Source organism: Paenibacillus sp. ISL-20 (assembly GCF_018613005.1).
Lineage (GTDB): Bacteria > Bacillota > Bacilli > Paenibacillales > Paenibacillaceae > Paenibacillus_AQ.
This window is the reverse complement of sequence record NZ_JAGGRD010000037.1, coordinates 56,852-109,689: the sequence shown is the minus strand read 5'-3', so window position 1 is coordinate 109,689 and position 52,838 is coordinate 56,852. Positions and strand designations below refer to the sequence as shown.

The window sequence follows — 52,838 nt, the reverse complement described above, 5'->3', positions numbered from 1 at the left end:
TGAGGAACCGCACCTAAGTACCGAGCACTTTCTCTGCCTGGATCAGCCACAGCTACGGCAATATGTTCTTTAGATACGTCTAATCCAACATATTTTATGGTATCCTTCATAGTACAGACTCTCCTTTGCAATTTAGCTCTGATTTTGGTTTTGGTTTAGCTTCTACTACACCATTATCCCCAAAATTAACCTAAGATGTTGCAATTACGGGGAGTCTGTCTCGTTCATAATAAGCGATGGGAGGAACGATTCGTACACGGAGCGTCTCCTATCAGAAAGAGGGGAACTCCAGATCTAAGATCATTTGTGACATCTTCTTCTGTATGCCGAAAAAATCCGTAAACAAAATGTGACCAATCCACGTCCATAACTGTGTTAAGGGTAAAAGGAGGTCTAAAGGCGATGCAGATCGATTCGCTCCGGCCGGGCGGAGATATTACGGAAACCTATGAATTATATGGCGATATGCTTTTTAAAATAGCAATGGTGTACCTTGGGAACAAACAGGATGTCGAAGAAGCCATTCAGGAGACGTTCATTAAACTGATATATAAAGCACCTGACTTCAGGGACCAGGAGCATAAGAAAGCCTGGCTCATTCGGGTGATTACGAACCACTGCAAGAACATGCAAGGGAGCCTGTGGCGCAAGCGGGTAACCAAGATGGAGCATATGAATGATTATTTTGTCGAACCGTCGGAACGGACGCTAATGGACCACGTCATGAGTTTGCCGTTCAAGTATAAGTCGGTCATCCATCTGTTTTATTACGAGGATTATTCCGTTAAGGAAATCGCCGGGATCTTGCAGATTAACGAGTCTGCGGTCAAGATGCGTCTTCAGCGCGGCAGGAAGCTGCTGCGCATGGACTTGGAAGGAGAGGACGATTGATGAATCGGAATGACTACAAATCATTGATAGATCGAATAGAACCTGACAAAGGATTGGAGGAGCGGATCATGAAAGGATTGAAACAAAATCAGCGTCAAACGACAAGAAGGAATCGATGGGGTATGGTAGGCGTTAGCGCGGCCATCATGCTGGGGCTGGTGGTGGTGGCTTCGCTGGTATTGAATCTTGAGAACGAGCCAGCGGTTAGCGATATCCCGGTCACTCAACAAGGGACGGGGGAGAATACCCCGCCGACCGCGAAGGCCGGTCATGACCCGGTAACCATTCCGAAAATCGAGCTTCCGGGCGAGAGCAACGTCAAAGCCGACATGATCGGTTTGGTCGTGTACCAGGGCAATATCTACACCCAAACCGGTACGCAAATCACGCCGGAAATTGCCAAGCAGCTGCGGGGCGACAAGCTAGGTCGGTCGAAATCGGGGATAACGGAATGGAGCTCCTCCGATGATTACACGGAGCTTGCTTCGACGATCGGCGAAATGGACATCTTCACGGTTAAGGGATATGACGCCGATTTTAGAATTATGTCCTACATGGAGCGCGACGGGGAAGTCTACGCCGAATTGTATGAGCATCTGAACGGAATTACGGTGACCAAGGGCGAGGATATCATCGGCAAGCTGAATTTAATGGGGAACATGACTTCGGTTAAATGGCAGGATTTCGACAGCTGGAACATGGGCGAGAACAAGCTGCGCGAGCTTTCCGCCGATGCGGAGGTGCAAGCCTTCGTCGAAGCGTTATATGAAGCGAAGCCGATAGCGGCGGAACCTTTGTTTGAGCAAGGGATCTACGAGACCGGGTCGGGAGAGCAGAAGTTTCTGTATATCCAGCTGCAGGACGGGACGGAAGTTCAGTTAAGATTGTTTAAAGGCGGCCAATATGTAAGATATGCCAACGCGCCTGTGTTCTTTCAATTGGAGGCCGAGGCGTTCACCACGCTGTGGGAGCTGATGGAGGAGTAGGTCGTTATACTGTTCAACGCAACGAAAAGGTAATTTAAAAGGACTAAAGGCTATCCTAATCGGATGGCCTCTTTTCGTAGATTTAGGGTCGCTAATGGCGCCCCCTTTATCGCCTGGCGGTTCCTTGATTATTCACTTGCCGTTGATGAAGGGCGATTCGCTTTCACGAATGCACTCGGCGTCATTCCGAAATACCGGGTAAAGGCGCGGGAGAACGTAAACAAATCCGAATAGCCCAGGGATAAAGCGGTCTGCGTGATGCTGATGCCCTCGGCAGATAATAGGCGGGTCGCTTTCTCCATGATCAACTGTTGCATGTAGCGGGACGGAGAGATGCCGTATCGGCGGGTAAACGCTCGGGTCAAGTGACTGCGATGCACGCCGGCCCACGCGGCAAGCTCCTCCACGGACAGGTTCTCGGTACAGTGAAGCTGCATATACCCGGGGATGGTTTCGAGCCAGTCGGATGCAGCAGAAGAAGGAGATTGGTGCCGGTTCGAATTGATGCTGTGGATCAATTGGAATCCCAATGACATCAGCTGAAGGCTGTGGTCTAGCTGGGGCTCCCGGAGCAATCTCTGAATCTCCTTGATGATCGCCAGGGGATCGTCCCCGAAGGCGTTTTGTCGATAGGGCCGCTCCGGACATAAATCGACATGTTTTAATATGGGTGGCATCAACTCGCCCATAAAAGCCGTCCAGGTGATCGTGGTAGATGGCTGGTCGCAGTCCTTGACATAGGTATAGACCGAGCCGGGGAATAGGCAGAACACGTCACCTTCCGAGAGGGTGATGCTGCTGCCGTCCCATCCGAATCGCACCTTGCCGCTGGCAACGAAATGTATACTATAAAATTCGACGGACCGGGGACCGACTTGTTCGGTGAAAAAGGGGTGCGTACCGGATTTGTATATCCACAATCCCATTTTTGTCTCAAATGAAACCGGATTGTTAAAGTATTCTTCTCTGGATAGTCTGGGGTTCACTGTCACGCCTCCTCCTGCCAGCTGTTCCTGATCATTTTTCTTATTGCTGCTACTATGCAACATATTGTATAACGATTGCAAGGATTGAGCATTCCTTGTGGGCCTGTCAAAAGGTACGATGATGAGGAACAAGTCGAACATAGTAGAGGTGAATTAAGATATGAAACAACCGAATTTTATCGTCGTATATTGCGATGATCTAGGGTATGGGGACCTTGGGTGTTACGGTTCGGAAACCGTGAAAACCCCGCACCTGGACGGATTGGCTGATGAAGGCATTCGTTTTACGAATTGGTATTCCAACTCTCCGGTCTGCTCCCCGTCACGAGCCTCTTTATTGACAGGCAAGTATCCGGTCAGAGCGGGAGTCGGTGAAATCCTGGGGGCGAAGCGCGGTTCGCATGGCCTGCCTGCCGCCGAGGTGACGCTGGCGAAGGCGCTCAAACCCGCCGGGTACAGAACGGCATTGTATGGAAAATGGCATCTGGGTCTGTCAGAGGAAACCAGTCCGAACGCGCATGGGTTTGATGAGTTTTTCGGATTTAAGGCGGGCTGCGTCGATTTTTACTCGCATATTTTTTATTGGGGCCAAGCCCATGGCGTCAATCCCATTCATGATCTATGGGAAAACGAAACGGAGGTTTGGGAGAACGGCCGGTATATGACTGAACTGATTACGGAACGATCCGTTGATTTCATTAAGCGGTCTCGGGAGCAGGAGGCTCCGTTCTTCTTGTTTACGTCGTACAATGCGCCGCATTATCCGATGCATGCACCACAGGAATACATGGACCGGTTTGCGCATTTGCCTTGGGATCGGCAGGTCATGGCCGCCATGATTGCAGCGGTGGATGACGGCGTCGGGGAGATTGTGAAGGCACTGAAGGAAGCGGGTTGTTATGAGGATACGCTCATCTTTTTCTCCAGCGATAACGGACCGTCCTCCGAGAGCCGGAACTGGCTGGACGGGGCGGAAGACGTTTATTACGGCGGGAGCGCGGGGATCTTTCGCGGGCATAAAGCAAGTCTGTTTGAAGGCGGAATCCGCGAACCTGCCATACTGAGCTGGCCGAACGGATGGGAAGGCGGGCAAGTGGGTGATGAGGTGGCGGCCATGATGGATATCGTACCGACCTTTCTCGATCTGGCGGGTGTCGATCCGGCGGCGGGACCGCTTGAAGACGTTGCGCTGGATGGAAGCAGCCTGAAGGGGATGCTACGGATGGGCGAGCCGTCGCCGCATAAGCAATTGTTCTGGGAGTATCAAGGCCAATTGGCTGCCCGGGAAGGGAATTGGAAGCTGGTGCTGAACGGGAAACTCGATTTTGACCGCTTGGTTCCGGATCAGGTTCATCTGTCCGATCTGTCCAAGGATCCCGGGGAGCGCTCCAACCTGGCGGACCGTTACCCCGAGATTGTGGAACGGCTTAGCCGGGATGTGCGAGCGTGGTACGAGGAAGTACAAAGTAACGGATCATAAGCGTGGATTAGAGCGAATCATATACGCCTTAACGATTATGCAAAAAAGCCCCGGCAACCGGGGCTTTTTAATTTGGTGACAGGTATCAGCAGTTTCAGGCAGCTGGGAGCCTTAAAAAGGATTCAGCACATGGTAGAACACGTTCGGCGAAGCCATGCGATAATAATGGCTGCACCAGCCCACGCCTTTGTGGTTGTCGCGATTGGTCGTGCTGAACACCAGCCGTTCCTGCTCAAGCTCTTCAATGCTTGCCATCCGTCCCTCAATGTATTCTAGAATGCGGAACGATGCGCTATCCAGGCGGGTGATGACGCCGCCATAGCGGATGTCGATGACCTCCCAGCCGAAGGGCTTGAACATCCGGTGCCACTGCGTGCGGTGAGCAATGCGCAGCTCTTGAACGGCTTTGGAAATGGCAGGGAGCACGACTTTGGCCATATGTCTTAAGGTATCGGTGTCCTTGGCATCATAGGCGTGCTTCAGCAGAATGCCGATCTCGCTCTTGCGTTTGAGGACAGCGCTCAGCTTCTCCGGCATCTCGAACAGGTAGTCCAGCTCGGCGCTGTTATCGCGCTTCGCACGCAGGTTTTGCTCCAGCTCGGCATAGTGGTTCGAGAGGTCCAGGCCTTCGATCTGTTTGTCGAACATCCCGAGGAGCACGTCCTGATACAGCAAAAATTTCGACGGGTTGCTCTGCTTGGCGTTGTTCGGCTCCTGGCCGGGGATTTCGTCAAGGTTCTTCAGCAGGAGGAACGTATCCATATCGATGCCTGTACAGAATTTTACGCGCTCCGCCAATTGAGTCTGGGAAGGCTTCTGTTCTGAATAGGCATGCTCGGCATAGAGCTGCAGTCCAAGCAGGGCAGCGAATGGATTCCCTTCGTTGCCGTCATCGCCCCACATTGTGGCATATACCTCGCGAATTCCTTCCTGTTTACAGACTTGCAGCGCAACATCCGAAGCGTTCAGGGACAAACCGTAGTTGACGCCGAAGGTGTTGAAAATCCAGACAGCGCCTGCAAACACGAGGTTGCAGCCGAGCGGACGGTGATTGGCGATCAGCTTCTCATAGTCCTCCGACTCCATGTGGGTATAGTCCCAGTACACCATGTCCACGTCCTTCGGGATACGGCGGGCCATATTCTCCGGAATCGACGTTTCCTTATCGTAATACGCCGCATCGCCGCCTCCGCCGGAGGCGAGCTTCAGGAACATATCGCTCCACATCATCGGCTTCAGGCCGCGTTTTCGGACGGCAGCCAGAACCTTGTCCAGATGGGCGATCATGATGTCGAAACGGCTCACATAACCGTTGTGATCCAAATATTTTCCCCGTCCAAGCTCCTCCGCTTCGTCCATCCCGATATGAATCTTGTTGCTGCGGAACGGAGCGCTGGCAGCCTCGATCATCCGTTCAATCAGGGAATCGGTCTGCTCACTGCCGACGAGAAGGGCACCCTTCGTATCACGGTAATGCTTGATGGGCTCCCACTTCAGAAACTCCTCCAGGTGCGCCAAGGTTTGGATGCTTGGAAAAGCCTCGATGCCGAATTGGTCGGCATAATCGTCTATTTCTTTCAGTTCTGCTTGTGTATAGCGACCGCGCATATAACCGAAATACGGCTCGCCTTCGATCTGGTAGGTATCCTCCATGTATAACATCACGCTGTTCATTCCCATCAGGGCCATCTTGTTCAGCATGAGCTTGGAAGCTATCCACCGTAAGCACGGCATTGCGGGACAGGTCGAACATCGGACCGATTTGGTCAAATTGCTGATGTTCTTGTAGGTGGAACGAATCGCTTTTGCGGCTGTGCTGAACGAGCAAGCCCAGTCCCCGGAAAAATTGATGCTTCCTTCCGTAACGAATATAGGCATGATTTTGGTCCCTGCCGACCTGCAGATCGCCCTCCGACAAGTCTACCTCAACGGGGACTCCGCCCTCCCCAAGCTCTACGCCAAGCTCATCCAGCAGCAGCTGAATGCCAGGCATGACATCCGTAACAGCGCCCTCAAAACGAAATTTCATATGAAATCCCCCTGCATCCATGATTTTACGAACATTAAACATTATATCATTATAATGTTTAATGTTATGGGAATCGTTGCGGGAAATCAATCATTAGTTTGCGAAAGTATCCTTCCCATTCATCTTATTAGAAACGCTATATTTCTCGCTTAAGTGAGAACATTGGATAAATTCGGAGGATACAGTTTTTTTGCCAACTTGACAATTAAAGAAATTGAGGAAGTGAGTACATGGGATGCAGTCTCCACCATTTCACTTCCATCGGATACGGTGTCCGTCTATTAATTATGTTGAGAAGCCCGTACTACGCTGATTCTTTGGGAATTTGGCGAGGTATTGGTTTTTTTTGATTTTCGGAAATATAGGAGCGCAACATGTATCCGGTTCCTCTGACAGAGATAAATAAATCGGGGCATTCTTGGGAGGGTCCTAACTGGAGAGAGAGTCCCACTTGAGCCACAAAATAGTTCTTGAAAACAGGCCAAAATGTGGTTGACGGCAAGGAACCTCGATACTACAATAAAGAATGCAAACGTTTCCATTGTAATCGCTTTCATCTATCTTTGTTTCATTCTATATTTCGAACCATTTCTCTAACCATTGTCAGTAATTGTCGTACTTTACTTGATGGAAGCTCAGTTTCGTTTATGCAAGCGTTTGCACAATAATAGGCATCAAAAATAGCATCAACTGCACCTAATCCAAGAACAGAAGGAGGCTATTTGTTCATGAGAATGACTGTTTCAAGCAAACGAACGTGGTCGATAATCATTATTTTTTCGTTGATTTTCTCTATGCTTGGCATTCCGCCATCACCAGCCAATGCCAATAACGCGCCAAGCCAGGTTACGCTGGTGGGGACTCTGCAATCCGAACTAGGCCATAGCGGAGATTGGGACCCGACCGCCGCCGCGACAACCATGAAGGATATGGGGAACGGAGAATACATGTTTACCGGCAACTTGTCTGCGGGATCGTACGAATACAAGATTGCGATTGACGGTAAGTGGGACGAGAATTACGGTTCTGCCAATTATTCCAATCCAAGCGGAGCGAGCAAGGATGGCAACATTCTAATAACGCTCGCTCAGGACTCTCAGGTTACTTTTTATTATAATCACGAGAGCCACCGGATCGCGGATTCTACATACTACGCTCCGATCGAAGCGAATAAGCTTCCCCGAGTGATTGGCAGTTTCCAATCGGGTATCGGCGAAGCGGCCGACTGGTCACCCGCGGATGCGCGCTTGATCATGCAGGATTCCGATTATGACCATGTATACACGGTGACGGCCGATGTGTACGAGGGTGATCATGAGTATCAAATTGCTTTGGGTAACGATGCGGCAAGTCCGGTTTACCCCGCTAATCGGGAAGGGCTTCAACTGCCGAAAGACGTGAAGGTTACGTTCAGCTACAATGCGAACGATCATGGTGTTGCCGCTCATTTCACGGTGCCTGCAGATCCGGGAAAGCCGGTTCCCGCTAACCATCTGCGCGTCCATTACAAACGGGCAGAAGCGAATTACGGCAGCATCGGGCTATGGGTTTTTGATGACGTTGCAGCTCCGTCAGCCAACTGGCCGACAGGGGCAACGCCATTCCCTAGCGGTCAGGAGGACGGCTACGGTGCCTACGTCGACATTCCATTGAAGGATACTGCCCAAAAAGTCGGCATCGTCGTCGTGGATCGCGTCAGCGGCAACAAAGACGGTGGCGACAAAAAATTCACCATAGCATCGCCGGACATGAACGAAGTATGGCTCAAGGAAGGCTCTGATACGGTATACAGCTTTGAGCCTGTTGACCTGCCTGCGGATACCGTGCGCATCCACTATCAACGGCAGGATCAGAACTACGATCCGTACGGTTTATGGATATGGGGTGATGATGTCGCTGCGCCTTCGAAAGACTGGCCGACAGGAGCCACCATGTTCCCTCCAGGCCAAACCGACCGTTACGGCGCTTACGTGGACGTACTGATGAAGCCGGAGGCCCAGAAGATTAATTTCCTCGTGCTGGATCCGTCCAAGGGAGATGCCGGGAAAGACGGCGGCGACAAGGGTTTTACCCTGATAGACCGATACCAGCATTTGTTTATTAAAGAAGGCGACAATACCGTCTACACATCTCCGCATGGGGAGGTGCCTACGGGGTTAGTCTCGGCAGAGGTATTGGCTCCCGGAAAGCTCCAGCTCGGATTTACGATGACCGATGGCTTGGAAGCGGATACGCTGAAGAATGAGCTGCAGATCAAGGATAAGGACGACAACACGGTTACCATTCAAGACGTGAAGATTATCGGAAACACCACCATTGAAGTGTCGGCATTATTCCAGCTGGATCAGACTCCGCTTAAGGTAACCTACGCCGGAAAAACCGTATCGGCTTCGACCGGCTGGAGAATGCTGGATGAGATGTACGCGTACGACGGCGATGATCTCGGGGCGACCTATCAGGCTGGAGGAGCTGAGCTCAAGCTGTGGGCACCGACGGCAGCCGAGGTCATCGCGAATGTGTACAGCAAGGATGATGCAACGCAGTTGATCGGCAATGTAACCCTGCAAAAAGGCGATAAAGGGGTATGGTCGGTTCAATTGAAGCCGGGGGACCTCGGGATCCAAGATTTTAGAGGATACTTTTATCAATACGAAGTGACCAACGACGGCGTGACGAAGACCGTGCTTGATCCATATGCCAAATCGATGGCGCAATTCAGAGTGAACACCAAGGGTGAAGCAGGACCGGACGGCGATACCGTCGGCAAAGCGGCTATCGTCGACTTGAGTCAAACGGATCCCGCCGGCTTCGGTTTTGCGGACATTCCTGGTTATGAGCAGCGGGAAGACGCCATCATCTGGGAGATTCACGTCCGGGATTTCACCTCGGATCCAACGATCGAGAACGATCTGCATAACGCCACTTGGGGCTCCTACGATGCGTTCAAAGAGAAGCTTGAATACATCAAGTCGCTGGGCGTTACCCATGTTCAGCTGCTGCCTGTGATGGCTTGGTATTACGGGGACGAAGCTGCCATGAAGAACAGGGAGCTGGAATATTCGGCAAAAGATAATGAGTACAACTGGGGGTATGATCCGCACAGTTATTTCTCGCCTGACGGTGCTTACTCCGAGAATCCTACAGATCCGGAGCTTCGAATCAAGGAACTCAAGGCGATGATTAACGCCATCCACGAGGCGGACATGGGCGTCGTTCTGGACGTGGTGTACACCCATATGGCCAAGGCAGAATTCCTGAATGATATCGTGCCGAACTATTATGCCTTCCAGGACGCAAACGGCAATTTCATTGGCGGCTTCGGCAACAACCTGGCAACCAACCACAAGATGGCCGAGAAGCTGATGGTAGACTCCGTGAAATACTGGTTCGACGAATACAAAATCGACGGCATGCGCTGGGACATGATGGGCGATGCCACGTATGACGCCGTGCAGAACGCCTATGATGCCGCAGCCGCCATTAACCCGAACGCTCTGTTTATCGGCGAAGGCTGGGTCACCTTCGGCGGACATCTGTCGGATCCTTCCCTGGCAGGCAAGGGGGCAGACCAGAATTGGATGGATAAAACGGACGATGTCGGCGTCTTCTCGGATGAATTCCGCAACGAGCTGAAATCCGGCTTCGGTAATGAAGGCGAGCCTCGATTCATTACGGGCGGCGCACGCGATATCCAGACCATCTTCAACAATATCAAGGCACAGCCGAGCAACACGAAGGAAGACGACCCAGGTGACATCGTTCAATACATTGAAGCTCATGACAATCTGCCGCTGTACGACATCATTGCGCAGTCCATCAAGAAGGACCCTTCGATAGCAGCGAATGATAAGGAGATTCATAAACGCATTCGTCTGGGCAACCTGATTACTTTGACTTCGCAAGGAACGGCTTTCCTCCATGCAGGACAGGAATACGGGCGGACCAAGCAATGGCTGGGTCAGGGTGTGCCCGAGCAAAAATATCACGAATTAGAGGACGAGGCGGGGAACCGTTTCGGTTATTTCATCCACGACTCCTACGACTCCTCCGATGCCATCAACATGTTTGATTGGGAGAAAGCAACGGATGAGACCAAATATCTGGAAAACAACAAGACGCGGGAATATACGACCGGACTGATCGAGTTAAGAAAATCGTCAGACGCTTTCCGCCTGGGCGATCAGTCCATGGTGAATTCGAATGTGACACTGCTGCAGATCCCCGAGGTGAAAGCGCAGGATCTGGTTATTGCTTATAAAAATAAAGCCACGGACGGAACCGGCACTTATTATGTATTCGTTAATGCCGATAACCAGTCGAGACCGTTGACGCTTAGCGAGGATCTGACCTCCGGCACGGTGGTGGTTGATAACGACGAAGCAGGCACGACAGGCGTTAAGGCGAAGTCCGGATTTACGTTAACCTCCGGCTCGATTACGCTTGAGCCTCTAACGGCCGTTGTAATTAAAATGAAAGCTAAGATCGATGACGGCGGCAATGGAAGCAACCCTGGCAGTGGAAACGGAAACGGAAACGAAAACGGAAGCGGAAACGGAGGCGAGGGAGCAGGCGGCAATCCGTCGACCGATCCGGGAACGAAGCCAAATCAGGGTCAGCGGATCGTCAACGAAGAATCGCTGCGCGGCGGGCAAGAGAAAGTGACGATTCAGCTCGGTGCCGAGGATATCGAAGTTCTCTTGCCGCTGACAGCAGGGGACATCCTGGGAGCGAAGCCGTTGGAGCTGAAGAAGGACGGCGTGGTTGTACAGCTTCCGTCCGAGCTGCTAAAAGCGCTGCAGCAGCTTGCACCAGCCGATCAGGCTAAGGATGCGGTCATCTCGTTTAAGATGGAGGACGTTGGATCGCAAACAGCTGCCTCTCTTATAGCCAAAGCAGCTGCTTCCGAGAAGGCTAAATTGAAGCAGGGCAGCAAGCTGTATGATTTCCAGCTTTCCGTCCGCACGAAAGACGGCAAGGCATATAAGCTGGAGCGTTTCATAGCACCCGTAACGCTTGGTTTTACAGTCGACAGCGCCATTCACGGCAAGCTGGCCGGCATCTACCACATCTCGGATTGGGGACAATTGAAATATGCTGGCGGCAAGCCAGTAAACGGGCAGCTGACGGCTGAAGTCAGCCATTTCAGCTACTATGCCGTGCTGGAATATGACAAATCGTTTGTCGACCTTGCCGGCCATTGGGCGGAGCACGCAGTAAAAGAGCTTGCTGCCAAACAGGTGGTGAATGGCACCAGCGATACGCAGTTTAGCCCGAGCCATCAGCTGACTCGTGCACATTTTGCCGTGATGCTCGTTCGTTCCCTGGGCTTTGAAAGCACGCAAGGTACGACATTCAAGGATGTGGACGGCGATGCATGGTATGCTTCCGCGATTGCGGCGGCTTACCAGCACGGGCTGGTGAGCGGCAGAGGCAAGGACACCTTCGCACCGAACGCGGCCATCACCCGCGAGGAGCTGGCTGTGATGCTTTATCGTGCTTACCAGACCAAAGGGGACGCTTCTTCTTTAGCGGAAACACCGGACCTGAAGGATAAGCAGCAAATTTCTCCATGGGCAGTCCAAGAGGTGAATGAAGCCTTGTCCCTTGGCTTGATGAAGGGGCATGCCAATGGCACGTTCACGCCTAAGGCGATGACCACCCGGGTAGAAAGCGCGCAAGCCATGCTGAATTTGCTGGACCGACTACAGTAATTCCGTCAATCCGGTCGATTCGCGTACGCCGCTATGGGGTCAGCGGGCAGCATCGGCCGTGAATGACATGATAGAATCGTAATATCAAGTTTCCCTCAGAAACGCAGGGAGCCTGGTCATAAACACATGACCAGGCTCCCTTTTTTGTACATATAACACAGACGGGATCCCTGCTGAACTTTGGTGAAGTTCCACTAGATGACGGTTGAAGCGGCCTCAAGCCGAATAATTCGTTTCATCAGTTTTTTCAGCATAACGGACGCTTTAACCTTAATCGGCAGGCTGTCGGAGACATGAAGCTGGTAAGCGCCTTGAATAATGGCTTCCTTGAGCTCGGCAGCGGACTCGCAAGGCGTGTGCAGCTCATTATAGACGCTTCCGAATTGGAGGCATTGATGCGTATCGCTTCCTGCCGTGACAGGCTTGCCGAGATCGGCAGCGAAATGCTGAACCTGATCCTGATTGGCTTCGCTGCCGTATTGGTACATATCTTTGGCATTGAGATCAAAGGCGTCCAGGCGGCTCAGCTGACTGCGGGTGAGATGGTGGAGCGGCGTGCTCTCCCGGAACGGATGAGCTCCGATCTTGAGCAGCGGGAAGGCCTCGGCCAAGTCCATCAGGTCATCAAAGGCAATGAAGGCGCCCTTCTCAGTAAATCCGTCCAGTTGGCGGCGGGTCTCCAGAATAAACTCTTTCCGTCCGATCAACAGAATATGGCCGCTCTCCCGAATGTCCACTTCCATACCCGGAAAGATCTTCAATCCGCCTGCATCGTAGTATTCGCCAGTGTAGGGAAACATCTGGTCAAGCTGCTGGTACACTTCATCAAAATTGCGCGTATTAAAATGCTCGGTCAAAGCGAGAGCATCCAGGCCGTTGTCCAGCGCCTCCTGGATCATCTCCTCATAATAAACCTTCGAGAAATCGGACGCTTTGGACAATTTGGCATGGGTATGAAGATCAATTTTCATATTCGAACACTCCTTGTATAAGTCAGTGGTAGGGTCAGCCGATCCAGAACAACAATGCGGTATATCCTGCCGTTCCGGACAGGAACAGCACATCCCGCGCGGACAGGGTCAGATGGGACAGCTTCAGCTTCTTGGCAGCCGGATTCTTCATGCCGTAGGAGAACCCGCGGGTCTCCAGCGCCTCCACCGTCGTACGGGAACGTTTGGCGGTAGCCAGCATCAAGGGGAAGAAGGATAGCACCAGCAGTTTTATATAATAGGTTGCGAGCCGCCAGTAGAGAAAACCGGGGCGTTCCGGCGCTTTCCCCCGCAATCGGTAAGAAAGCAGCACATTGCGGAATTCTTCGAACAATACGGGGAGAATCCGATAACCGTATGACAAGCTGAACGAGAAGGCGGCAGGCATGCCGAGTGCGAGCAGGCCGTCGCTGATTTTCTCGGGATCCATGCCGGAGAAGACCGTAATACTCGCCAGCGATACAACCGATAGCTTTAAGGTCAGCTTCAGCAGCGGCAGCGTGGAACTGATGTCCCCGCCGAAAAAGAGGGACACAATAAACAGCCAGCCAACCTGGCCGATTAAACCCAAGCATAGCACGATGATGATGAACGGCGTTACCCGCGACAGAATCGTGGTGACCACCATCATCAGAAACAATCCAGCCAGCACGGTGATGCTGGAGATGAACCAGGGTGCGATGGCGAAAAACAGGTACCAGATCAGCATGCATCGAGGGTCCAACCGGGAAAGGGAGGCATGGCCGCTTCCGTAGGCGGTATTCATCAACTCAAGTTGAATCCGTTCAATCGTAATCTTGTTAAACCAGTTGCGGACTAGTTGCATGGCGATGAATCTCCTTCCCACTCAGAATGCCGTACATATACTGCGCAAACTCGGCCGGCGAGCTGGCTCGGGGCATGACGCATAGCCTTGCCGATAAATCCATCATTTGCGTGGGTGCGAGCCCCGCCCGGCGAATGAGTTCCGAATCGGCGAAAATCTCGGAGACGGTGCCATCGCCGGCCACGACGCCTTGATTCAAGACGATGACTCTTGTCGCCCATTCATGGACCAGCTGCATATCATGGGTGGCGATGATGACGGTGCGGACATGGCCCTCCAGCTCTTGCAGCGTATCCAGCAGCTCCTCGCGAGTGGACATGTCCAGATTGGCCGTTGGCTCATCGAGCAGAATTAGCTGGGGCATCATGGCGGCTCCAATGGCCAAGGATACGCGGCGCTGCTGGCCTCCGCTGAGGAGACGAGCGTCCCGTTCCTTGAGAGGCTGAAGCCGGAAATGGGTCAGCATGCGATGAACCCTGTCTTCAGCTTCCGGGTGGCGGCGACTCTTTAAGCCATAGGCCACTTCTTTATACACATTGTCTTCAATGAACATATCCTCGGGATTCTGGAAGACGTAAGCCACGTTAGCGGATATTTGCTCCATCGATAAATTCTTGGTATCTTTGCCCATAATCGATACGGAGCCGCCGGAAGGCTTGGCGATACCGGCAATCAGCTTCAGTAGAGATGATTTGCCCGCGCCGTTGTTGCCTACAAGCGCGATGCGCTCCCCTTCATACAGGCGAAGATCAATGCCCCGGAGAACTTCATGCTCCACTTTATGTATCGTTCGGTAGCGCAGTACGGATCGATTAAAATGGACAAGCGTGCCATGCTCCGTATGCCGTTCTGTTTCATGCTCCTGTCGAGGGCTGCGCTGATCGGAATTCGGGTTCTTCAAGGCTGTGTCAGCCAGTGAAATATCGTTAGCTCTCGTGCAATTTGGTGGATGATCAAGCAGCGACGGGGCATCCGTGTGCCTGCGCAGAAGCTCTCCAAAATAGACTTCTGCTGCCTCAGCTGTAATAGGGTAAGGCTGCTTCAGCTGATATCCGGGCAATCCGATAGAATGAGAGCCGGAGTCGCTCGCTATCGATTGTCCATCCTGCTGACTTCCTGCAGTCATGCCGCTGTGAAGCAGAGTAGCGGACAGCTGTACCGCTGCCTTGGTCACCTGGGGCGGCTGGATGCCCAGCCGCTCCAGATCATCGAGGCTGTTCAGCGCTTCGACTACCGGGCGCTGCCACAGCACCTTCCCCTGCTCCATCAGGCACACTTCCTCGCAGTAGTCGGCAATAAACTCCGCATGATGCTCGATCACGACAACAGTCTTTCCATGGACCTGATTCAATTGGCGCAGCACATCATATACTTGCCTGGCATGCTGGGGATCGAGCTGGGATACCGGCTCATCCACCACGAGAATATCCGGTTCCAGCGAGAGGGCTCCCGCCAAAGCGAGCAGATGCTTCTGCCCACCGCTCAGTTCCCAGATATAGCGGTCCTTCAGATGCGTTAATCCGCACATGTCGAGTGCTCGAGCACTCATGACCCGATAATCGGCGAGACCGTAATTCAGCGGAGCGAAGTTGGCTTCATCCAGGACCGTTGGACGGACAAGCTGGTTATCAAAATCCTGATAGACATACCCCACCATCCGCGACAGCTCGGAGACCCCCCGGTTCTCGGCGGAAACCCCGCAGATTTCAACGGTTCCCGTGAAATCGCCGGAATAATAGTGGGGAATCAATCCGTTGAATAGCTTGCAGAGCGTGGATTTGCCGCAGCCGTTTCCTCCGATGATCGCCGTAAAGCTGCCGCGGCGAATATGCAGGGATGCCTCATTCAGTACGGGCTGCTCCGAACCGGGATAGACGAAGGTGACGCCTGCGATTCGGATCGCCGGGCCGTCATGTACGAATGGTTTAAGCATAAGGCAGGTTCCCCGACTTCTTCTCTTCTTGAGGGCTGCGGTTTCTTCTGGCCCGCATGAACGCCAGTATCGCAATGGCAACGATGGCTGCTGCAGCGATGCTGATCCAGATGGCGAGGGCGCCGAACCGATCCGCAAAGCCACTGTCCCATTCGCCGAAGTTCCAATCCGTTTCTGAGAGGGATTCCGCCCCGAAGGCGACCAGCGCCAATGCCACTCCCGCCAGGAACAGTTTGGGCGACATGATGCCGGCGGCTTCATATTTCGTAAGCTTCGGGCGTGGTTTGATACCAAGCAGCGGTTCAATTTTTCCATACAACCTTGGAACCAGATATAATGTAGGCAGAAGAGCAAACAGAATGCCGGAGAACAGCACATCGTTCAGGAATCCGACGCCTTCGAAGGACCACGCCTTGTGCAAGCCCGGGTACGGCTTCAAATTCCTCGACGCCGATCCAGACCTTACCGATGTCTACCAGAGAGCTGCACAGTTGATGGATGATGACGCCTGACATGGCGGCGATGCCTACCTGAGCGCGATTGAGGGGGTCTTTGACCAATCGGCCGGCAACGTACATGGCGAAGGAGAAGGTAAGGAACTTCTCAAGCTCTCCGAGACCGCCGAATTGCCCCAACATGAGTTCGCCGAAGATGACCTCGCCGAGCGCAGCTCCCACAGCCGCGTAAAAAGGGTGGAACAGCATGCAGAGGGTCAAGGGGATGAACGCGAAATATTCGACGGACAGCTCGATCGGCCCAGGCGAAATGCGGGGATGAGCTCAGTGAACATGTTGGATAGGCCGTACAGCGACATGGATAACACAAAAATCATCATTTTCTGCGAAGACGTTAGGGTATAGACCCGTGAATTGCTTGCCATTAGAAAGAAGCCTCCTTGGAATGGGATTTGTTATCAGTATAGGAGGCGATTATTAAAATGAACGGAGTACTATGTCAACGGAGTGTAATATTTTTTACATAAATATAACTATGAAATAAAATTTACATAACAATCATGTCGTATGATGAACACATACTGAATACCGATGACTTGAACCGTAGAAGGAGTGCAGCATCATTGAAAAATCTGTTTTCCGATAAATCCGGGTTTTCGCCGAGTCAGCTCAAAATTGCCGATTTTATCGAACGTTATCCTGAGGAGATGCTGTTCATGACCGAGCAGGAAATCGCCGACCGGCTTGGCACCAGCATCGCGACCGTATCCCGGTTTTGGCGTGCCGTTGGTTACGACAATGCCAAAGCGTTTAAGCTCAAGCTGCGGGAGTCCTCAGATTCGACGCCTGCGGTGAAACTGGAAAAGACGATATCCCGGCTGGACGCGTTCAGTTTGCCGGTGAAAATGCTGGAGCAGGCGAAGCACCATCTACAAGATACAATAGAGAGGATTCATCCTGATGAGCTGGAGGAAGCCGCCGGGCTGATGGCCTCGGCAAGACGCGTCTATATCTATGCACCAGGTCCATCCCTGTCGCTGGGCGAGCTGCTATCGTACCGTTTATCCCGGTTCGGCATGTCGGTGCGGATCATGGCCGGAAGCGGCCATGAACTGCTGGAATCGCTGGCGTATCTGGAAAGCGAGGATGTCGTGCTGATCTTCAGCTTCACCCGGATGCTCCCGGAAACGGAGGTCATCTTGGACTGCGTAAGCCGCGTCCAGAATGCGGCGATCATGATTACCGACAGGGAGGACTTCCGGTATGGAACGCCGGCGCGAATCTCGTTTTTTGTCAGTCGGGGGGATATGGGCGAGTTTCATTCCATGGTGACGCCGCTATTGCTGATCGAGCAGCTTATTCTGAGCATCGGCATGCTGAATAAGGAGAAGGTGCTGCGCAAGCTGGATTATTTAGGCGAATTGCGGACCCGGTATGCAGATAAGCTGCCGCGGGGCAAAGCTTAAAGGCTGCTCGGAGTGGCCTTTCTATTAAAAACAGAAGTCCTTCAGGCAATCCCTGAAGGACTTTTTTTGTGCCTTTTGTCGCGGAACCATTGGATTATTTATGTGATTTTGTTATAGTTACCCTACCTCTATGATCTTGCTTGCCTCGGCTTGGCGCCTCTATTCTTACAACAATTCTCTGCGTTCCACCATGGCTTTCCAGACACGGGACGATCATGCCCGTATCATATTAGCAAGGCGAGTTATCTGATACCAAATGGAATGAATTGTGAATCGGCAGGCCTATCGCGTGAGGAAAATGCATCTAACTTCGAAATGAGACGTAGTATGTGTTATATCCTTCATTTACCTATGTTTTTACGAATGTTTCAAAAGGCGGTTATAAGTCGAATCAGTCATCGCTCTATAGGAGTAGGGGAGGTGTTAATTCTTGAATGTCTCGAAATCCGTGAAGCTGCTCCTGCTTATGGCGGTTATCGCGATCGTGAATATCGTGCTGGTTTCACCCGGGCTGCTCGGATTCCATATTGGCGGCGATAGCGCCTTCCAGTCGGCATCGGTCATTACCGTATGGCTTGTTAGTGTTCTTGCACTCTTTTATGGCAGTTATGTTTTGTTATTCAAGCCTCCGGCTGTGAAGGCGATCCAAACGATTCAGACCCGTGAGGATTACATAGACGCGCTTCATCATTATCGCAACGTGAAAGTGCTGAAGAATGATATCGCCCTTGCCCTGGACCAATTGGAACGAATCGAGAAAAAGAGAAACGCGCTGCTGGATGTCCTGGGTCAGCGTTTTGAGCAAGCGGAGCTCAGTTACAAGAAATTCATGGGGGTCATCGATGAGGTTGAGAAGCTGTTCTATCTCAATATCCGAGGGATTCTGAACAAGTTGGGCGTCTTCGCCGCATCCGATTTCAACCGCATGGCCGATCAGCCCAAAGCATCCCAGCTATCCAGCAAGGTGGCACAGAAAAAAACAGCCCTATACCAAGAGTATCTGGCTTACGTGACCGGTTATCTGGAAGCGAATGAGGAAATCATGCTCAAGCTCGATAAACTGCTGCTGGAGATTTCCTTGCTTGGCAGCACCGATTACCGGGATGTGGAGGAGATGCCATGCATGAAGGAAATCGATACGTTAATCAAGCAAACCAAACTATATAAGCAATAAGAGAGGGAGATGATTATGCGAAGCAAGGGTAGTGCCTTTGTTGTATTAGTGGCCATTGCAGTGGTCGTGTTTGTTCTGGTGTACGCGGGGATCACGTTAACCTCCAATCTGGGCAAGAGCCAGTCTGAGGTCGATTCGGAAGGCGCGGCTAAGAAAATCAACAAAATCTACAAGGACATTGTGGTCACGACGGCCGATCCCATAAAAGGTCAAGTCGATCTGGACCCGGTTGCCGTAGCTGACTCCCTGCCCGATATATCCAAGTTCCCGATCTCGGTCGAGAATACGACGGACTTGTATGTTGAGATCTTCTCCTCGCCCGAGAAGGCTGGGCCGGGCATTGATGGATGGCTGAATGAAGTGGCAGAAGAGTTCAACAACTCCAAGCCGGTGGTGAACGGCAAGCCGGTATCCGTGAAGATCCGTAATATCGCGTCGGGGACCGCAACCGATTACATAACATCCGGGAAGTATGTGCCGGACGCTTTTACGCCTTCCAATGAGCTGTGGGGAGAGATGGTCAAGGAATATGGCGTCAAGGCCGAGCTTGTATCCAAGCGCCTCACGGGGAACGTGACCGGCGTTGTCACCCGAAAGGCCAAATACGATGAGCTGGTGGAGAAGTACGGCTCCTTGAACGTCAAGACCCTGACGGATGCGATATCGAATAACGAATTGGCGATGGGTTACACGGATCCTTTTGCGAGCTCCACGGGTCTCAACTTCCTGATCACAGCCCTTGAAACGTTTGATAGTTCCGACCTACTGAGCGAAAAGGCGGTACAGGGTTTCGAGAAATTCCAGGCGAACGTCCCTTTCACGGCTTCCACCACGATACAGATGCGCGATGCGGCGAAGTCGGGCATGCTGGATGCCTTTGTCCTGGAGTATCAGACCTATGTCAACGCGGCGGATATGAAGAGCGGTTATGTTTTTACCCCGTTTGGCGTAAGGCACGACAGTCCCATGTATGCGCTTGGGAAAGTGCCGAAGGAGAAGTTGGACATCATTAAGAAATTCGCGGCGTTTGTTGAGCAGGACAAATACCAGAAGTTAGCCGACAAAAAAGGGTTCAATGGTCTTCACGATTATCAATCCGAGCTTGAAGTTGTCGATAGCAGTCTGCTGCCTTCTGCGCAGAAGCTTTGGAAAGAGAAAAAAGATGGCAACAAGCCGGTTGCGGCTGTGTTTGTAGCGGACGTGTCGGGGAGCATGGACGGGGAGCCGTTAAACCGCCTCAAGGAATCGCTGTTGACGGGGCAGAAATATTTGGGCCGGGACAACAGCATCGGCTTCGTGTCGTATTCCACGGACGTTACGATCAACCTTCCGATCGGCAAGTACGACTTGAATCAGCAGTCGATGTTTGTTGGGGCGATCAACAGCCTTGAAGCCAGCGGGAATACCGCGACCTTTGACGGCATCGTAGTGGCAATGAAGATGCTTCAGGACGAGATGGCGGCGAATCCGGACGTGAAGCCTTTGATTTTTGTGCTGAGTGACGGGGAGACAAATGTCGGGCATTCCCTTGATGATATTCGGGAACTGATCCAAGCCTACAAAATCCCCGTGTACACGATTGGTTATAATGCCGACATTCAGGCGCTCCAGAGCATATCCAGCATCAATGAGGCAGCCAGCATCAACGCGGATACCGACGATGTCGTCTACAAAATCGGCCAGCTGTTGAATGTGCAGATGTAGCATCATTACAAGCGTTTTTCACATATAACGAAATGGTTCACACAAGAAACTTGTAGGAGGGGTTATATTGTCATTTACGATGGAAGTCATTAGTCCCGAAGAGATTAAGACGGCGATTGAAGAGCAGGTGAAGCCTGAGCCGGAAGAAGTCACGCAGCTGAAGGAGCTGGCGGCTAACAATGTGCAGGCCATCATGGAACTGGATATCGAATCGCTCGAGAAGCGAAGACAGGTGCTTCAATCCATTGAGAGCTTTGGCATCAGCTCGATGAGATCCTCCTCGGAGAAGAATGCGCTCCTGCAGGTTCAGGTGGGAAGATTATCGAAAACCGGGGACGAAGGCGGTCAAGTGGCCAAAGGGTTAACGGAGCTGCAGCTGCAGCTGAAGGATCTGGATCCGAGCGTTGTGGATTTTGCGAAGAGCGGGCTGCTGGGCATGGTATTTAACCCGCTGCGCCGATATTTTGCCAAGTTTCAAAAGGCGGATGCCGTCATTTCCGATATCATTATTTCCCTGGATAAAGGAAAAACCGTATTAAAGAACGACAACACTACGCTTGAGATTGAACAGCAAACCCTACGCGAGCTGACCAAAAAGTTGCAAAAGGAAATTCAGTTGGGCATGCTCATGGACGCAGAGATTGAGTCCCAGGTTGAGGCGGCTAAAATCCGGCAGGAATCGGAGGATAAAATCCGGTTTATTACCGAAGAGGTGCTGTTTCCGCTGCGCCAGCGCGTGATGGATCTACAGCAGATGCTGGTCGTGAACCAGCAGGGGATCATGGCCATTGAAGTGGTCATTCGGAACAACAAAGAATTAATTCGCGGCGTGGATCGGGCGAGAAACGTAACGGTAACGGCGCTGAAAATCTCGGTCACGGTGGCTAGTGCCCTGTACAACCAGAAGATTGTCCTGAAGAAAATCGAGCTGCTGAACGAAACCACGAACAACCTGATCAGCGCTACCTCCAAAATGCTGAAGGATCAAGGTGCGGCGATCCACAAGCAGTCGCTGGAAACGAGCATCTCCGTCGATACCTTGAAGCAAGCGTTCACGGATGTGCTGTCGGCGCTCGATTCCATCAGCACATACAAGCAGGAGGCGCTCCCTCGGATGCGTGAGACGATCCATCAGTTCAGTGAGCTGGCGGTCACGGGCGAGCAGCAGATCCAGCGCTTGGAGCGGGGGCAGAAGCTGGGACTGTAAGACAGGATGGGACATATTTTGAAAAAGAGTGTGCAGGTACGAGACTGCGCACTCTTTTTGCTGCTGGGCATGTTAGTTTCGAAAAGCATTGAACAGGTAGTCATATGCAAAATTAATGGTCAGTGAATGCTCGATTATCCGGATGATGAAGGGAGGCGCTGCAATGGAACAACGGGACCAACTTATGGCCGTCGCTGCAAGCAAGTTCGGACTCTTGGAGAGGGATAAGGTACAGACGCATGTTTCCGAACACAGTCTGATCCGTTCATATAGACTTGGTGCCAGGACCGTTTATGTGCGCATAACGGATGAGTCCCACAAACAGTATGTGAAAATTGAGGGCGAGTTGCAGTGGGTTGAGTTTCTCGGAAGTAAGGGTGTACGCGTTTCGAGACCGCTTTATTCGGTGGAAGGGAATCTGGCGGAGCGTATCCGGATGGAGGACCGTGAATATACGGCGGTGTGTTATGAGGAGGCCAAGGGGCGTCCGGTCGGGGAGAACGATGCCAATGAGAGCTTATACAGGCGAATGGGCCAATTCATGGGCTGTATGCACCGTATCACCAAAGGGTACACCCATCTGGATCCCGTTACAAGACGGCCTGATTGGTCGGATGAGGCGGAAAAAGTTCGCCATATCGATTTGCCGCTAACCGAGAAAGGGATCACCCGTCGTTACGAGGCATTGGTTCATTATATATCGGAGCTTCCGATTGATGTGGACGCTTATGGACTGATCCATGCGGATTTTCATTACGGCAATTTTTTTGTCGATGAGGATTCATTGTGCCTGATTGATTTGCAAGCCGGTATTCATGGTTCATTGATGATATTGCGATCGCCGCGTTTTTCTCGGGTTTAACCGAAGGGGCGGATGCGGAGCCGGATCAGTTTCTGACCCCGTTTCTGCAAGGATACCGTCTGGAGCATCATTTAGAGGAAAAGTGGTTTCGAGAACTCCCGTATTTCATGAAGCTGCGAGAAATGGGGCGTTATATCAAGCTATTCCATGCCTGTCGCGGGAAGCTCGATAAACTCCATCCGTGGGGGCAATGGTATATGAGGGGGCGTAAGGAAAAGATGTTGCGAAGTTTTCCAGCAATTGAATAAGCGGAAAGCCTTGGTTCGAGACGGAACCAAGGCTTTTTTTAGTTAACGTAAAGGTCTGCCGCAACGGATTTAGTCGAGAAGAAGATGGCCCAAACAAATGATTAAATTGTGGATTTCTCAAAACAGGAAATTAATTCTAGCACGATCAATTATTGCATTGACAGCCTGTTTCGAATCCATTAGTATTTTCATAACTTATTAAACCTACCAGATAACTTAGATTTTAGAGATGCGTTCGTTTCACGAGTTTTTGACAGAGCATGATGCATACATTTCATATGCATATGTCTACTACATGGGGGGATTACAATGAAAGCCAGAAAGTTAGGTTTGCTCTTATCGTCGATCGTACTGATGATGTTGATCGCGGCATGCGGCAACGGTTCCGACCAGGCTGCAGAGGGCACCGCTGAAGACAAAGGAAGTGAGAAGCAAGCTGAACAAAAAGAGTATAAAGACGAGCTGAACATCGCGCTTACGGCTCAGCCGCCTACGTTGGATACAGCCTTGACGGTATCGGCGGTTGCGCTGGATACGGCAGGCAACATCTTCGAGCAGCTGTACACACTGAATGCAAACTATGAACCCGTACCGGCTCTGGCAGAGTCCGTCGAACGAAGCGAGGATGGTTCAACGTATACGTTCGTTCTTCGTCAAGGCGTGAAGTTCCACAACGGTAAAGAGATGACTTCCGAGGATGTTGTAGCCTCGATGAACCGCTGGCTGGTGACTTCGTCCCGTGCGAAGGTGCTGCTGACGAATGCTAAATTCGAAGCCGTCGATACGTTTACTGTGAAGCTGACCGTAGAGGCGCCTACATCGGACGTTTTGATTCTTATTGCATCGCAAGCGCAGTTCCCTTCCATCATGCCGAAAGAGATTGTAGATGCCGCGCCGGCTGACGGAATCAAGGAGTACATCGGTACAGGACCTTATAAATTCCAGGAATGGAAGCAGGATCAGTACATCCACTTGGTGCGAAACGACGATTATCATCAATTGGTGGATACGGAGCCGAGCGGATTTGACGGGCGAAAAGAAGCTCCTACCCAGAATCTGTACTTCCATTTTGTCACTGACCACTCCACGCGCATTGCAGGCGTGAAGACCGGACAGTATGATGTGGCGGACAGCATTCCGATCGAAAGCTATGATGAGCTTGCTGCCGACAACAACATCAATTTGCTCTCGTTTCCTGGTGGTGCCCTGACCGCATTTTTCAATACCAGCGAGGGATTGTTAAAGGACGTTAAGATTCGCCAGGCCATTCTTGCCGCGTTTAATAATGAGGAGATCATGTTGGCCAGCTTTGCCAAACCGGATTTATACTCTTTGGCGCCGGGTTACCTGAATACGAACCAAGTCCAATGGTCGACCGAAGCCGGAGCGGAATATTACAACCAGTCGAACCCGGAGAAGGCCAAGCAGTTGCTGCAAGAAGCAGGGTATAACGGTGAAGAAATTACGCTGCTGACGACCAAGGATTACAACGAGATGTACACGGCTACATTGGTAATTCAGGAGCAGCTTCGTCAAATCGGCATGAACGTAAAAGTGGAGAACTTCGATTTCCCGACGTTCCTGGAAACGAAGAACGACCGTTCCAAGTGGGACATCTTTGTTGCCAGCACGGGCTATCAGATTACGCCGCCGCAGCTGCTGGCCGTAAATCCGGATTGGGCCGGACTCGACAATGAAACGGTCAAGCAGGCACTGATCGATATTCGCGGCGCAGCCACACCGGAAGCCGCCAAGGAGGAATGGGAGAAGCTGCAGGGCTTCCTGTATGAATTTGCTTCCTCCACCGTGATCGGCCATTTTAATGGCGTCGTCGCCACAACGAAGTCGCTTGAAGGCTTCGAGCTGTTCGAAGCGCCGGTGGTCTGGAATGCGAAAGTAGCGAAGTAAGCGTATATGGAGGGTGTTACAAGTTACCGGAGTAACTTCGATAACACCTTCCTTTTTTGAAATTGGTTCATAGACCATGTACAAATGAGGGATTTGTAGTGCTGGCTTATATTACGAAAAGACTTTTGTCGCTGATTCCCGTACTGTCCGTAGTCACCATCGCTATTTTTCTGATCATCCACATTACACCAGGGGATCCGGCGGCGGCGATATTGGGAATGGAGGCGTCGCAGGAGGAAATACAAAAGCTGAATCAGGACCTTGGTTTGGATCGTCCGATTCTCGAACAGTATACAAGCTGGGTAGCTAACGTATTCAAGGGAGATCTGGGGGATTCGATCTTCATGAATCAGCCGGTCAGCGAAGCCATTGCGGAGCATATCAGTCCAACGCTTTCGTTGGCCATTCTGGCGCAGGTTATCGCGATTATACTGGCGATTCCCTTCGGGATTATCGCTGCTTACAAGAGGGGGTCCATCGCAGATTATACGCTGATGGGGATATCCTTGCTGGGCATGGCCCTACCCAGTTTTTTGCTGGGTTTGTTCCTTATGCTGTTTGTTGGCGTCAAGCTGCAGTGGCTGCCGGTCGCTGGATATGAACCGCTGCGCAACGGGCTCTGGGAACATATGAAGTATTTGATCCTTCCGGGCATTTCGCTTGGAACCATACAGGCGGCCCTAATTACGCGGATGACCCGTTCGTCCATGCTGGAGGTTCTGAACCTGAATTTTATCAAGACGGCGAGATCGAAAGGTTTGCATGAAATGAAGGTGCTGTTTAAACATGCATTCCGCAGCGCATTTTTGCCTATTCTGACCGTTATTGGACAAACATTCGGCACTTTGGTGACAGGGGCCGTGGTCGTGGAGGCGATATTCAATATTCCCGGATTGGGTCAATTGATCTTGAATTCCATTGCCAGAAGAGATTTTGCGGTGATCCAAGGCGTGGTGCTTGTCGTCACACTCATGTATGTCACCATCAACTTAATCATCGACTTGCTTTATGGAGCGGTTGATCCGCGTGTTCGTTTGGAACGCAAATAAAAGAGGTGTTATTGGATGGCAACTGTTCAGGAAAAAGAATACGTCGCTCAAGTCAGTAAAAAGCTGAAAAAAGAGCAGCGTGCACTAGGATATCGTCGATTGAGGTCGAACTATGGGCTGTTGATCGGGGCGACTATCTTTATTGTTTTGGTGATGCTGGCGATGCTCGGGCCTTTAATTACATCTTATGGCCCGTATGACATGAAGGTTGTGGAACGTTTAACGCCGCCAGGGGCTGAGCATTGGCTGGGTACCGACGAATTTGGCCGGGATTTGTTAACGAGGCTTCTGTACGGGGCCAGAGTGTCGATTAGCGTAGGACTCGCGGTAGCGCTGCTGTCTTCGGCTCTGGGACTTATTATCGGCGTCTACGCCACGTACTACAAAACATTGGATCATATCCTCATGCGCATCTGTGACGGATTGATAGCGATTCCGGGTATCTTGCTAGCCATTGCCTTAATGGCTGCACTCGGCGCATCAGCCATAAATGTCATCACGGCGCTGACCATCGTGTTCACGCCGAATATTGCCCGGGTCGTTCGCTCGGCCGCGTTGGTGGTGCGTGAGCAAACCTACATAGAGGCGATGCATGTCCAGGGGGCAAGCTCCACGCGCATGATATGGCAGCACATCGTGCCCAATACGCTATCTCCGCTACTGGTGCAGGCTACCTTCGTATTTGCCGAAGCCATTATATCCGAGGCCGCGCTAAGCTTTCTCGGAGCGGGCATTCCTGCGCCTGAAGCCAGCTGGGGGAACATTCTGCAGGCGAGCAAGCTTGTAATTTACAAGGCATGGTGGATGGTTGTATTTCCAGGAGCAACGCTTGTTCTGTCTGTCCTCAGCTTGAATTTGCTGGGCGACGGACTGCGTGATTTGCTTGATCCTCGCGTGAAGCAAAAGTTGAGAAAGTCATGAATATAAAGCTGGAGGTACTTTCATGAATAACGAGCCTCTATTGGAAGTGAAAAATCTAAAAACGCATTTTCATACCGAGCGGGGGAAAGTGACGGCCGTAAACGGAGTCAGTTTTTCCATGAATAAAGGCGACATCATCGGCATTGTCGGGGAATCCGGCAGCGGAAAAAGCGTAATGTCCCAATCGATCATGAGGCTGCTGGACCATACGGATGCGATCGAGTACGAGGGAGAGATCCTGTTTGAGAAGCAGAACCTGCTGTCTCTCTCGTATTCTAAATTGCGGGCGGTCCGGGGCGACAAAATATCCATGGTTTTTCAGGATCCGCTTACCTCCCTAAGTCCCGTATATACGATTGGCAATCAAATCGGTGAAGCCATACGTCTCCATCAGCAGAAGTCCAAGAAAGAGGCCCGTCAGCAAGCCATTGAGATTCTGCGGATGACGGGTATTCCATCTCCGGAAGTGAGAGTGGATGAATATCCCCATCAGCTGTCGGGAGGAATGCAGCAGCGTGCAATGATTGCCATGGCGCTTTCCTGTAAGCCCAACCTCTTGATTGCGGATGAACCGACAACCGCGCTCGACGTAACGATTCAAGCGCAGATTCTGGAGCTCATTGCAGACTTGAACCGCAAAATGGGCATGGGCGTGCTGTTCATAACGCATGATCTGGGTGTCGTGTCGGAAATTTGTACGGGTGTGAAGGTGATGTACTTAGGGCAAATCGTGGAGGAAGCCCCTACGGAGCGCTTGTTTCACACGCCGCTGCATCCCTATACGCAGGGACTGATCCAATCGATCCCCAAGCTGGAAGGAGACAGGAGTGATCAGCTTCATGTCATTGAGGGAACGGTGCCCTCTCTCACGGATATTCCTCAGGGCTGCGGCTTTTCTACACGATGTCCTTATGCCGATGAGTTATGCCGTACCTCAGAGCCGCCGATGCGAACGGCCCTTACAGACCATCGAGTGAAGTGCTGGCATTACGAGGCCATAAACGATCCGCAAGGGAGGGAGAAATCCGTTGGAACAAGCAGCTGATCATTCGATTTTAAAAGTAAGCTCCCTTCACAAGCAGTTTCCGGTGTACGGATCTTTCGGTAAGTTATGGGGCGCCAAGGGATATGTGAAAGCCGTAACGGATATTTCCTTTCAATTAAGAGAGGGAGAAACGTACGGTCTTGTTGGAGAATCCGGTTCTGGTAAAACCACCACGGGGCGTACCATCTTAGGATTAACCCCGGCAAGCCAAGGTCAGGTTCTATACCGGGACCGGGATTTGGCTACGATGTCGAGGGAGGAAATGCGGAATTTCCGCAGGGACGTACAGCTTGTTTTTCAAGATCCGTTCTCTTCGCTCAACCCGAGGAAAAGAATCGGCCCGATTTTGGAGGAACCCCTGATTATTCATAAAATGGGAGACAGGGCAGAGCGTCAGGAAAAAGTCTTTCACATCTTGAAAACCGTGGGCCTGCAGCCGGAGCATTATTTCCGTTTTCCCCATGAATTCTCAGGTGGTCAACGCCAGCGTTTAGGGTTGGCGCGCGCGCTTATCATGAATCCGAAAATCATCGTGTGCGACGAGCCGGTCTCGGCACTGGACGTCTCCATTCAGTCGCAAATTTTGAATATGCTCAAGCATCTGCAGCGGGAATTGAAATTAACGCTATTATTTATTACGCATGATATCAGCGTGGTTCGTTATATTTCCGATCGGATCGGCATTATGTATCTCGGAAAAATCGTGGAAGAAGCTTTAACGGATGATCTATTCCATGAGCCGCTGCATCCCTATACGAAGGCGCTGTTCTCGGCGGTACCCGACTTTACCCGAAGCCGATTAAAGGATCGGATTATGTTGCGGGGGGAAATTCCGTCCCCCTTATCGCCGCCGAGCGGCTGTGTTTTTCATACGCGCTGTCCCTATGCAACGGATGCCTGTAAGACAGAAGTTCCGGCTTTAAGAGAAGTTCGGCCCAACCAGAAGGTAGCTTGCCATCTTGTTAATGAGAGTCGTTCATACTGAAACGAAGACTAAAAGAAAAGAGGCTAAGAACATGACAACGTTAAAAATCGTAGAGGGCCAGGATCAGATATTCAACGAGGTAGGGTTTCAGCTCGTAGGAAACCACGGCCCGAATTTGGAGGGCGGATTGTCTCCGAGAGAACTGCTGGAAGCGTCTTTGGCGCTGTGCGTGTCCATATCTCTCCAAAAAATAATGGATTACGACGGCGTGGATTATGATAAATCCTCTATTCATATCGATGTTTCATCGGTAAAGGCAGAAGATAAAAGCAATAAGTTCTCGCATTTCAATGTGCTTGTCACGCTGCCGCCAACCCTGGAGCCTGCCTACAAGGAGAAGCTAAAGTCCGTCGTAGAGCGTGCATGCACGATCGGCAATACGCTGAAGAGCGAGGCCGTCGTCGAATTGATCGAAGTGAATGAACCCATCGAAACGAGCAGCAATGCGTAACTCGTAAGCTTCTATGTTAACCTTTCAAGCCAACCCAACAACAACAGCCATAGTCCGGTATGATTACGGACTATGGCTGTTGTTCTTAAGGGCCATGCAATGAAATACGAGTACGTGGTGCATCTTTATTTCGCTGTAAACACGTCTAGTTATGTTTGCGGCCGCACATCCCGCTCAAAAGCGACGATCCAATCGCCCTGAATGGCGGCATAGCCGGTGTCTCCCTCCACAACAAGACCATACAGATTTTTGACATCGAGGAATTCTTTCCGTGCTCCATTATCAAATTCGAGAGTGATGTAGTAATACGTTCTGGATGAATTGCTGGAATGCATCATGCCGTTATCCCCGTTGTGATGATTGGTGTGGTGACGGATGTCCATGCGTTTGGAGACAACCCGGGCAAACTCGGACGTGCGAGGTGACTTGGCATTCTTAACATAACGGGCGCCATTGGAGATGAAGCCCACAATCACAATCACGAATACAATTCCAATCAGAATGGGAACCAGCGTAAACATAAAATCAAATCCTCCGCCAAAAGACGTCCCTTGCGGCATCATCTACAGCACTCCTCTCTGTCCGTTATTTTTTCTTTGGTTATATGTACGGCAATAAGGATCAAAATGTTTCGAATTTTGGGATTACTCTTCCGATTTAAGTATTGATTGTATTATAATGAGTAATACTTAATATCCAATAAGATAATACTCCTTCGAGGGAATATTTTGCAGAGGAGCGTGCCTGAAGATGATCATCTCTTTACAACTGGCCGGTGACATTCCTCTATACGAGCAGTTGCGCAATCAGATTGTCGTCGGCATTGCTACAGGCGAGCTTGCGAGGGAAGAGAAGCTGCCAACCGTACGCCAACTGGCAGACGATCTTGGAATCAACACGATGACGGTGAACAAAGCGTATTCGCTTCTGAAACAGGAGGGATACATTGTGGTTGACCGCCGGCATGGGGCCAAGGTGAGCCCGCCTAAGCCTCACAACCCCGAGCCTTCGCCGCAGTTGGAGGAAGAGCTTCAATTGATCATCGCGCAGGCAGCTATTCAGGGGATTGATCCCATCCGGTTTCAGAAGCTTTGCTCCAACATATTTTCCAGAATGGCCTACCCGCACCTTAATGAAGAGAGGTGATCTCCCTGCTAACCGTAATCCTGTCCATTACCGTCATCATCTGTTACGTTGCATTGTTTGCCACATATAAACCGCAGGCCAAATATAAGAACGGCATGTTATTTGCGGTTACCCTTCCGCCGCATGCGATGGAGCACGACGGTATCCGTGCCATTCAAGCGAGATTTAATAGAAGGATGAACCTTACGAGCGTGTGGATGCTGGCTGCCTATATCCCCTTTGTCATTCTCCGCCCATGGTTCGCGTACCAGATGATTTATTTTTTTGTATGGCTTATGGTTTTTATGGTCTTTATGGTGCTTCCGTTCAGAACGGCATTCCGCGAAACGCTGGGACTAAAACGCGAGGAAGAATGGTTTGTCGGGACCAAACGCTTGATCCTGGGCGATCTGCGCGTAACGCAATGGAAGAATCAACGATCAGCCTCTCCATGGCTGTTTCTCATTCCAGGGGCTATGTCGATCGGACTGATGCTGTGGGCCGTGTCCAAAGACCCGCAGTTGTGGGGCGTTACGGTTGGCGGATTGGTGTTGACGGTCATTCTGTTCCTGAAATCCCTCTTGATGCGGAGAACGAAGGCCAAGGTGTACAGTTTGAACAGTGAAGTCAATCTCGTATTGAATCAGGCGAGGCGTCGAGCCGTTTCGTACCTGTGGCTGCTCGTGGCGATTCTTGAAAATATCTTTTTCCTGATTCTCTTTTTGTTGGTTATGAACGAGAACGCGGCCATGAACGGTGTATGGGTTACAATGATGCTCTTGTTCACGGCTATTCCGGTAGGGTTGGCGATCTATGTTTATCGCAGAATCCACACCCAAGAGCAGGAGATCCTGGCAAGTGACGGCAAAACCATCTACACGGACGACGATGAATATTGGGCGAATGGCTTTACCTACCACAATCCGAACGATAAAAGTATCTTTGTAACGAAGCGAGTGGGAGTCGGAGAGACCGTAAACACAGCGACTCCGATAGGAAAAATGATCGTATGGGGCACCGGCGCTCTCTTGGCGGCAGTCATCTTCGGAACTTCGTTTATGCTCATCCGCTCCGAGATGACTTCGCCAGAGTTAACCGTCACGTCGGATCAACGGATCGAGATTAGTTACCCGATGTATTCTTATGATTTCCCCATTTCAGACATTCAGCAGTTAACGCTTGTGGAAAGCGTGCCCTCCGGCTCCAAAACAAATGGTGAATCGACCGATAAGTACGCCCGTGGGCATTTTCGGCTGAAGGACATCGGGAAAACGAGGCTGTACATTTACAAGAACGATCCCCCTTATATCCAGTTCAAGCTGGATGAGTTGTATATTTTCTATAACGAAGAAGATCCAGTGAAGACCAGGGAGCTGTTCGAGGAACTGCGAGAGATGGTGGGGGAGTAATGGGGTTGCGGGAGCTGGAGGAGGATGGGATTATCACGCGAACGGTCTTTAATCAAGTGCTGCCTAAGGTCGTGTACGAGCTGAGTGAAATGGGCGTTTCGCTGCAACCGATCCTTGACCAAATCTGTGAATGGGGCGAGAAGTACTTGAATAGGAAATCAAAGGTAATTACACCTTGAGGACAGACAAAATAAAGCTGCTGACCTAATCAGGGTCCGTAGCTTTTTTATTTTTAAAAATAGAGTGTTGTGGCTCATCATTTCTATAGGGTAGAGGAAAACCTCAGATATCCGCAGGATATTTAGTGCTTTAGACTCATTAAAATCCGGGCGGTTCGAACCCTTTCTATGTTTGTCGAGAAATTGAATAGTTACTATAGATATAATATGGATATAGTGCACAGGGCTAGGGAGGCCGTGAAAATAAGGATTTCTTTTTCTCTGATATGCACCGGGGCGAGTCACCGTGAATTAATAGAAACGTTATCCGGTAGGAAACGTATGATCTTCATAGGACTTAAGAATTACTCACAAAAGGGGTGTGTACAGCTCAGATGGACGGCCATTATAACTATTATATTGTGGGGCTTTCAATTGCGATTGCTATACTTGCTTCATACTCGGCTTTAAATATTACATCCAAAATTTCGGATGCGAACGGCAAATCCAAGTTTTTTTGGCTTATCGGCGGCGCAATGGTCATGGGAAGCGGCATTTGGTCCATGCATTTTGTCGGCATGTTGGCCATGCACATGGATATGAATGTGAGGTACGATGTTTTTCTGACCATCGCGTCGATGCTCGTCAGCGTGGTTTCCTCCTTCATCGCGTTTTATATCACGATGCCCAAAAACATTAACTGGTCCAAAATCGCCATTGGTGGCTTCATTATGGGAAGCGGCATCGTCATTATGCATTACATGGGAATGGAAGCCATGGTCATCCATGCCGAAATTAGTTATGATCCCGGCATTTGGGTAATGTCCGCCATCATTGCATTGGTAGCTTCCTATGCGGCTTTATTATTGTTTCTCCGTTTTCGGAATCATCCCAAGTCCAGCTTTCTCAAGTGGGGCTCGGCGGTTGTCATGGGATTTGCCGTATGCGGAATGCATTATACAGGCATGAAAGCTGCACGGTTTGATGCGCATGTCGGTATGATCACACAGCAGCCGGAGTCTGTCGATTTTCTGCTTCTGTATGGTGTGACGGTCACGATTTTTGCTATCCTGTTGGTTTCTTGGGGGGCGATGTTCTTTGATCGGCATGTGCTGGAAAAGCTGGCCTATCAGGATACGATCACGGGATTGCCTAACCGGAATGAAATGAACCGATTCTTTGAGACGAATGCCAAGACAGAGAAGATTACGATCCTGTTTCTGGATTTGGACCAATTTAAGGCTATCAATGATACGCTGGGTCATAATGTTGGGGATTTGCTGGTTCAGGAAGTAGGCAAGCGACTGCGTCGGTTCATTCAAAGCGGCCAGCAGGTATTTCGGATTGGCGGGGACGAATTTCTGGTTATGCTGAAGCAAAGCGACCCGGTGTATGCGCAGCATTTAGCTAATGATATACTCCAACAAATAAAAAACGTGTACTATATCGACGGTAACGAGTTGTATGTGACAGCAAGTATCGGAATCAGCATCGGTTCCGTCCATAGCTCTGACCGTACAACGCTGCTGAAGAATGCGGATACCGCTATGTATAAAGCGAAGGGACTGGGCAAGAATCAGCAATGCCTCTATGACGAGGAGATGGGTCTTCAAGAGGTTCGCAAAATGGAATTGGAGAAGGACCTGCAACGAGCGTTTGAGCTGAAGGAGTTCTTCATTGTATATCAGCCCAAATGGAATGTGCAAAGTGATCGCTTGGTCGGATTCGAGGCGTTGCTCCGCTGGAAGCACCCTAGATTAGGCGTGATATCGCCACTTGAATTCATTCCGATTGCCGAAGAGACGGGGCTGATTATACCAATGACCCGATGGACGCTTGAGGAAGCATGCAAACAATGCAGAATTTGGCAGGAGAGAGGGATTGTCCAGCCGGTTTCGGTAAACTTATCGATTCGTTTATTTCATGGTGACAATCTGCTTGAGCTTATTCAAAACGTTCTGGATCAGGCGAATCTGGAACCTCGCTTGTTAGAACTGGAGATAGCAGAGTCCATGGTGCTGCATGATGTGAATGATATTATCCGCCAGCTTGGGAATATCAGGTCCTTGGGGGTTAAGGTCTCCATGGATGATTTCGGAACCGGTTATTCCTCGATTGGGCTATTGGACCGGATTCCGATTGATGCTTTAAAGCTGGACCGCCAGTTCACCAGTGATTTGGACACGCCCAGCAAACGCGCCATTGTCAACGCCATCGTTCTTATGGCGGAGAATTTAAATCTGGATGTCATTGCGGAAGGTGTCGAGAACAAGGAGCATATCGACTTTTTGACCGGACTTGGCTGCCACGTCATGCAAGGTTATTATTACGGAAAGCCGATGGATATCGATGAGATTAAGGTCTGGATGTACGATCATAATCACAAAACCGAAGAGATCGAGACCCTCTGATGAAAAGTAGATGGAATAGATACGGATCGTACGAATAACGGGTACCGTGAGGTGTCCGTTATTGTTGTTATTGGAGACATATAATAACCGCCTCGCCTGGCCCCTCAAGTATCTGCAATTAAACAAAATAGGCAATTTTCGCGCGCGGGAAATATTCTTGGATCCCCTTCTCGAATAACTGCTGGAACTCCTCGACGGTTTCGGCCTTATAGACATATTTGAATTTTCCGTACCGCCCCCATTTTAACTGCCGATCTTCCTCGTCCATATTCAGTTTGGTTTTGGGGTAACGCTTTAAAATGGTGTTTTTGGCCGTTTTGGTAAAGCGGTGTTGAATGAGCTCGAACGTCAGATCCTTTACCTCCACATGGCTCAATCGCTCATGAAGCTTCTCTAACAAATGCCAGTATCCCTCTTGCCATCCGTCATATTTGACGATCGGGGCAATGATGAAACCTAACGGATATCCGGCTTCGGCAATTTTGCCCGCGGCTTCAATCCGTTCTTCGAAGGAAGAGGTGCCCGGCTCGAAATAACGGATGACATAATCGGAATTGATGGAGAAGCGGACCCTGGTATGGCCGCCGTGATCGATATTCAGCAGGGAATCGATGTTGGCGAACTTCGTCACGAATCGCAGTCGACCATATTCCTGCTTGGCCATAAATTCAATGTAATAGGCAAGTGCTCCGGTCAAATGCTCAAGCGATACGGGATCCCCCGTGCAAGCCGCTTCGAAACGCGTAATCTCCGGGGCCCGATCCGCGATATAGGCCTTTGCTTTATCCAGGATTTGATCCAGGTTCACATAAATCCGCACATAGGGTTTCGAACTCATCGTCGTTTGCAGGTAGCAGTAATGACAATGTCCCGCACATCCGGTAGTTAGCGGGATGGCATATTCCGCTGACGGCTTGGAGGTATCGAAGTCCAATGTTTTCCTGATCCCGACAACCAGGGTTCTCTTGGCGTTGCGGTATTTTTCAGTTTCCGATTCTCCTGGAATGCCGGTCACCCTATTGTGAGAGGTCGTCATTTTAATGGGGGTACCTAATTCTTCAAACCATGCTAGCAGCTTCTTCCCAAGCGGATACTCCAACGCATCCGGCTCAAAAAAGACCAGTTCCGGGTCAAAACGCTCCAAATAATCTCCCTCCCATCTAAATAAAGAATATGATGTATAGGATTGGCAACGGTCGTGATGATCATGCATAGTTCAAGTGATCCAAAGGAGAAACGGATACACAGGCTTAAGCATGATTATGAAAGCCCTTTCGGAATTCTATGATATACTACGACATAACAGGCATACCATTTATAACAACCTATATTTTCCTATATTAGCCTCATACTTTCACAAGCAAAGGAGATTTCATGATGTTTAATGTTCTTGTTGTTGACGATGAGTCCGTTCAAAGAGAAGGCATTAAGGATTTGATCTCTCAGTACCGCTTTCCCTTTCAAGTACTGGAAGCCGAGAACGGAATGAGCGCGGAGCGGATTCTGGTGGAAAATGCGATTGATATCCTCATCACCGACGTCAGAATGCCTCTGATGGACGGACTTGCGCTAAGCAAACAAGCCCGAAAGATGCAGCAGGATCTAAAGATTGTCATTTGCAGCGGCTATGACGAATTTGAATATGCCCGCAGCGCCATTCGCCTGGGCGTGGTGAATTATCTGCTTAAGCCGCTTGTCAGGGAAGAGTTTCTGGAAGTGATGGAGGATATTACGCAGATCAGTCCTTATGGGGGGGATCTTGAGCAGGAGACGGTGGAATCCAAGGTTATCCGGCAGGTCAAGGATTATGTGAAGGATCATCATCAGCGGGACATTTCGTTGTCGGATGCAGCCCATGATGTATATCTGTCGCCGGGGTATTTGAGCATTTTATTCAAGAAGGAGACTGGGGAGAACTTCTCGAAGTATTTGACCGATTACCGCTTGCGGCGGGCAAGTCATCTGCTCCAGAATTCCAATATGAAAGTCAATGATATCGCCGGAGCGGTGGGCATCGATAACCATTCCTATTTTGCCAAGCTGTTCAAAAGCAAGTTCGGCGTGAGTCCGATACAGTATAGAGAGTGCGGGGTGCTCCATGATCGGGTGGATCAAGAACAAGTTCAATGATATCAGGTTCCGCAACAAGCTGCTGCTGTCCCACTTGGTGATTGCACTCATTCCCATTCTTCTGCTCGGGCTGCTCTCCTTCATTCAGTCCTACCGCATTCAGATGAAGGAACTGCGGAGCGAGGCCGAAGCCAGCCTGGAGCAGGTGGCGAACATTATGGATTACAAGATTAACCGGTACAATACGCTGAGCGAGTTCATGGTGCTGAATCGGGATTTATCCCAAATTTTCATTAAGGATTACGAAGAGAACTATTTTAATATGTACCTGGATTTCCGTGACATTCTGGAGCCGTTAATCTCGAACATCCGGCTGATGGACGAGGATATTGAGACCATTACCTTTTATACCTCCGGTGAGCTGCTGGGGATTCGCGACAATATTTTGCCGATCGGGGATCTTAAGAGCAAGTCTTGGTACGATGGATTTCGGGGCAGGCGCTGGATTGTGGACGGGGAAAAGCTTTATCTCGTTCAGGAGCTGATCAGCAATCCGAAGGACAGCAATTTCATGGTCATTTCCATTCAGCATGACAGCATCTTTGCAGACCTGGACAAGCTGTCGGAGCATGTGGCGGTTCATATCGAGGATGCTGAGCAGCGGGTGATATTCAAGGAAAGCAAGGCGCCGGATGCATCTGCCGGTTTGGAGGATGGGGAGCCGAGCGGGCTAAGCCTAAGCCGATCACTCGCTAACAACGGCTGGACGGTTCACTACCATTTGCTGAACACGAATGCGTACGCCAACGCGCTTGGTATTTTTCAAATTACGTTGTTTGTCATGATCCTCAGCTTGATCATTACCTTCCTGCTCATTTATGTGATCTCCAACAATTTCACGCGCAGAATTATCCATATCAAGAACAAGGTAGACAAGGTGGAGCAGAACAATCTGGATGTCATTATCCAAAGCTCGTCCAGGGATGAATTCGGTGAGCTGACCAACGGCATCGGCAAAATGCTGAAACGGATTAACAGCCTTATCTCCCAGGTGTATCAAGCGGAAATCGCCAAGAGGGAAAGCGAATATAACAAGCTGATCAATCAGATTAATCCGCACTTTCTATACAACACCCTCTCCTTTATCAGGTGGAGGGCCGAGAAGAAGGCGGATATCGAAACGAGTTATATGGTATCGGCATTGGCCCGGTTCTATAGAACGACGCTGAATCAGGGGAGGCATATGGCAACGATCAAGGATGAGGTGCAGCACATCAAGGCTTACCTGGATTTGCAGCTTATTATGAATGATGGGCGGTTTGATGTGGATTATCATATTGACGAGAGAGTGCTACACACCGAGGTCATCCATTTTATTCTGCAGCCGATTGTGGAGAATGCCATCAAACACGGATTTGTGGAGGCAGGAGGGGCACATTACCAAATCCACATTGGGGTCAGCCAGGTCGAAGGGGGAATTAAACTAATCGTCAGCGATAACGGGGTGGGCATGACTCCCGTGCAGGCGGCGAGGCTGCTGGCCGGAGAGACCGAGGGCTGCGGCGTTCGGAACGTGAATGACCGGATCAAGCTGTATTACGGACAGGATTACGGACTCGATATTCATAGTGAGTCAGGCAGCGGAACGGAAGTATCGATGGTCATTCCAGCCTCCTGAACAGCGTAGGTTATTCCGTCCATAGCATTGGTAATGAAAGCGGTGTGCTGAGGCAGCCGCTTTTTTTTGTAGTTTGAAGTGGAGAACAAGAAGGTCATGAAAAAAGTGATACATATCCAAAAAATGTTGCATATACGCCAATTTTGAAAACGCATACAATTTGATTATCAACCAAAACGAGAAAAAAAGGGGATGACAGGATGAACAAACGCAGAAAGATGGCTTGTCTGCTGCTCAGCTGTATGATGCTGGTCGTATTCAGCGGCTGCGGCGGGGGCAAGAGTGATAACGCGCAGCCGGAAATTTCAGAGCAGGATTATGAGCCTTACGGAAAATATGAGACGCCGGTGGAATTTACGATCGGCCGGAATACCAATCATGTGAACAACCTGCCACCAGGCGATACGATTGAGGACAATTTGGCTACCCGATACGTGGAGGACCGGGTGAATGTGAAAGCCAAGGTGGCTTGGGAGACGGATGATATGGATCAGAAGCTCTCGCTATCGATGACAACGGGCGATCTGCCGGACGTTATGCTGGTCAGCCGCGATATTTTCAACCAACTGGTGGATAATGACCTGATTGCCGATATGACGGAGGTGTACGAGAAGACCGCATCCGACGGGGTCAAGAATATCTACGCTTCCTATGGCGACTTGCTGCTGAACCAGGTGAAGGTCGACGGTAAAATCATGGGCCTTCCGATGACGAATATCGGCAACCAGCACCAGCTGCTGTGGGTTCGGAAGGACTGGGTGGATAAGGTCGGCGCGAAGATGCCGGAATCCGTCGAGGATGTATGGAACCTCGCCAGAACATTCGTGGAGCAGGACGCCTCGGGAACAGGCAAGACGGTCGGAATGGTGATGGATTCCAATGCCATGAACTTTACGCCGGTTTTCGCTGCGCATGGCGCCTTTCCGATGAACTGGATCGAAAAGGACGGCCAGGTTGTATATGGTTCGGTCCAGCCCGAGATGAAGCAAGCGCTGACGGAGCTGAGCGCCATGTACAAGGAAGGTTTGATTGATAAACAGTTCGCCGTCCGGTCGAATGAAGAGAAGGAAGCGCTTGTGATCAACGGTCAGGTAGGCATGCTGTTTAATCCATGGTGGATCGGCTACACCAACTACAAGGACTCGATCAAGCAAGATCCCGATGCTGTCTGGGTTGCCGTATCGGCACCGGTAGACGACAACGGCAAATTCAAAACGATCCGTCAGGATCCGGTGGGCGGCGGTATCGTCGTGGTGAAGAAGGATTTTGCCCATCCCGAAGCGATCATGAAGTCGGTCAATCTGACTACGGATTTCCTGTACTCCTTAACGGATGATGCAATTAACTACAAGAAAGAGCATCCGGACGAGATGCTGACCGATGCCAGTCGTTGGAACAATGATCCGACGCAAATTCCGATGCAAGTGGATTATGACGACGTGTTGAAGCGTTATTACGACGATCTGATGAAGGCGGATCAATCCGGGGATGCTTCGGCCGTTCAGGAGGACAGGGTGGTATCCTTCAAGGCATATCAGGAGTTTAAGGAGAAAGGCAATGCCGTCGATGTGAACACCTATGGCGAATACCTCTCCCGTATCGAGGGTCAACGCGAAGCGAACAATCCGAATCTGGAAGTGATTCCTGCCGGCTTCTACGGAACCACCGAGACGATGAAGCTGAAGTGGGCCAACCTCCAAAAGCTCGAAGAAGAGACGATATTGAAAATCATCATGGGCCAAGCCCCCGTTGATGAACTCGATAAGTTTGTGGACACCTGGAAGCGTACCGGCGGCGATGAGATTACGGAAGAGGTCAACCAGATGAGCAGCAGATAAGGAAAGCATGAGCCTTGGCGCGGAGGGCTATTGGTGGTCATCCGCGGGGGCTTTTCATTCGATAAGGCCTGTCCTGACAGGGACATGATGGAGGTGGAGCGGACGATGGCGCAAGTGGAAACAACCGTCAATTCAGAGCGGGAAGTTCGATACCGGAGGAAAAAGAAACGAAGAACCTTTGACGAAATGACCTATCATGCGATGCTGCTGCCCGGCATGGTCATGCTGTTCATTTTCTCGATTGTGCCGATGTTCGGGGTGGTCATGGCTTTTCAAAAGTTCATCCCCGCGAAAGGGATATTCGGCTCCGCATGGGCAGGACTCGACAATTTCACGTATATGTTTCAACTGCCGGATGCCAAACAGATTTTTGTGAATACGCTGGTCATCGCGGTCGGGAAGATTGTTCTCGGATTGATTGTACCGATCGTGTTCGCCCTGCTGCTTAATGAGGTGCGTCTGAAGCTCTTCAAAAGCACGATTCAAACCATCGTGTATTTGCCGCATTTTATGTCATGGGTGGTCTTGGGTACGATGCTGACCATGATCTTTTCCTTTGACGGCATGATTAACAATTTCCTTGAGCTTCTGGGGCTGGAGCGGATCATGTTTCTGGCAAGCAACGACTGGTTCAGGCCGCTGCTCATCGTGACGGATACCTGGAAGGAATTCGGATACGGGACGATTGTGTATTTGGCTGCGTTGACGGCGATTAACCCGGCTTTGTATGAATCGGCCGCAATGGACGGCGCAAGCCGCTGGAAGCAGACGCTGAATATCACGCTGCCGGGCATGTTTCCGACGATCATCCTGCTGGGCACGCTGAGTCTCGGCAATGTGCTGAATGCAGGATTTGACCAGGTGTTCAACCTGTATAATCCGCTGGTATATGAGACAGGTGATATTATCGATACGTTTGTGTACCGCATGGGTCTGATCAATATGCAGTATTCGTTCGCAACGGCGATCGGACTGATGAAATCGGTCATCAGCTTTATTCTGATCGTTATATCCTACAGGCTGGCCTCGAGGTATGCGGGGTACAGGATTTTCTAGGAGGGTTAGCATGATTCAATCCAAAACGCTGGGCTCAAGGCTATCCCGCCTGATGATTATGCTCGCGCTCGTTCTGATTACATTTGTGTCGCTGGCCCCCATCGTCAATACGATTATGGTGTCTGTCAGCAGCAGCACGGCTGTTAATGCTGGCAAGGTTTACTTTTTTCCGGTGGAGCTGAATTTCTCATCCTACGGGCAGATACTGAATGACACGAAGTTTTGGAAGGCGTTTCTAATATCCGTGGAACGGGTGCTGCTTGGGGGCGCGATCAACATGATATTGACCATCCTCATGGCCTATCCATTGTCGCGGAGCGTCACGCAGTTCCGATCGAGAAACAAATATATGTGGATTATCGTGTTTACGATGCTCTTCAGCGGCGGGATCGTTCCCTGGTATATGGTGATCAGCAAGCTGGGGTTGATCAACAGCATCTGGGCACTGGTTCTGCCGGGTGCGGTTCCTGTCTTCAACGTGATTCTCCTGATGAACTTCTTCAAGGGCATTCCGAAGGAGCTGGAGGAGGCCGCATTCATTGATGGTGCCGGTCCGTTGAAAATCCTGCTCAAGATCTTTATCCCGATTTCCATGCCCAGTCTGGCAACCATTACCCTGTTTGTTATCGTCGGTCACTGGAACAACTTCTTTGACGGAATCATCCTGATCAATGACAGCGAAAAAATACCGCTTCAAACCTATCTGCAGCAGCTCAGTCTGACGCGCGACCAGATGCAGAATCTCTCGGTGGAACAGCTGCAGCAATTCAATAAAATTTCCAACACGACCCTGAACTCAGCCAAAATTCTGGTTTCCATGATTCCAATTCTGCTCATCTATCCGTTTCTGCAGCGTTACTTAATCCACGGAATCGTTCTGGGGGCCGTGAAGGAATAGAACAGCTCAGCCGGTCAGGCATATTAGCGTGCTCTGCTTGAGCGGGTACATCCAGTACCGGCGGCAAATGGAATAGGTAGTCGACAGAGAACAGCGCCTCCAGCATGAGTCTTTCCGGCGAAAGACTATGCGGCGCTGTTTTGTCATGGTTGGGACTGTTCAGATTGTTTTTATTTGTAAGCAGTATCCGTTCAACATGGACAATTTGAATATATCATGTTATATTGTTATATAAATTAGTAGGTTTTGGAGTACCGTTGGAGGGATATCAATTTGAAAGATGCAGCTTCCACGAAGCCGATGTATGAACAAATTTTTAATGAGATGAAGCGAAAGATCTCAACCCATATTTTTCGGATAGGCGATAAAGTCCCTTCGGAGAAGGAACTCGCGGATGAATACGGAGTTAGTCGAATCACAAGCAAAAAAGCATTGGATCTGCTGGCGGCCGAAGGCGTGATTGTACGCAAGCCGGGCAAGGGATCGTTCGTAGCTGATCCGGATGAGCCTGTGGTACACAGGGAACCTCTCTCCTCAGAGAGCACAGATGCTGCAGCGGCCAGCCGGGAGAAGATGATCGGGCTCGTCATTACAGACTTTTCTTCAAGCTATGGAACGCGTCTTATCTACAGCATGGAGCAGTATTCGAGGGACAATGACTGTTTTCTGGTACTGCGCAGAACATTTGGAGACCAGGATAATGAGGAATTATCCATTCAGAAGCTGCGTAATCTCGGCGTGAACGGACTCATCGTATTTCCCGCTCAGGGGGAATATTTCAATGCCGAAATATTGAAGATGGTGATTTCCCGTTTCCCGCTTGTTCTGATTGATCGCAAGCTGAAGGGAGTCGCAGCGGCTTCCATCAGTACAGATAATCTTGGGGCAGCCGTGCAGGCGGTGGAGCATTTATTCGATTTGGGTCACCGTCATATTTCTCTGCTGTCTCCTCCGCCGAGAGATACGACAGCGGTTGAAGAACGGATTGAAGGGTTCGTGCAGGCTCATGCCGCCCGGGGCATCGCGTTTGATAAGGAAATCTGGATTAGCGACGTGACGGCCACTTTGCCCAATGCCTTCCACGAGAGCAATATTGAACGCGAAATCCAGCGGATCGTGCAGCATTTGCAGGATCACCCGTCGATTACGGCCTTTTTTGCGATCGAATATAACATTGCTTTGCTAGCCAAGGTTGCGGCAGAGCGCCTCGGTCTGCGGGTGCCGGAGGACGTATCCATCATATGCTTCGACAGTCCGCAGCTAAATATCGGTGAGGGTTATTTGTTTACCCATATGCGGCAGAACGAGGAAGAGATGGGCAGGCTGGCGATCGAGACGGTATTGGGCATCATGAATCACGATGATGTAGCCGTTGAGAAGCGATTGCCGGCGGAATTGGTGGTTGGAGCATCTACCGGGCCTGTAAAGAAATAACCAGCAAACTTTGTCTAAACTTCTGTGCGGTGACGCGCAGCCACATATGCATGTATAGCACGATATAACGTAATCCACCTGATACCGCTATATCGCGGAATTGAATTTTGATTTCGAAGACGATGCGTGATCGAGCACGGAATGGAATCGAACCGGATTAGGGGAAGAACAAATACAAACCATGCGCTCATGAATAGGTGAGTGCATGGTTTGTTTGTACTTCTTCTGAATGAATGATGGATTAGATCTGATGTGGAGATCGCTGGAATCTGATATAACATTTGAAATTTTTTTATATGTTGACATATTAACTAGAGGGTTGAAAGGAATTAAACGACTGTAGGTTATACTATCCACTTAATTGCGCGTAAACTATTTTGTTTTGCAGAACTATCCATATAAATCTCAAGCTTTCGTCTAAATCATATGTCATTATTTCTCGGGAAATAGCAGTTGTTAGCGAAATAACCGAAATAAATCGTAGCTCCGTTAAATAATTCCACCAAATGGGACTGTTGGATCAACATTCTAGGGGGATACCCATGAACCATGATCGCTTCACATTTCTTTTAGGAACTCATTCTTATAGAGGTTGTTCAAAAAGTCCGCTTTTGATCACGAAGCGAATCAGGAAGCAGCTCGGCATTGAATCTTGAATTCAGCCGGGCCTTCCGGTGCTCACGTACCCAAAACGTACGCTCCGCTCCTGACGTCCCTAGCTTCATCCAACTGAAGCGTTTTGAAAAAACGCACATCGGAAGCATAAGCTTCGGTGCTGAAAATCGACCTTTTTGAACACGCACTTATAGCACCATTGGTACTTCCATTTCTAGTCTTCTACTTCAATATCGCTCAAATGAATAGCTCTTGTATGCTTGGTAGGATTCCAATTTACGTTCTTCATTGTAATGAGTGACCAAAGGAACAGTGGTACATAAGTTAGATTGAAGAAGTACAGGTATGCATAGCTCCGGAAGAGGTTTACTTTATTTTTCGAATCGAGAAACTGTGCGTATCCTACGTAAATGAATTGGAATAACAAGCATATCATCCAAATTTGCCAAGGAATCAAATGATGAGCATCTAATAAGTCGGTAGCCATGGATATGAAAATAAGGAGACCAGTTGCAGCACTTAGAACAATCTTGCCAGGATTAATAAGGTACATAAAACCATCAAAAGCTTTGAAGTCTAGCTTGCTAATGAATCTCCAAATTAATCTGTGAGCGTATTTAAAGCAAACATCCCAATGCCCTCTTGCCCATCGGAGACGTTGAATGCAGGAAGACTTGAAACTTTCCGGCTTCTCATCGTACACGCGCGCAAAGTGACACCATTTAGCTGGTACTCCTTCAAGCAAACACTGCATCGTGAACTCAAGGTCTTCTGTTAAGGAACGAGCGGTCCAACCGATGGTTTTGAACAGAGTTATGTCTACGCAGAACCCAGTTCCACCGATCGCGTTTCCTAAGCCTAATCTGGACTTAGCAAGCTGCCAAGAGCGGTTCATGAAAACGTAGCTTACAGAGTAACCTATTGTCACCCAGTTGTCATTGGGATTCTTAGAATCCAGGTAACATTGTATTAATTGATCCCCGTTCAACAAGTGGTTATTCATTTCCCTTAAATAGTTCAACGAGACCAGGTTGTCGGCATCGAAGAAGGCGATACCGTCAAAATCATCGATTAACCTATCTCCATACTGCTCAATGGCGTATTTGATTCCATAAGGCTTCCCCTTTTGGTCTCCTGGCAGGTAGGTATGTTCAATAACAACAGCACCAAGTTTTCTAGCGATTTCACTTGTATTATCCATACATCCATCAGCAATAACGCACACTTCATAGAGTTCCCTCGGGTAGTCCATTTTATGAAGATTCTCGACAAGGTGTCCGATAACCGCTTCTTCGTTGTGCGCAGGAATCATGAGAAGAAATCTTTTCAAAGGTTCATATTCTTTGAGTCTCTTTGGTTTTCCAAAGCCAAAGAGACTGATGAGCATCCAATATGCCCAGAAGAATAGTAGGAGGCATTGAATTAAGGTTAATCCAACACCAAATACATACTCAAAACTCATTACTTGCTCAACCCTTTTTACTGAAATTTTTATATATAAAAGGCTATTCCATAGTATGTATAGGTTTCATCTACGTCAAGTAGAGTCTTGTTTCAGAATTCTTAAATCCGGATAAAAAAGGCAACCCCATTCGCCCCGTGTGACGATGAGATTGCCTTTGCCTTGGTTACAATTAATCGAACTTGATCACACCCGTGGTATGAAGCAGCACCAAAAATACGAGTACTGGCGCGATATAACGGAGCATGAACAGCCATACCCGGAACCAGCCGGCTTTCAGGCCAGCGGCATCTGCCGCCTTCTTCCAGAAGTATCCTGCAAAGAGAGTGGTGATCAGACCCCCGACCGGAAGCAGAATATTGGATGTGATGAAATCCAGCCAATCGAAGAAGTTTTTGCCCCCGATATCGGAAAGCCCAGGTACGATGCCGAATGACAACGCCGAGGGTAGACCGACCAGCATAACCAGCGCGCTAATGACGATTACGGCTTTTGTACGTCCCCAATGCCAGCGGTCCATGACATACGAGGTTGGGACCTCCAGCAATGAGACGGAGGAGGTTAAGGCCGCGATGGCTAGAAGAATGAAGAACAATCCCCCGAAAAAAGAACCCAGTGGCATGGCTGAGAAGGCAGCCGGTAAGGCAATGAAGACAAGAGAAGGTCCGGCATTCGGCTCAATCCCGAAGGAAGCGGTTGTCGGGAATATAATGAGCCCGGCAATAAACGCGTAAATCAGGTCACCCGCGCCGATGGCAAGGGTTGCCGGACCTAGCGATTGCCGCTTATCCACATAAGCGCCGTAGGTCAACAGAATCCCCATCCCCAGCGAAAGGGAGAAGAAGGCATGTCCCAGCGCGACCAGCGCCGCTTCCGGGCTTAGCTTCGAGAAGTCAGGATTCAAGAAGAAGGATACGCCCGCGCCGGCTCCTGGCAAGGTTACCGCACGGATCATTAGTACAATCAACAGAATGATCAGGCCCGGAATCAGAACCTTGTTGAATTTTTCGATCCCTCCGGAAATTCCTTTGGCTACAACCCATCCGGTAATAATAATAGCGGCGAATTGCCATATAATCGGCATGTAGCCTTCCGTAAACGTAGTAAATTGACCACCGAAATCGGTATTGTTGTACAGATTGCCGCTAAATGACATGACCGCATAATGTAGCGTCCAGCCTGCCACAATAACATAGAAGGTCAGAATGAGAAACGGTGCAATGACCTGGAGCAATCCAAGATGACCGAAGATTTTCGGTCCGCCCGCTTTAACGAAGGAAGTTGCAGCACTCCCACGGCCAGCTCGTCCGATGGCAAGCTCGGCCAACAGGACGGGCAGACCGATCACGATGAGACAGATTATAAAGAGCAGGAAGAAAGCTGCGCCGCCGTGTTCTCCCGTAATGTAAGGAAACTTCCACATGTTTCCGAGGCCGACAGAGCTCCCGATCGCGGCCAGAATAAATCCAGCAGAGGAAAAACGATCATTTTTCCCCGTTGAAGCTGGGTTGTTGAGCTGAGATTTCATAGATGTTCCCCCAGTTAATTAAAGTTAAGTTCCTCTATTATATTTCAAGTTCTGCCAGAAAGGCATAAGTAATTTTTCCTAAGGGATGAGGACTTGCTTTTTTTATTATGCTGCGAACACAAAGGTTTCAATACTAACAATAACCACGATTTGTAAATAAATAAACCTTAAACACCAAGTTTAAGGAAATGAAGAGACTTTGGGTAGGGAAAAAATCACAAATTCAACCTTCCGGAGGTGGAAGTTGGCGGGGGTTGACAAATATCTTATGTTGTTATATCTTTATATTAAGATAAATTAAAATCATATGGAAAAGAGGGATATCATGATCAAAAGCTTAACCCGGATTAATGAATTGGCTAAAAAACAGCGGGAGGGCGTGCTCACTGCCGCGGAAAAAGCCGAACAGCAAGTTTTGCGCACGGACTATCTGCGTGAAATTCGCGGACAGGTTCTAAGCACCTTCTCGGGATTAAGCATCGTGGATCCCGACGGAAACGACGTGACACCTGAGAAACTTCGTCATGAGCAGAAGAAGCTAAGAGAATAGTAAATTGCCGTTACTGTATAACGCCTTTACACAGTATGGTGAACATAATAAAACAAAGAAGGGGTCGCCATGTCATGGCGATCCCTTCTTTGTTTTAAACACAGTTGCGTAGGGCGTCTCTATCCAAACCGCTCCGTCTTGTACCACTTGGACTCCCTGCCCGTGATTTTATCCACGACCAAGGAGTAGAAGGCCTTGACGGAAATGAAGAGGAACAACTGAGCGTAGGTGAAGTACGACACGCAGGAGAGAATGAAGTTGCGTGTGTGGCTCTGGCCAATGTCCGCTGCGAGCGCCAGGTTAATCTGCAGGACGTAGATGTAATACATTAAGGCCCAAGCTATGATGAGATACATATACACATCACCCTCAAACCGGAAAGGGGAGGCGACGGCCGGGTTAAACAGGGCGATGATCTGATACACAATGTTGGCGACAAAAATAATATCCGAGATGATAATGGCAATCATAAACCAGAAGTAACTGGCCGCGTAATACAGCACATGCAGCTTAATGCGCCAACTTGTCCGATCAAACAGATGGTGAATATTGTCTGTGACAACGCTGTAGTTGCCTTTGGCCCAGCGTTCGCGCTGTTTCATGTAGACCTTCAGATCCTCGGGCTCCTGCTGATAAGCTTCGGCTTGCGGAGCCAGCGCAATAAGCTGCCCTCTCGTCAGGATCTCGAACGAAATCGCGGTATCTTCCGTGATCGCATGCTCATCCCATCCGCCGATGTCCTGAATGAGCGCGGTTTTCACGATAAAGTTCGTGCCCGGAATGGTGCCCAGCTTAAATAGCTGCCATAATCCAGTGTGATGCACGCGCTGTATGGTCACCAGCTCCAGATTGATGCAGCGGGACAGAAAATTCTGTCCGCGGTTTCGGGCCTTGTTGCGGCCGAAGACAGCCCCGTAGCGTTCAGGCTGCTCCATCGCCTTCTGCGTCAGGAACAACAGCGCGTTTTTTTCAGGTGCGGCATCCGCGTCGTAGACACAGATCCATTCGCCTGTTGCCTGCTTAAGCGCGTCGTTCAGGGCGCCTGATTTGCCCCCGGTTCCGGTTCTCTCCAGAATAAGAAAGTCGCGGTCCAGGTAACGTTCATTGGCTTTCAGCGCCCTTAAGCGCTCGGCCGTATGATCCTTGCAATTGTCGGCGATGACAATCACCTGCATTTTGTGATGCGGATAATTCATCTCCAGAATGTGCTCTACTGTTGCCTGGATGACCAATTCCTCGTTATGCGCGGGCACCATGACCGACACGGTAGGAAAATCCTCCAGACTGCTTGGATTCACCAGCTTCTGCCGGCTTTGTTTATGAATGAACACGATGGCCCCGGCCATAATAATGATCGATTCCAGTACGGCAATCCATATACTGATAATGGAGATGACCAGGAAAAAGTCAGTCACTGAACTTCCCCCGATCGTATTTTCGTTTGACTTTCGAACGGAAGCTTAAGGTGGCAATCGTCAGAATAATGATGGCTATGGAGAACACGATGCTGACCCCGATGCACAGAGGGATAAACCAGTTGGTATACGACATCGGCTGAAAGCCTCCTTTTTATTGATGATGGTAATTTAACTTAGTTAAATATATTCCCCGATGAGGTCGGTTTCGGTATTTCGTTCTAATGCGGAGATGACGTCATCGATATTTTCATATCGGCTAAATTGCTCCTTCTGAAATACGAGGCCGCCGGCGCGGACCACAAGCTTGAGGGACATGCCTTTCTTGTCACGGAAGGGGACGTTCATCATGGCGACTTTGATGCGCTCCATAAGGCTTTTGAGATATTCCGGCTTGGTGAGCGGGCACAGAATGATAAAGCGTCCTTCTCCAATGGAGAATTTATAGTCCTCATAACGAATCTGCTTCTGAATCGTGCTCGACAGTTCCATGATCAGCTTGGCAAAACGGTGTGATCCGACAGACTCCCTAGTCAGGGGGAGAAAATCGAGCTTAAACATCATGATGCAGAAACTGTACTGATCCGAATAGCGATTGGCCAGATTGGCTTGTTTCACCAGCGTATCTGCGAAAGCATCCTTGCTGCCAAGGGAGGTGTCGATGTCGATATCCGGGTTGGTTTTCCTCAATTGCTCGAGACGCCTTATGAACCTTCGGCTTCGCACCAGAGCTAGCTTGATGAAGATAGCAATGGTGGTATTGGCGGGCAGCAGCAGAATCCAGGAGAGTGTGAGTGCATTGACCGGGGCCAGAGTGGACAACCATACGAAATAAGTGACCAAATACACAAACACCGTAACCGTCGAAACGCCTACCGGAAGAAAGAAGCCGATCAATAAGGCGCCCAGTGTACCGACGCTGAACAGGAATTCCGTGAAAGTAAAACTTTGGTTTACATAGATGTTCCAGAATATGAACAACTGCTGGACCATGGCGAGAGCAATCAGCAGAAAATAACCGAGTTCGACGCGACGTAAAGGGGTGGACTTTTTCATGTTTTACCTACTTTCTAATCTCTTAAACCTTTTATCGCAGTAGTTAGGCCATTCCAATGTTATTTAAAAATTACCCAAATGTCGATAGATTTATCGAACGTTGACATAATCTACACATTGGATAACGAATTTAAAGTCCACTGACCCTGGAATTCTCCTTTCAACTGACCCTTACGGAAATCTTGGCATATGGGGTAGAGTAGACAATAACGTCTTCATGATGTCACAGGTGGTATATCCCGTTTGTCTTATAAGTGGTGTAGCTTTCATGCTAGAGAATATACAGAATAAGAAGGTGTGCCTGATGTTATTGGATCAAATCTATACCGAATACAAGCCGATGATGTTCGGCCTGGCCTATCGGATGCTGGGGAGTGTGGCGGATGCGGAGGACATTGTGCAGGATGTTTTTTCCCAATTCGTGCAGATGGATCGAGGAGAAGTACTGAATGAGAAGGCATATTTGGCCAAAATGACAACGAACCGCTGCATCAACCTGTTGAAATCGTCCAGACGCCAGCGCGAAACGTATACTGGTCCCTGGCTGCCTGAGCCGATACCGGACTATGACATGCTGAAGTGGTCCGATCCTGCGGAACGCCGCGAAACGATTGGTTATGCCTACCTGGTGCTGCTTCAACGGTTAACGCCGCTGGAACGTGCCATTTATATCGCCAAGGATACGCTGGGTCTTGAATATCAGGTCATAGCGGAGATGCTTGAAAAGACGGAGATCAGCTGCCGCAAGACCTTCAGCCGCGCCAAGCAGAAAATGGGGCAGGTCACGGAGAGGCCTAAGGGAGAAAACGTCCGGACGGAAACGCAGGAACGCTTCGTTGAAGCATTCCTGCGGGCGTCCGATATGGGCAATTTTAAGCCGCTGTTGTCTTTCCTGAAGGAGGAGGTTACGCTGCTATCGGATGGGGGCGGCAAAGCGAGGGCAGCCATCAATCCGATATTGGGCGTTGAACGGGTACGTGCTTTCTTCGAGGGATTATCTGCCAAAGGCTCGTTTCGGGAAGGGTTTGAGCCTGTCTCCGTAAACGGAGAGCCTGGCTTATTGCTGAGGCGGGACGGTAGGGTCTCCATGGTGCTGACGGTAGAGTGGGAACCCGATCTATCCCGCATCCGTCGGATTTTTCTTGTGGTGAATCCGGATAAATTACAGCTGTTTAATCAAAACAGCCCGGGAACAGCCCTGTAGCGACACCGATCCGGTTCCAGGCATTGATCGTCGTGATCGCCATGACCAGATCGACGAATTGCTTCTCGTCAAAATGCTTGCGGACGCGTTCGTATACATCTGCAGGAACGCCGGCCTCGGACAGCTTGGTCACGCACTCCGTCAATTCGATGATGGCCCGTTCTTCGTCGGAATATATCGGGACTTCCCGCCACATCGGCAGAAGGAGGAGGCGATCCACGCTTTCGCCCATGGAGAGCAGATCCTTGGAATGCATATCCACGCAGTAGGAGCAGCCGTTGATCTGGGATGCCCGGAGCTTAATGATTTCGTACAGCCTGTGATCGAGTCCGCTTTTTTGGGCCGCTTGCTCCAGGGCAAGCAGGGTTTTGAAGGCTTCGGGATTGGCCGACCGGTAATTCATTCGCAGTTCCATGTTCAGTTCCCCTTTTTGGTATGATTTTTGATATTCACCCATATGACAGTTCGCGGTGCAGAATTGTGACATGTCCAAAGGAAAAAAGAAAGAAACCCTTCAAAGGTAGAGAACGAAAGACCGAAAAGGGACTGCGCTTCTTGGCAGAAGCGCCGTTCCGGGCAGCATTCATGTTCATCCAGAGGGTTTCTTTGTCATTTATAACGTTTTATATGTTATTTTTCGGCCTTAAGCGGAATGCGTAATACATCGTCTCGCTTATGAGTGGCATACTTCGAAATATACACCTCAAGCTCGGTCTTGTCGAAATTCTCATACACGTCCATATGTTTATTGTTGTCATCGCCGAACAGGCTAGTCATGGCTGGCATTCCATAGTTCCGGTCGTTGCCTTCAAGATAATAGGTTTGGTTAACGCCTCCGAACGCCGGATCTGCGCTGGAGGATTCCACATAGAGGTTATTCTCCTTCATGTAATAGATCCATGTGATCGGATAACCCGCAATGCTGGTCGTTATGGTCTGATGCTTAGCCGAAATATCGGTCAAGCGGATCGGACTCTTGTCTCCATCATATGCATCGACGCGGTGCTTGGTGATCAGGGACACAGGCTGGTTCGCCAGGGAGGCCGCATTCAGTCCGGTCATTTCAAATCGCAGCTCCGTTTTATTGTGTTGTCCCTGAACAGACCATATATTTCCGTTCAATAGCGTTCCGCCTATATCCAGTTGGTATTCCATGTAAGGAACCTGCGTGTATTTTTCTTCATGGGTCAGGATCAGCCGGACTTGGGTTGGCGTAATGATCATTTCATGGATCTTCGTTCCGCCAGGAAGCTGATCAACAGGGATATTTAGCGTTTCTTTAAACGTTCCATTGTCCATTTGTTTCTTGGACAGGGCCATATCTGAGCTCCAAGTACCCTTTGCGGTTTCAAGTGTGCGATCATAAGTAAGCTGGAAAGCAGTTCCTTCTGCAAGCAAATGGTCGGACTTGAATATTTGCTGATTTATAAATTCTCCAGCTGCACCTGGGGTTCCATTAAAGGAAGGCTCGGTTTCCTTGATAATCTCACGCTTGTCATTGATGGCCTCTACTCGCACCCAGCCTCTACTGCTCATCTCGGGATCCGTATACGTAATGGCCGTTCGAAGCAGGACATTTCCATCGGATTGATCGAATGACTGCAAGCTCACGCTGTCAATGCCAT

The 52,838-nt window shown here is 50.0% G+C and carries 40 protein-coding genes and 3 pseudogenes (1 of these 43 cut by a window edge); 27 read left to right on the top strand and 16 right to left on the bottom strand.

The window, feature by feature from the left end; genetic code table 11:
• Positions 1-402 precede the first annotated feature (402 nt).
• On the top strand, positions 403-891 hold the full coding sequence (locus J7E85_RS22760) for an RNA polymerase sigma factor (protein WP_012818562.1): 489 nt from the start codon (positions 403-405) through the stop codon (positions 889-891).
• A 68-nt stretch (positions 892-959) separates the two neighbouring features.
• The gene (locus J7E85_RS22755; protein WP_251035959.1) at positions 960-1,877 is read left to right on the top strand and encodes a hypothetical protein; all 918 of its coding nucleotides are present in this window, start codon (positions 960-962) and stop codon (positions 1,875-1,877) included.
• Positions 1,878-2,005: 128 nt separating this feature from the next.
• Here J7E85_RS22755 and J7E85_RS22750 read toward each other — a convergent pair whose 3' ends face one another.
• Complete coding sequence (locus J7E85_RS22750; protein WP_353049550.1) at positions 2,006-2,863, bottom strand: helix-turn-helix domain-containing protein; 858 nt, start codon at positions 2,861-2,863, stop codon at positions 2,006-2,008.
• A gap of 160 nt (positions 2,864-3,023) precedes the next feature.
• On the opposite strand from J7E85_RS22750, the gene J7E85_RS22745 reads away from it, so the two are divergent.
• Positions 3,024-4,343, top strand: coding sequence for a sulfatase-like hydrolase/transferase (locus J7E85_RS22745; RefSeq protein WP_215161778.1), 1,320 nt, complete (start codon positions 3,024-3,026; stop codon positions 4,341-4,343).
• Positions 4,344-4,454: 111 nt separating this feature from the next.
• Here the strand turns inward: J7E85_RS22745 and J7E85_RS22740 are convergent.
• Positions 4,455-6,372: pseudogene (locus tag J7E85_RS22740) on the bottom strand (family 20 glycosylhydrolase).
• A gap of 728 nt (positions 6,373-7,100) precedes the next feature.
• Between J7E85_RS22740 and J7E85_RS22735 the strand changes: the two are divergent.
• The gene (locus J7E85_RS22735) at positions 7,101-12,083 is read left to right on the top strand and encodes a pullulanase (protein ID WP_215161776.1); all 4,983 of its coding nucleotides are present in this window, start codon (positions 7,101-7,103) and stop codon (positions 12,081-12,083) included.
• A gap of 194 nt (positions 12,084-12,277) precedes the next feature.
• On the opposite strand, the gene J7E85_RS22730 is transcribed toward J7E85_RS22735, so the two are convergent.
• The 5 genes and pseudogenes from J7E85_RS22730 to J7E85_RS35175 form a co-directional block, all read right to left on the bottom strand.
• On the bottom strand, positions 12,278-13,054 hold the full coding sequence (locus J7E85_RS22730) for a PHP domain-containing protein (protein ID WP_215161774.1): 777 nt from the start codon (positions 13,052-13,054) through the stop codon (positions 12,278-12,280).
• A 34-nt stretch (positions 13,055-13,088) separates the two neighbouring features.
• A complete protein-coding gene (locus J7E85_RS22725) occupies positions 13,089-13,898 on the bottom strand; it encodes an energy-coupling factor transporter transmembrane component T family protein (RefSeq protein WP_215161771.1) in 810 nt (269 codons plus the stop codon).
• Positions 13,873-15,831 carry an ABC transporter ATP-binding protein gene (locus J7E85_RS22720; protein WP_215161762.1) on the bottom strand — a complete coding sequence of 653 codons (1,959 nt, stop codon included), beginning with the start codon at positions 15,829-15,831 and terminating at the stop codon, positions 13,873-13,875. The genes J7E85_RS22725 and J7E85_RS22720 overlap by 26 nt, the downstream gene beginning before the upstream one ends.
• Positions 15,824-16,252, bottom strand: a complete 429-nt coding sequence (locus tag J7E85_RS35180) for a DUF8171 family membrane protein (protein WP_483311337.1) — start codon at positions 16,250-16,252, stop codon at positions 15,824-15,826. Before J7E85_RS35180 ends, J7E85_RS22720 begins: the two co-directional genes overlap by 8 nt.
• Positions 16,134-16,603 (bottom strand): annotated as a pseudogene (locus J7E85_RS35175) (DUF8171 family membrane protein); the annotation flags it as partial. The gene J7E85_RS35180 and the pseudogene J7E85_RS35175, both read right to left, overlap by 119 nt.
• Positions 16,604-16,909: 306 nt before the next feature.
• Here J7E85_RS35175 and J7E85_RS22710 point away from each other — a divergent pair.
• The 11 genes from J7E85_RS22710 (at position 16,910) to J7E85_RS22660 (ending at position 29,306) form a co-directional block, all read left to right on the top strand.
• On the top strand, positions 16,910-17,752 hold the full coding sequence (locus tag J7E85_RS22710) for a MurR/RpiR family transcriptional regulator (RefSeq protein WP_215161756.1): 843 nt from the start codon (positions 16,910-16,912) through the stop codon (positions 17,750-17,752).
• 430 nt (positions 17,753-18,182) lie between these two features.
• Entirely contained in the window at positions 18,183-18,926 is a 744-nt protein-coding gene (locus J7E85_RS22705) for a hypothetical protein (protein WP_215161755.1), read from the top strand.
• Between the two features lie 15 nt (positions 18,927-18,941).
• Complete coding sequence (locus J7E85_RS22700; protein WP_215161754.1) at positions 18,942-20,630, top strand: vWA domain-containing protein; 1,689 nt, start codon at positions 18,942-18,944, stop codon at positions 20,628-20,630.
• 67 nt (positions 20,631-20,697) lie between these two features.
• Positions 20,698-21,837, top strand: coding sequence for a toxic anion resistance protein (locus J7E85_RS22695; protein WP_127594015.1), 1,140 nt, complete (start codon positions 20,698-20,700; stop codon positions 21,835-21,837).
• Positions 21,838-22,000: 163 nt separating this feature from the next.
• Positions 22,001-22,699 (top strand): phosphotransferase enzyme family protein, encoded by a 699-nt coding sequence (locus J7E85_RS22690; protein ID WP_251035958.1) that lies wholly within the window; start codon positions 22,001-22,003, stop codon positions 22,697-22,699.
• Positions 22,700-23,256: 557 nt separating this feature from the next.
• Positions 23,257-24,855 carry an ABC transporter substrate-binding protein gene (locus tag J7E85_RS22685; RefSeq protein ID WP_215161753.1) on the top strand — a complete coding sequence of 533 codons (1,599 nt, stop codon included), beginning with the start codon at positions 23,257-23,259 and terminating at the stop codon, positions 24,853-24,855.
• A 98-nt stretch (positions 24,856-24,953) separates the two neighbouring features.
• Positions 24,954-25,904, top strand: a complete 951-nt coding sequence (locus J7E85_RS22680; RefSeq protein ID WP_215161752.1) for an ABC transporter permease — start codon at positions 24,954-24,956, stop codon at positions 25,902-25,904.
• 15 nt (positions 25,905-25,919) lie between these two features.
• Entirely contained in the window at positions 25,920-26,825 is a 906-nt protein-coding gene (locus tag J7E85_RS22675; RefSeq protein ID WP_215161750.1) for an ABC transporter permease, read from the top strand.
• A 22-nt stretch (positions 26,826-26,847) separates the two neighbouring features.
• Positions 26,848-27,870: an ABC transporter ATP-binding protein gene (locus J7E85_RS22670; RefSeq protein WP_215161748.1), complete on the top strand. Its 1,023-nt coding sequence runs from the start codon at positions 26,848-26,850 to the stop codon at positions 27,868-27,870.
• A complete protein-coding gene (locus J7E85_RS22665) occupies positions 27,854-28,855 on the top strand; it encodes an ABC transporter ATP-binding protein (RefSeq protein WP_215161746.1) in 1,002 nt (333 codons plus the stop codon). The genes J7E85_RS22670 and J7E85_RS22665 overlap by 17 nt, the downstream gene beginning before the upstream one ends.
• Positions 28,856-28,886: 31 nt before the next feature.
• Positions 28,887-29,306 carry an OsmC family protein gene (locus tag J7E85_RS22660; RefSeq protein ID WP_215161744.1) on the top strand — a complete coding sequence of 140 codons (420 nt, stop codon included), beginning with the start codon at positions 28,887-28,889 and terminating at the stop codon, positions 29,304-29,306.
• A gap of 149 nt (positions 29,307-29,455) precedes the next feature.
• Here J7E85_RS22660 and J7E85_RS22655 read toward each other — a convergent pair whose 3' ends face one another.
• Positions 29,456-29,869 (bottom strand): DUF2500 domain-containing protein, encoded by a 414-nt coding sequence (locus J7E85_RS22655; protein WP_215161742.1) that lies wholly within the window; start codon positions 29,867-29,869, stop codon positions 29,456-29,458.
• 187 nt (positions 29,870-30,056) lie between these two features.
• Between J7E85_RS22655 and J7E85_RS22650 the strand changes: the two genes are divergently transcribed.
• The 4 genes and pseudogenes from J7E85_RS22650 (at position 30,057) to J7E85_RS22635 (ending at position 34,409) form a co-directional block, all read left to right on the top strand.
• Positions 30,057-30,452, top strand: a complete 396-nt coding sequence (locus tag J7E85_RS22650; RefSeq protein ID WP_215161740.1) for a GntR family transcriptional regulator — start codon at positions 30,057-30,059, stop codon at positions 30,450-30,452.
• On the top strand, positions 30,449-31,840 hold the full coding sequence (locus J7E85_RS22645) for a DUF5808 domain-containing protein (protein WP_353049549.1): 1,392 nt from the start codon (positions 30,449-30,451) through the stop codon (positions 31,838-31,840). The genes J7E85_RS22650 and J7E85_RS22645 overlap by 4 nt, the downstream gene beginning before the upstream one ends.
• Positions 31,841-31,845: 5 nt before the next feature.
• Positions 31,846-32,019 (top strand): annotated as a pseudogene (locus J7E85_RS22640) (winged helix-turn-helix transcriptional regulator); the annotation flags it as partial.
• Between the two features lie 374 nt (positions 32,020-32,393).
• Complete coding sequence (locus J7E85_RS22635; protein WP_215161736.1) at positions 32,394-34,409, top strand: bifunctional diguanylate cyclase/phosphodiesterase; 2,016 nt, start codon at positions 32,394-32,396, stop codon at positions 34,407-34,409.
• 118 nt (positions 34,410-34,527) lie between these two features.
• Here J7E85_RS22635 and splB read toward each other — a convergent pair whose 3' ends face one another.
• The gene (gene splB, locus J7E85_RS22630) at positions 34,528-35,553 is read right to left on the bottom strand and encodes a spore photoproduct lyase (protein ID WP_215161733.1); all 1,026 of its coding nucleotides are present in this window, start codon (positions 35,551-35,553) and stop codon (positions 34,528-34,530) included.
• A gap of 233 nt (positions 35,554-35,786) precedes the next feature.
• On the opposite strand from splB, the gene J7E85_RS22625 reads away from it, so the two are divergent.
• The 6 genes from J7E85_RS22625 (at position 35,787) to J7E85_RS22600 (ending at position 43,383) form a co-directional block, all read left to right on the top strand.
• Positions 35,787-36,539 (top strand): response regulator transcription factor, encoded by a 753-nt coding sequence (locus tag J7E85_RS22625; RefSeq protein ID WP_251035957.1) that lies wholly within the window; start codon positions 35,787-35,789, stop codon positions 36,537-36,539.
• Entirely contained in the window at positions 36,508-38,157 is a 1,650-nt protein-coding gene (locus J7E85_RS22620; protein WP_215161729.1) for a sensor histidine kinase, read from the top strand. Before J7E85_RS22625 ends, J7E85_RS22620 begins: the two co-directional genes overlap by 32 nt.
• 200 nt (positions 38,158-38,357) lie before the next feature.
• Entirely contained in the window at positions 38,358-39,995 is a 1,638-nt protein-coding gene (locus tag J7E85_RS22615) for a type 2 periplasmic-binding domain-containing protein (RefSeq protein ID WP_215161727.1), read from the top strand.
• A gap of 105 nt (positions 39,996-40,100) precedes the next feature.
• Positions 40,101-41,051, top strand: coding sequence for an ABC transporter permease subunit (locus J7E85_RS22610; RefSeq protein ID WP_215161784.1), 951 nt, complete (start codon positions 40,101-40,103; stop codon positions 41,049-41,051).
• A 10-nt stretch (positions 41,052-41,061) separates the two neighbouring features.
• A complete protein-coding gene (locus tag J7E85_RS22605) occupies positions 41,062-41,949 on the top strand; it encodes a carbohydrate ABC transporter permease (protein ID WP_076322487.1) in 888 nt (295 codons plus the stop codon).
• 273 nt (positions 41,950-42,222) lie between these two features.
• Entirely contained in the window at positions 42,223-43,383 is a 1,161-nt protein-coding gene (locus J7E85_RS22600) for a GntR family transcriptional regulator (RefSeq protein ID WP_215161725.1), read from the top strand.
• Between the two features lie 829 nt (positions 43,384-44,212).
• Here J7E85_RS22600 and J7E85_RS22595 read toward each other — a convergent pair.
• Together J7E85_RS22595 and J7E85_RS22590 are read right to left on the bottom strand one after the other, a co-directional pair.
• A complete protein-coding gene (locus J7E85_RS22595) occupies positions 44,213-45,460 on the bottom strand; it encodes a glycosyltransferase family 2 protein (protein WP_215161723.1) in 1,248 nt (415 codons plus the stop codon).
• A 172-nt stretch (positions 45,461-45,632) separates the two neighbouring features.
• Positions 45,633-46,988: a sodium-dependent transporter gene (locus tag J7E85_RS22590; protein ID WP_215161721.1), complete on the bottom strand. Its 1,356-nt coding sequence runs from the start codon at positions 46,986-46,988 to the stop codon at positions 45,633-45,635.
• A gap of 325 nt (positions 46,989-47,313) precedes the next feature.
• On the opposite strand from J7E85_RS22590, the gene J7E85_RS22585 reads away from it, so the two are divergent.
• Positions 47,314-47,538 (top strand): DUF896 domain-containing protein, encoded by a 225-nt coding sequence (locus J7E85_RS22585; RefSeq protein ID WP_098741537.1) that lies wholly within the window; start codon positions 47,314-47,316, stop codon positions 47,536-47,538.
• A 119-nt stretch (positions 47,539-47,657) separates the two neighbouring features.
• Here the strand turns inward: J7E85_RS22585 and J7E85_RS22580 are convergent, their stop codons facing one another.
• The 3 genes from J7E85_RS22580 to J7E85_RS22570 are packed head-to-tail and all read right to left on the bottom strand — an operon-like array spanning position 47,658 to position 50,009.
• A complete protein-coding gene (locus tag J7E85_RS22580) occupies positions 47,658-48,953 on the bottom strand; it encodes a glycosyltransferase family 2 protein (protein WP_215161719.1) in 1,296 nt (431 codons plus the stop codon).
• Complete coding sequence (locus J7E85_RS22575) at positions 48,946-49,089, bottom strand: hypothetical protein (protein WP_202618850.1); 144 nt, start codon at positions 49,087-49,089, stop codon at positions 48,946-48,948. Before J7E85_RS22575 ends, J7E85_RS22580 begins: the two co-directional genes overlap by 8 nt.
• A 44-nt stretch (positions 49,090-49,133) precedes the next feature.
• Positions 49,134-50,009 (bottom strand): GGDEF domain-containing protein, encoded by an 876-nt coding sequence (locus J7E85_RS22570; RefSeq protein ID WP_215161717.1) that lies wholly within the window; start codon positions 50,007-50,009, stop codon positions 49,134-49,136.
• 304 nt (positions 50,010-50,313) lie between these two features.
• On the opposite strand from J7E85_RS22570, the gene J7E85_RS22565 reads away from it, so the two are divergent.
• A complete protein-coding gene (locus tag J7E85_RS22565) occupies positions 50,314-51,213 on the top strand; it encodes a sigma-70 family RNA polymerase sigma factor (RefSeq protein WP_215161715.1) in 900 nt (299 codons plus the stop codon).
• Here the strand turns inward: J7E85_RS22565 and J7E85_RS22560 are convergent.
• Together J7E85_RS22560 and J7E85_RS22555 are read right to left on the bottom strand one after the other, a co-directional pair.
• A complete protein-coding gene (locus tag J7E85_RS22560) occupies positions 51,182-51,628 on the bottom strand; it encodes a carboxymuconolactone decarboxylase family protein (protein ID WP_215161713.1) in 447 nt (148 codons plus the stop codon). The genes J7E85_RS22565 and J7E85_RS22560 overlap by 32 nt on opposite strands.
• A 215-nt stretch (positions 51,629-51,843) precedes the next feature.
• Positions 51,844-52,838 carry the 3' portion of a DUF4179 domain-containing protein gene (locus tag J7E85_RS22555; RefSeq protein WP_215161711.1) on the bottom strand. 652 nt of this gene lie beyond the right edge of the window, so 995 of the gene's 1,647 nt are visible here — the last part of the coding sequence; its start codon lies beyond the right edge, outside the window — the gene reads right to left on this strand; its stop codon occupies positions 51,844-51,846.

Coding starts and splice junctions, on each gene's coding strand:
- J7E85_RS22760 (WP_012818562.1), top strand. CDS start 403: ATGCAGATCGATTCGCTCCGGCCGGGCGGAGATATTACGGAAACCTAT.
- J7E85_RS22755 (WP_251035959.1), top strand. CDS start 960: ATGAAAGGATTGAAACAAAATCAGCGTCAAACGACAAGAAGGAATCGA.
- J7E85_RS22745 (WP_215161778.1), top strand. CDS start 3,024: ATGAAACAACCGAATTTTATCGTCGTATATTGCGATGATCTAGGGTAT.
- J7E85_RS22735 (WP_215161776.1), top strand. CDS start 7,101: ATGAGAATGACTGTTTCAAGCAAACGAACGTGGTCGATAATCATTATT.
- J7E85_RS22730 (WP_215161774.1), bottom strand. CDS start 13,054: ATGAAAATTGATCTTCATACCCATGCCAAATTGTCCAAAGCGTCCGAT.
- J7E85_RS22725 (WP_215161771.1), bottom strand. CDS start 13,898: ATGCAACTAGTCCGCAACTGGTTTAACAAGATTACGATTGAACGGATT.
- J7E85_RS22720 (WP_215161762.1), bottom strand. CDS start 15,831: ATGCTTAAACCATTCGTACATGACGGCCCGGCGATCCGAATCGCAGGC.
- J7E85_RS22700 (WP_215161754.1), top strand. CDS start 18,942: ATGCGAAGCAAGGGTAGTGCCTTTGTTGTATTAGTGGCCATTGCAGTG.
- J7E85_RS22690 (WP_251035958.1), top strand. CDS start 22,001: ATGGAACAACGGGACCAACTTATGGCCGTCGCTGCAAGCAAGTTCGGA.
- J7E85_RS22685 (WP_215161753.1), top strand. CDS start 23,257: ATGAAAGCCAGAAAGTTAGGTTTGCTCTTATCGTCGATCGTACTGATG.
- J7E85_RS22675 (WP_215161750.1), top strand. CDS start 25,920: ATGGCAACTGTTCAGGAAAAAGAATACGTCGCTCAAGTCAGTAAAAAG.
- J7E85_RS22670 (WP_215161748.1), top strand. CDS start 26,848: ATGAATAACGAGCCTCTATTGGAAGTGAAAAATCTAAAAACGCATTTT.
- J7E85_RS22660 (WP_215161744.1), top strand. CDS start 28,887: ATGACAACGTTAAAAATCGTAGAGGGCCAGGATCAGATATTCAACGAG.
- J7E85_RS22655 (WP_215161742.1), bottom strand. CDS start 29,869: ATGATGCCGCAAGGGACGTCTTTTGGCGGAGGATTTGATTTTATGTTT.
- J7E85_RS22650 (WP_215161740.1), top strand. CDS start 30,057: ATGATCATCTCTTTACAACTGGCCGGTGACATTCCTCTATACGAGCAG.
- J7E85_RS22635 (WP_215161736.1), top strand. CDS start 32,394: ATGGACGGCCATTATAACTATTATATTGTGGGGCTTTCAATTGCGATT.
- J7E85_RS22625 (WP_251035957.1), top strand. CDS start 35,787: ATGTTTAATGTTCTTGTTGTTGACGATGAGTCCGTTCAAAGAGAAGGC.
- J7E85_RS22620 (WP_215161729.1), top strand. CDS start 36,508: ATGATCGGGTGGATCAAGAACAAGTTCAATGATATCAGGTTCCGCAAC.
- J7E85_RS22615 (WP_215161727.1), top strand. CDS start 38,358: ATGAACAAACGCAGAAAGATGGCTTGTCTGCTGCTCAGCTGTATGATG.
- J7E85_RS22610 (WP_215161784.1), top strand. CDS start 40,101: ATGGCGCAAGTGGAAACAACCGTCAATTCAGAGCGGGAAGTTCGATAC.
- J7E85_RS22605 (WP_076322487.1), top strand. CDS start 41,062: ATGATTCAATCCAAAACGCTGGGCTCAAGGCTATCCCGCCTGATGATT.
- J7E85_RS22595 (WP_215161723.1), bottom strand. CDS start 45,460: ATGAGTTTTGAGTATGTATTTGGTGTTGGATTAACCTTAATTCAATGC.
- J7E85_RS22590 (WP_215161721.1), bottom strand. CDS start 46,988: ATGAAATCTCAGCTCAACAACCCAGCTTCAACGGGGAAAAATGATCGT.
- J7E85_RS22585 (WP_098741537.1), top strand. CDS start 47,314: ATGATCAAAAGCTTAACCCGGATTAATGAATTGGCTAAAAAACAGCGG.
- J7E85_RS22575 (WP_202618850.1), bottom strand. CDS start 49,089: ATGTCGTATACCAACTGGTTTATCCCTCTGTGCATCGGGGTCAGCATC.
- J7E85_RS22570 (WP_215161717.1), bottom strand. CDS start 50,009: ATGAAAAAGTCCACCCCTTTACGTCGCGTCGAACTCGGTTATTTTCTG.
- J7E85_RS22565 (WP_215161715.1), top strand. CDS start 50,314: ATGTTATTGGATCAAATCTATACCGAATACAAGCCGATGATGTTCGGC.
- J7E85_RS22560 (WP_215161713.1), bottom strand. CDS start 51,628: ATGGAACTGCGAATGAATTACCGGTCGGCCAATCCCGAAGCCTTCAAA.